Here is a 57,671-nt window from a genome sequence, read left to right as displayed (position 1 = left end):
AGCATGGTCAGTCCGCGGCCGACGTAACGCTTGGCCACGGAGACGACGAGCCGGAGGTTGGCCTCGATCAGCCGGCGCTTGGCCATCCGGCCCATGACCACCAACCTGTCGAGGTCGACGGCGAGTTGGGAGTCGTCGATGTCGGGGGTGTGGCCAAGCCGCTCCTCGGCGAACAGACCGGCTTCGACCCGGCGCGCCAGCTCCACCTCCTCGACGGCCGTGAGCAGCGGAATCCTGCCGATCTCCCGCAGATACTGGCGGAACAGGTCGGAGGAGGGGCCGCTGTCGACTCGGCTGCCGGCCCGCGGGTCCGGAGGCTCGGGCACTTCCACCGGATCCTCGACAACGGTCTCCGGGACGGCTTCGGGCACGGTCTCCGGGTGAAGTACGGCCCGGCTCTGCGCGGGGACCTGCGCGGAGACGGCCGCGACAGTATCGGTCTCGGTCAGGGTCTGGGTCTGCACGGGGGCGACCTCCAGGGTGATCGCTGCCGGTTCGGGGGCGTGCGGCAGCGGGACGGGGGCGGCCGGGCCGCTTTCCGTCCCGTACACGATGAGCGGATCCGCGGGGGTGAGAGGCCCACGGTGGGTGGACCGGCCGCGCTCCGGGGACTCAGGCACCGCACCCCAGTGTGGGGTACGACACACAGCGTTCACGAGGGGCGTGCGGCGACTTTTTGAGTCCAGTGCGTGACCGGGCGGTTACCGAAGCAGGATCTGCGGTCGACCGGACAGGGCCTAAAGGGCGTCCGCGCCCTGGTTGCGCAGCGACTGGGCGTACTGCTGGAGGACCCACAGCTCGCTCTGTACGGCCGTGTGGTGCTCGGGGTCGGCGTGCTGGCCGAGGCGGGCGAGATTGCCCTGGACCTCGCGGATGCGCCGGTCGACGGCGCGCAGGCGGACCTGGACGAGCTGGACTCCGGCGTAGCTCTCGTCGACGGTCCTCGCGTGGACGGCTTCCACGGCGAGCTCGGTGACCAGAGCGCGCACCGTGTCGTTCGCGGCGGCGTCTCGGACCCGGGCGAGGTACTCCAGGGAGTCCTGGGTGCCTTGTTCGGCGCCGCCTGCCTCGGCGATGGTCTGGCGGACCGCGGCGTACGGCGGGGCGGTGAACTCGTCGACGCCGTACGCATCGAAGGCCGGGGAGACCAGCTCCGGGTGCTGGAGAGCCAGCTTCAGCAGCTCGCGTTCGGTGCGGTGGGCGGGGCTGCGGAGGTTGAGGGCGGGACCGGACGGCACGGCCGGGGCCTGGACCTGCTGCGGTGCGGCGTTGCGGGAGGGAGCCGGACCGCGGCCGCCGCGGTCACGGGCCCAACGCGCGAGCTGTGCAACGCGCTTGACGACGAACTGCGTGTCGAGGATGCCGAGGATGCCGGCGAGCTGCACCGCCGACTCGTGCTGGATGGCGATGTTCTTGATGCCCGCGACGATCGGCGCGGCCTCGTCCAGCGCGGCGGCCCGGCCCGCGGGAGTCTCCAGATTGTGGCGCTGCACGCTGTGGCGGATCGCGAACTCGAAGAGCGGGGTGCGCGTTTCGACCAGTTTCTGCACCGCGTCGTCGCCCTCCGCGAGGCGCAGCTCGCAGGGGTCCATGCCGCCCGGGGTGATCGCGATCGATGTCTCGGCGGCGAACTTCTGGTCGTCCTCGAAGGCGCGCAGCGCCGCCTTCTGGCCGGCCGCGTCGCCGTCGAAGGTGAAGATCACCTCTGCGGTGGCATTGTCCATCAGCAGCCGGCGCAGGATCTTGATGTGGTCGCCGCCGAAGGCCGTGCCGCAGGTGGCGATGGCGGTGGTGACCCCGGCCAGATGGCAGGCCATCACGTCCGTGTAGCCCTCGACGACCACGGCCCTGCTGGTCCTGGCGATCTCCTTCTTCGCGAGATCGATGCCGTAGAGCATCTGGGACTTCTTGTAGATGCCCGTCTCAGGGGTGTTGAGGTACTTCGGCCCGTTGTCGCTCTCGTACAGCTTGCGCGCTCCGAAGCCGACGACGTCGCCCGAGATGTCGCGGATCGGCCACATCAAACGGCCGCGGAACCGGTCGATGGGCCCGCGGCGGCCGTCCTGGGAGAGGCCGGAGAGGATCAGCTCCTTGTCGCTGAAGCCCTTGCCGCGCAGAAAGCGGGTGAGGTGGTCCCAGCCCTGCGGGCTGTAACCGACGCTGAAGTGCTGGGCCGCGGCCTGGTCGAAGCCGCGCTCGGCGAGGAACTTGCGGCCCGTCTCGGCCTCGGCGCCGTTCTCCAGCTGCTCGATGTAGAACTGCGCGGCGATCTTGTGCGCCTCCACCAGGCGGATGCGCTCGCCCCGCTGGTGGCTGGGGTTGTACCCGCCCTCCTCGTAGCGCAGGGTGATGCCTGCCGTCGCGGCAAGGCGCTCGACCGTCTCGGAGAAGGAGAGATGGTCGATCTTCATCACGAAGGCGATGGTGTCGCCGCCCTCCTGGCAGCCGAAGCAGTGGAAGAGACCCTTGCTCGGGCTGACCTGGAAGGAGGGGGACTTCTCGTCGTGGAAGGGGCAGAGCCCCTTGAGGTTGCCGCCGCCGGCGTTGCGCAGCTGGAGGTACTCGGAAACGACGGCGTCGATCGGGACCGCGTCCCGTACCGCCTTCACGTCGTCATCGTTGATCCTGCCTGCCACGCGTGAAGTCTACGGTGGCGCGGTGACACTCCCGTCAGCCGTTGAGGGAAGTGAGCGCCACGGACGGGTCGGAGAGCGCCTCCGGGTCCACCGGGTTGCCCGAGCGGATCAGCTGCTGGATCGGGTCGGTGACGTCCCACACATTGACGTTCATCCCGGCGAGCACCCGGCGGTCCTTCAGCCAGAACGCGATGAACTGCCGCTTTCCTACGTCTCCGCGCAGCACCACCTGGTCGTACGAACCGGGCGGCGCCCAGCCCGAGTACTCCAGGCCAAGGTCGTACTGGTCGGAGAAGAAGTACGGAATGCGGTCGTAGGAGACCTCCTGGCCGAGCATGGCGCGCGCGGCGGCGGGGCCGCCGTTGAGGGCGTTCGCCCAGTGTTCGACGCGCAGCCGGGACTCGAGGACCGGATGGTCGGCGGCCGCCACGTCGCCCGCGGCATGGATGTCGGGGTCGGAGGTGCGCAGGCTCGCGTCGACGGCGATGCCGCCGCCGCGCGCCCGGTCGGCCATGTCGAGACCGGCGGCTTCGGCGAGCGCCGTGCGCGGGGCGGCGCCGATCGCGGCGAGGACGGCGTGGGCGGGGTGCTCGTCGCCGTCGTCGGTACGGGCCGCGAGCACCATGCCGTCCTGACCCGTGATCTCGGTGAGACGGGCGCCGAAGTGGAAGCGGACGCCGTGCTCGCGGTGGAGTTCGGTGAACATCTGCCCCAGCTCGGGGCCGAGGACATGGTGCAGGGGGGTGGCTGCCGGTTCGACGACGGTGACCTCGGCGCCGTAGCCGCGGGCGGCCGAGGCGACCTCCAGGCCGATCCAGCCGCCGCCCGCGATGACCAGCTGGCCGTTGTCGCGGCCGAGCGCGGCGAGTACGTTCCGCAGCCGGTCGGCGTGCGCGAGGCGGCGCAGATGGTGGACGCCGGCCAGCTCGGTACCGGGGATCTCCAGACGGCGCGGCTCGGCGCCGGTGGCCAGCAGCAGTTTGTCGTAGTGCAGAACCGTGCCGTCGCCGAGCCGGACGGACTTGGCCGCAGGGTCGACCGCGACAACGGTCTGGCCGAGGTGCAGTTCGACATCGGCCTGGGCGTACCAGCCGGGTTCGTGCACGAAGACGCTGTCGCGCTCCTCCTTGCCCGACAGATAGCCCTTGGAAAGCGGCGGGCGTTCATAGGGGTGGTCGCGTTCGTCACCGATGAGGATCACTCGTCCGGTGAACCCCTCGGCGCGGAGGGTCTCGGCCGCCTTGGCTCCGGCAAGCCCACCGCCGACGATGACGAATGTCCGATGTGCGTCGACCACTTGATGCCTCCTCTTTGCTTCTACGCTGCGCAGCCTTCAGCGAGCGTCCCGCACGGAGCGTGATGGCGGAAGAGGGAGTGGCCCTGGGCGTGTCATCCCGGACGCGCCTCGGCGGCCCTCCCGGCTGCTCATTGGCGGGCTGTGAGGTCGGTGTGCAGGGTGCGCGCCGAGGCGTCCGTGAGGGAGGCCAGCTGGTCGACGATCACCCGCTTGCGCGCCCGGTCGTCGGGTGCGGCGTCGAACAGGGCGCGGAACTGTGGGTCGAGGGTCTCGGGCGCGCGGGCCGTCATCGCCTCGGCCAGCTCGGCGAGCACAATGCGCTGGTCGGCGCGGAGCGCCTCCTGCTCGGCGCGCTGCATCACATAACGATCGGCGACGGCCTTGAGCACGGCGCATTCGTTGCGGGTCTCGCGCGGCACTACCAGTTCGGCCGCGTACCGGGTCAACCGCCCCGATCCGTATGCCTGGCGGGTCGCGCCCTCGGCGGCGAGGCAGAACCGGCCGATGAGCTGGCTGGTGGCGTCCTTCAGCCGGGCCTGCGCGACGGCCGATCCGTCGTAGTGGTGCGGCCACCACTCCTGGTCGACGAGCCGGTCCAGTGCCTCGGCCAGCTCCTGCGGATCGGTGTCCTCCGGTACGTAGCGGCCGATCGCCACCCGCCAGATGTCGCTGCGCTCAGGCTCGGCGAGGAGGAGGTCGGGGTCGAAGTGGCCGGCGTGCAGACCGTCCTCGAAGTCGTGCACCGAGTACGCCACGTCGTCGGACCAGTCCATGACCTGGGCCTCGAAGCACTTGCGGTACGGCGGGGCTCCCTGGCGGGCCCATTCGAAGACCGGCAGGTCGTCCTCGTAGACGCCGAATTTCACCGAGTCGGGGTCGGTGGGGTGCCCGCCGCGCGGCCACGGGTATTTGGTGGCGGCGTCCAGGACGGCCCGGGTGAGATTGAGGCCGACGCTGACCAGCTCGCCGGTCCCGTCGTGGACGAAGCGCTTGGGCTCGATACGGGTCAGCAGGCGCAGTGACTGGGCGTTGCCCTCGAAGCCGCCGCAGTCCTTGGCGAAGTCGTTGAGCGCCTGCTCGCCGTTGTGCCCGAAGGGCGGGTGGCCCATGTCATGGGCGAGGCAGGAGGCCTCGACGAGATCGGGGTCGCAGCCGAGGGCCGCGCCGAGCTCGCGTCCGACCTGGGCGCACTCCAGGGAGTGGGTGAGCCGGGTGCGGGGGCTCGCGTCCCAGGCCAGGTTGCGCGTGCCGGGGGTGACCACCTGCGTCTTGCCGGCGAGCCGGCGCAGCGCGGCGGAGTGCAGCACGCGGGCGCGGTCACGCTGGAAGGCGGTGCGGCCGGGGCGCTTGTCCGGCTCGGGAGCCCAGCGCGCGGTGGCCGCATCGTCGTACGCGCCGTCGAAGGAGCCGGTGCCGGATGAGGTGGTGCTGGTGGTGCCTGCCATGCACCGAAGGTAACCGGAGCCGGTGGCAGGCGGGCGATGAGGTGGCTCACGCGGTGGCGAGTTCGCGCCGCTGACCGGCGTACGACGCCGAGGCCGGGGCCGGGGTCGACGCCGAGGCCGGGGCCGTCGTGGTCAGGGCGTCGTCGTAACGCTGGAGCACCAGCCGGGCGAGGGCCGCGTGGGCGCCCAGCGGTGCGGCGGCGATCCAGGGCGCGGCGGCGGCACTGGCGGCGGCGAACTGGCCCGGGAAGGCGAAGTAGGAAGCGACGGCGATGCGATGGCGGCCGCGGGCGGTGAGCGCGCGTACGGCCGCGGGCACGGTGGGCGAGACGGCGGAGGCGTAGGCGGGTACGACGGGCACGCCCCCCAGGCGCTCGCTGAGCAGGTCCGCCATCCGGCGGGCGTCGGTCGCCGAGTCGGGGTCGCGGGATCCGGCGGCGGCCAGCACGACTCCGGCGCTGCGGCTTGCGCCGTCCTCGGGTCGCCAGCCGGCCTCGGCCAGTCGGGAGGAGAGGGCCTCGACGAGGAGGGGGTGCGGGCCGAGCGGGGCGGCGATGCGGATGTCCGCGCCGACCACGGCCGCGGCGGACTGTGGGAGATCGTGCTTGACGTGGTGGCCGCGGCCGAGCAGCAGGGGCACCAGGACCGCCCGGACGCCCTCGGCACGCTGCTCGGCCTCGACGGCGGCGAGGGTGTCGGGCAGCAGCGGCTCGTTCAGTTCGATGTGGCCGAGGCGGACGTCGAGTCCGGGACGCAGTTCGCGGACCCGGTCCAGCAGCCGGGTGACCGTGTGCAGGGCGCCTGCGTCGCGGCTGCCGTGGGCGACGGCGACGAGGGTGGGCCTTGATATCTGGGGCATGCGCCTGCGGGTTCCGTTCAGTGTGACGTGGCTGAGTTGAGTGCCCAGCTGGTCGGTGATGCGCGAGAGCAGCTGCGCGGTGCTGTCGAGAGGGCTGGCGTCGAGAGTGGTGGCGTCGAGGGGGGCTCTCTCGAGCAGGGGCGGGTCGAGGGGCAGGGACTCACGAAGGTGTGCCGACTCCGTCATGCACCGATCCTGACGGGCGCAGGTTGCGAGGTCGTTGCGTGAGGGTGACGGGTGTTTTCCACGGGCTCACCGGCTGCCCGGCAGCGTTGTCAGACCCGTCACCTACTGTGATCGACATCGGAACCGGAACGTCGGGGAGGCGGTCTTGCCATGGGCTGGATCGAGACGGAGAGCGGCGGATATGCCGTAACGCTGGACGGCACGAAGGTGCTGTGCAGAAATGCGGCGGGGCGCGCCTTGAAGCAGGTGCCGCCGAAGCTGCGGGACGACGCCCAGGTGGTGCGGCTGCGGCAGCTCGCCGAGTGGCTGGAACGGCACGAACGGGAGTGCCGGGAGCAGGTGGACACCTGGCTGGTGCGCTCGCTGCCGGTGCCGGTGGCGCTGCTGGCGCGGGTGTGGCCGGACACGGCGTGGCAGACGGCGCTGCGCGATCTGGTGGTGGCACCGGTCGGGGCCGACGGGACGGCCGACATGGAGCGGGCCGGGTTTCTGCGGGACGCGGACCCCGAGAAAGGCGCGGGCATCGTCGACCTGGACGGCGACTCGGTGCGGCTGGAGTGCGAGACGCTGCTGATACCGCACCCGGTGCTCCTCGAGGACCTCGACGATCTGCGGGAATTCGCCGTGGAGCTGGGGGTCGAGCAGGGCGTGGAGCAGCTGTTCCGCGAGGTGTGGCGGCGGCCGGAGGACGTGCGCGGCCACGACTGGCAGACATACGCCAACGGAAAGTTCGAGCAGTTGCGGCACGCGACCGCGCGCGCGGTCCAGCTGGGCTACCGGGTGCGCGGCGGCCAGGCGGTGTGCCCGCTGGTGGAGGACCGCCGGTCGCTGGAGGCGGCGTACTGGGTGGGGGACGACTATCCGGACGGGGAGACGCTGACCGGGGCGCTGGAGTGGCGGGACCGGGACGGCCGGCGGCTGCCGCTCGCCGAAGTGGGGCCGGTCGCCTGGTCGGAGGGTGAGCGGATGGCCGCGCTGGTGTACGCGGGCCGGGTGGTCGCGGACGACGAGGAGGGGCGGCTGTGAGCACCGCACGGAAGACGACAGGGGGATCGGTGGAAGACGGGCTGCTGGAGGCCGGGGCGGTGCTGCCGCTCGGCGCGGGAAGACGCCGGAAGAAGGGGCAGGGCGACGAGCTGACGGCGCGGGCGTACGGACATCCGGCGCTGGAGAGCCGCACGGTGGTGCGGCTGGTGCCAGAGGCGATCGCACCCGCCGAGGACCTTGCCCTGGAGTATCTGGGATTCGCCGGCGCCGGGTCGGCACCGGTGGGCCGGGTGAAGCGGCAGTCGCTGGGCTTTCCCGCCTGGGCCCTGGTCCACGACCCGGACAACGGCCATCATGCGCTCGCCGTGGTCAAGGAGATGGAGCGCCTGGCGCGGCTGGTGACGACCAAGCCGGGACTCGCCAAGGAGGGCTTCGACGAGATCGGCGAGCGGCTGGACCGTTCCGTGCCGCACTTCCTGCCGACCTTCTACGAGCAGGCGGCGCGGCTCTTCCTGGCCGCCGAGTCCCGGCAGCACGCATCGGTGTTCTTCGGCAAGGCGCGGGCCGCCGAGCAGCGGCATGCGCTGGCGGTCGACGAGGAGCGGCTGCGGGAGGTCTTCCTGGAGTTCGCCGGGGCAGGTGCGCTGAGCGGCAAGGCCCTGCGGGAGTACGCGAAGGGGCTGACCGCACGGCTGTCGGCGCCGGCGGCGTACGCGGAGTTCAGAGCCGTGTCCGCGGAGCGGTGCGCGGCCGGACTCACCCCGTACGCGGGCATGGTGGAGGATCTGCGGCGGCTCGCCAAGGCAGCGGGTCTCGACGCGGCGGCCGAGGAGTGCGCGCTGATCGCGGAGATCATCCACACCGGCGCGATGAACCGCGCGGCGGGGAGCTTCTGGAAGTCGGCGCTGCCCGCGCTCGCCGCTGTCGCCGCCGAGGACATCGCCGTACGGGAGCGGCTGCTGGCGCTGCTGCCGGTGACGAGCGGCGACAGCCCTGAGCAGTTCGACGAGGAATGGCTCGCGCTGCTGGACCGGTGCGGGGCGATCGGGCTGCTGCTCGACGGGAAGGTTCCGGCGGCCGAGTGGCTGTCGTCGTGGGCCCGGCACCGCCAGCGCGGCTGGCGCGGCATGAAGCGGCTCCCGGCCGACCTGACGCTGCTGGAACGGCTGGCGGACCGGCTGATCGCGGACGGCACACCGCTCAAGCTGCTGCGCGGCGGCGGCTGGCGCACCACCGTTGACCTCGATCTCCTCGACCTCGCCCTGGCGCTCGGCGTTCCGGTCGAGTCGCCGTCGGACGGTATGGAGAACCTGGAGCTGGCGCCCTGGCTGTCCGACGAGCGCGAGGGGCGCAGGGATCTTGCGGCGCTGGCCGGCGACGCCCGGTTCGCGCCACTGCTGCGCGGCGGAATCGAGCGGCTGGCAGGCACCCATGAGGCCTCCACCCAGCTGCAGCGGATCGCGGAGCACCCGGCGCTGCGCACAGCGCTCGCGGGCTGGCTGACCGACCGTGCCGACGATCTGTCGCAGCCGCTCGGACTGCCGGGTCTCGACCGGCTGCTCGGCCGGCTGACCCACTTCTCCGCTCCGTCCGTGCTGGCGACGGCTCCCGAGGCCGTGGAGCGGATCACCGCCGTCGACCCCGCCGGGGCGCTGGCGCGCACCCTGAGTGCGGGCATCCTCGACGAGCTCGGCTGGCCCGCGCTGGAAGAGGCCGCCCCTGAGCTCGGCAAGGTCGACCCCATGGCCTCCGGCCAGCGGTACGGCCGGGGCGTCGACGAGTGGTACCGCCTGTCGGACGCCTGGCCCGCTCTTGTCGTACGGGTCGGCATGCAGGCCGCCGCGGTGGGGCCGGACACCGTGCTCGACCGGCAGACGCTCTCCCTGCCGGTGCCTTCGTCGCACTCCTGGGACGTGCCCACGGTCCGTTACATCGGCGGCCAGTGGCTGGTGGCCAACGGCCACGGCGACAGCCGTCGGGCCCGCTGGTCGGGCAGGGCGGCCGAGGTGTTCAAGCCCGCGGGCGAGCTGAACGACCACTGGATCTCGTACCAGACCCCCTCGCTGCAACTGCCCGACGGCAGCCGCACGTTCGGCGGGCGGCCGATCCACGCAGGCGACACCTCGTTCGCGGCGGAGCGGCGGCCGGTCGCATCGGACGGCATCTCGGTGTGGGTGCTGCACGAGGGCAAGTGGTGGGAGTACGACCCGGAGTCGGCCCGCAGGGGCCGGATCTCGGTGCCCGCCTTCTTCGACTCGGCGCTGGCCGAGGGCGCGGGCACACTGCTGGAGCACTCCTGCCGGCTGCTGCCCGTGCAACCGGGCCTGGAGTCCTCGCCGTTCGGCAGCAAGGACGGGCTGCTCGGCTGGTGGGTGCGGTACGACCCGCAGGCCCGGACGCTCACCGCCTGCTCGGTGGACGGCAGCCGCAGCCCGGCCGTCGAAATCCCCGCGGGCAGCAGGTTCGAGCATGTCACGCACGGCATTCCGCTGCCGCCGCTGCGGCTGCCGGGCGGAGCCGTCCTGCATCCGCGCGAGGAGCGCGGCTATGACGCGAAGATCGAGCTGTACGACACGGACGGCATCTGCCTGGCCACGCTCCAGGAGGGCGACCACGGCAGGGCGCATGCCGCGGGGACCCCGCTGGTGCCGCCGATCGGCTACTGGCACGCGCTGCGGCCACGCGACGAGCGGGGTTCCGCCGCGCTGCGGCAGCTGACGGAGACGGAGGCCGGGGCGCTGCTCGCGGCCGTCGCAGAGGGCGCGAAGCCGGACGCCGCCGTACGGCAGGTACTGCCGGAGATCACGCACCCGGGGCTGCTCGCGGGCGTGGCCGGTCTTGTGGAGGAGGCGGCGCGGCACGGCAAGCGCATCGGCGTCCTCGCGGAGCGTGCGACGAAGGGGCAGCGGGACCCGGCCGCGGACGAGGCGCGGGAGCCGGCCGTGCAGCATGCGTACGACGGGAGGCTGCGCGATGTGCTCGGCGGTTTCATGGGCTCCAAGCACTTCTACGCGGCGCACGGCTGGGAGCGCAGCACGACCACGGCTGTGGATCAACTCCGGCTGCTGCGAGGGGTGCTGGCGCCCGGCGCCGATGACACCAAGGTGGCGCTGACCGGCACCAGCGTCGGCTGGCTCACCCTTCCCGGCGCCGGTATGGCGGCGATCGCCGTGCGCGCGGCAGCCCCGGCGACCGAGGACGCCGACCGGGCGGCTCTGCTGGAATTCCTCGATGCGGCGCTGGAGGTACGGGCGGACGGCGACGCGGTCCTCGTCGACCCGCGCGGGCGGTTGCGGCTCGTCCAGCTGAAGGCGGCGCGGTCCTCGCACGGCGATCAACTGCTGGGCACGGTAAGGCACTCGGGGTCGCGGCGGCTGCTGATCGTCGCCTGCCAGCGCGTCGAGGACGAGCACGCGTTCTGGAACGGCATCGAGTACGACCCGGCCGGGACTTTCGGCGCCTGGGACGGCTTCGCGCTCGTCGAGTCGGAGGTGCTGGGGACGGCCGACGACCCGGTGCGGGCGGACGCGATGCGCCGGCTCGTGGACGGCGTGCGGGAGCGGGGGCCGCTGCCGTACCGGCCGGAGCAGGCACTGGAGTTCGCCGAGCGGGTCGGGGTCAGCGCGGTGACAGGTGCGCTGCTGTCTCTCGGCGTGCCCGGAGTCACCGATTACGGCAGGGAAGGCCTGCTGGCGGCCGAGTATCTCGCGCCGCTGGGTGCCAAGAGCGCTCAGGCGCAGACGGGACGGGCAGTCCTGAGCGCGATGACTCCTGCCGAACGGCAGGTGTTCACCGGCCTGTTGCTGCCGGTCGAGCCCGCGCGGGTGGACGAGCTGTGGACGAAGGGCTTCGACCTGGAGCCGCTCACCGGGGCCTGGCTGGCGGCGCGCGGCAAGCGGCGCACCGCGCCCGCCTGGCTGATCACCCGCGTGGTCGCGGAGATCGGACCGGGCACCATCCTCGACTCGGTACTCAACCCTCAGACGCAGAGCCAGCTCACCGGCCGAACGGAACAGCACTCCGACGGCGGCGCGATGGTTCCGGCGGAGCTGCAGAAGATGTTCACCGGCTCCATGATGAGCTCGTACGTCACCGTGCTGCGCTGGCTGGCATACCGGCTGCCGTACGGCGATCCGCTGCGCGAGATCCTGCCGGTCACGCTGCGGATGGTGCGCGAACGGCTGGCCGATCCCGGGCTGCTGCTCGATCTCGGTGTCGACTGGGACGCCGAGGGGAATGCCACCTCGGCGCGGCTGCGGGAGGCGTTCGGGCAGCCTCTGCGGGGCGAGGGTTCGAAGGACGGGGTGGTCGAGCTCTCGGACGCGCTGGTGCTCGCGCCGATGCGATACCGGGCGGAGTGGGACTCAGTGTGGGTGCGGCCCGCGGCTCTGCTGGGCGAGGGCGGGGGTCCCGACCATCCCGCGCTCAAGCTGCTGGCGGGGATCGCGCGTGAGACGCCCGGGCTGAGGTCGTTGCGTGCGGTGCTGAGCGATGAGTTCACGGCACTGGTGACGGCCGACGGACCGGCCGGGGCTCCGCAGTATCCGCTGGACAGCGCCCCGGAGTTGGTGGGGCAGGCCGCTGAGCGGTACGGGCTGTCGGAGGATGCGGCCGCGCTGTATCTGATGCTGCTCGCGCTGCCCGATCCGACCGACCGGAACCAGGCGGAGTGGACCGGCTGGAAGCCCGCCCGGCTGAAGAAGGCCAGGACCGAGCTGGCCGCCACCGACCTGGTGGTGGAGGCCAAGCGGGCGCGGGCAGGGCGTTCGCTGTTCCTGCCCGGCGGCTGGCTGGAGCAGAAGACACCGCGGCTGCCCGCGGAGAGCTGGAAGACGGCGCTCGTGCCGTGGGATCTGTACGGCTTCGTGGTGCCCGACCGTCCGGTGGCGCAGCTGTTCGCGGCGGCGTGGCAGCGGGTCGTGGACGGCGACGCGCCGGGGTTCGAGGAGTTCAAGGGCCGTAGCGGCAGGGGAGGTTCGCGATGAGCGAGAACACCATGAGTGCGGTGCGGGCACGACAGGTGGAGCTGCCCGAGGACCGGTACGGCGAGGAGCTGGCCTTCCTCACCGCGTACGACGACGGGCCGAGGCCGCCCGGGTGGCGGATGACACCGCGCGCCGCCGTGATCTTCGTCTGCGGTTCGGACGGCGAGGCGCTGCGGTCGGCCGACGGTCAACAGCTGGTCGTCTCACGGAAGTTCGTGGGTGACCGCGCCCTGGTCGAGCGGTGCGTGGTGACGCTGGCGGGCGAGCGCGGGCTGCTGCTCGTCGGCGAGCCCGGCACGGCCAAGTCGATGCTGTCCGAGCTGCTGGCCGCCGCGGTGTGCGGCAGCAGCACGCTGACCGTGCAGGGCACCGCGGGCACCACCGAGGACCAGCTGCGGTACGGCTGGAACTACGCGATGCTGCTGGCCAAGGGCCCGAGCCGGGAGGCCCTGGTGCCCTCGCCGGTCCTCACCGCGATGACGCGCGGCGCGGTCGCCCGGGTCGAGGAGGTCACCCGCTGTCTGCCCGAGGTACAGGACGCGCTGGTCTCGCTGCTCTCCGAGCGCCGGATGTCCGTGCCCGAACTGGCCGGCGGCGACGGAGCGGACGGGACCGTGCACGCCGTGCCGGGCTTCACCCTCATCGCCACGGCCAACCTCCGCGACAAGGGCGTCTCCGAGATGTCCGCGGCGCTGAAGAGACGGTTCAACTTCGAGGAGGTCGGCCCGATCGGCGACCTCGACGCCGAGACGGCGCTGGTGCGCGGGCAGGCCACGGCGGCGCTGGCGCGTTCCGGCGCGGCCTTCGGGGTGGACGAGGCGGTGCTGGAGGCGCTGGTGACGGCGTTCCGGGACCTGCGGACCGGGCGCAGCGCCGAGGGCTGGGAGGTGGAGCGTCCTTCGACGGTCATGTCGACGGCGGAGGCGGTGCATGTGGCCACCTCGATGGGTCTCGGGGCGGCGTATCTGAGCGACGGGCGTGATGTCGTACGCACCTTGCCCGGGCATCTGCTCGGCACGGTCCGCAAGGACGATCCGTCCGACCACGCACGGCTGTTGGGGTACTGGGACGGGCCGGTGCGGCGACGGGCGGAGGGCGGGGCGCCGCTGTGGCGCACGCTGTGGGAGCTGCGCGATGAGCTCGCCTGAGCCGGATCCGGCCGGTGCGCTGGCTACGCTCGCGGGGTGCAGCGACCCGTATCTGATCGGGGTGCGGCACCACTCCCCCGCGCTGGCGGCGGCCGTTCCCGCGCTGCTGGACGAAGCGGCGCCTCAGGTGCTGTTCATCGAGTTGCCGGAGGATTTCGCGCCGTGGCTGGAGCACCTGGCCGACCCGGCGACGGTGCCGCCGGTCGCCCTGGCGGGCAGCGGGGCCGGGCTGGTGTTCCTGCCCTTCGCCGAGTTCTCGCCGGAGCTGGCGGCGATCCGCTGGGCGCGGGAGGCGGGCGTGGAGGTGGTGCCGTTCGATCTGCCGCTGGTTGCGCGCTCGCAGGCGGACGCCGATCCGGTGGACCCCGGTCCGGGTGCGGGCTCGATCGCGGCCGCGCTGCGGGCCAGGGCAGGCGGGCGGCCCGGTGACGATCTGTGGGACCGGCTGGTGGAGGCGACCGCTCCCGGTTCGGGCGCGGAGGCGCTGCGGCGTGCCGCGCTGATGGTCGGCTGGGCGCTGCGTCGGGACGCGGGCGCGGTGGACCCGTACGACCTGCGGCGCGAGGCGAACATGCGGCGGCGTCTTGCGGAGCACGCGGGGCGGCGGGCGGCGGCGGTCATCGGGGCGTTCCACGCGCCCGCGTTGACGGCAGCGCAGACGCCCGCGCTCAAGGCTGACGGCGGCTTGCCCGAGCGGCCGCCGACGGACCGCGCCGAGGTGGTGACTTCCTTGGTGCCGTACTCGTACGCGCTGCTCGACGAGCGGTCCGGCTATCCCGCCGGGATCCGCGACCCGGAGTGGCAGCGCGGTGTCTTCCACGCGGCGGGCGATCCGGCGCGGCTGGACGAGCTGCTGACCTCCACCGCCGTACGGATCTGCGCGACCGTACGGGACGCCGGTCACCCCAGCGGGCCTGCCGACGCCCGTGAAGTGGTACGTGTCGCCAGAGACCTGGCGTCGCTGCGCGGCCTTCCCGCCGCCGGGCGGGGCGAGCTGGCGGAGGCGGCACAGACCGTGCTCACCCAGGGACGTCTGCTGGGGCGGGGCCGGGTCGTGGCCGCCGCGATGGAGCAGGTGCTGGTCGGCGGTCGGCAGGGCAGGCTGGCGCCGGGTACGCCGCGTTCGGGGCTGGGGCCCGCGGTGGAGACGCTGCTCGGCCAGTTGAAGCTCCCCGGTCCTGACGCGCCCGGGCAGCGCGATCTGCGCCTCGACATGCTCCGTTCCGAACTCGACCGGCGCCGCGAGATCACTCTGCGGCGGCTCGCGGTCTGCCGCGTTCCGTACGGGGAGGAGTCCGCCGTCGCCGGTGCCGGCGACGCGGCCGCGCTCACCACGCGGTGGGCCGTGGCCTGGACCCCGTCGACGGCCGCGATGCTCGATGTGGCCGGCGTGCACGGGGTCACGCTGGAGCAGTCCGCGGCCGGGATGCTGCGGCAGCGGCGCGCCGACGAGCGGCGGCAGGGCGGGCCGACTGCCGCGGAGGCACTTGACGGTCTTGCGGAGGCCGCGCGGTGCGCCCTGCCCGGCCTCGCCGCACAGCGGCTGACCGAGACGGCCGAGCTGCTCCCGGCCACCGGCAGCCTGCCCGAACTGCTCGCCGGGATGGCCCTGTTGGACCGGATCAGGTCCGGACATGTGCCGGGGCTCGACCCCACGTGGGAGCGGGGCGCGGTCGACGCGGCGTACGAGGAGCTGGCCGCGGCAGGGGTGCGTGCGCTCGACGGCCTCGCGGGCTCCACCGAACCGGACGACGCCCGCGCCCTGGTCGCGCTCGCCGGGCGCGCCGCCGAGGTGGGCGGGGGCCTGCGCCTCGCCGACGCGCTGGCCCGGCTGGAGGCGGAGGCGACGCCGCTGATGCGGGGTGCGGCGGGCGCGGCGCGGGTGCTGCTGGGGCAGCGGGACCCGGGCGAGTTCGGCGCCCGTCTGGCCTCACGGGCGGACGGCGCGACATCGTCGGAACTGCGCGCGGGACTGAGCGAGTTCCTGCGCGGCGCCCTGCTGGCGGCGGGCCCGCTGCTGGAGACGGGCCGCGCGCTGGACCCGCTGCTGGAACGGGTGGAGTCGCTGCCGGACCGGGCTTTCCTGGACCGGCTCCCCGCGCTGCGGGCGGGCTTCGACACCCTGGCTCCGGCGGCCAGATCCCGCCTCCTGTCGGTGGTGGAGGACCGCACGGGCACAGCGGCGGGCACGCTCTCGGGCCCGGTGACCGACCCGGCGGCGCTGGCGCTCCTTGCGTCGGCGGACCTGGCGGGCCGCGAGGCGCTGGCAGTACGGGGGCTCCACGGGGATCCCGGTGCGGCGGACGGCCCGGGTCCTGAGCGGCCGAACCGCACGGGCGTACCGGCGTCCACGCCCACGTCCGCGGCGAGGACCGGGGCCGACGGGCTCACTCCCGGTGAGCGGTGGCGGCTACTTCTCGGGCGGGGACGGGAGTTGACCGGGCCGGGGGCCCGTATTGCCGCCGCGCTCGACGAGTTGTACGGAAGCGGCCGCGGCGAGGGCTCCCGGGGCGAGGACGGAGCTGACGGCTTCGGTTCCGGAGGCGGGAGCGAGGCCCCGTACCCCGATGTGCGTGCCTGGTCGGACGAGCTCGCCGCGCTCTTCGGCCCCGGGGTGCGCGAGGAGGTGCTCGCCGCGGCCGCCGACACGGGGCGGCTCGACGCCGCGCTGGAACTGGACCCCGCCGCCGCCCGCCCCTCCGTGGAGCTGCTGCGCACCGTCCTCTCCTACGCGGGCGGTCTGCCGGAGCAGCAACTCGCCCGCCTCAGGCCCCTGGTGTCGAGGTTGGTACGGGAGTTGACCGAGGCCCTCGCCAACCGGCTGCGCCCCGCGCTCACCGGGCTCGCCCATCCGCGCCCCACCCGTCGCCCCGGCGGCCCGCTGGACCTCCCCCGTACCCTGCGGGCGAATCTGGCGACGGCCCGCCGGGATGCGGTCACCGGCGCGGTGACGGTCCTCCCGGAACGGCCCGTGTTCCGTACCCGGGCCCGCAGATCGACGGACTGGCGGCTGGTGCTCGTCGTCGATGTCTCGGGCTCGATGGAGGCCTCGACGATCTGGTCCGCGCTCACCGCGTCCGTGCTGGCCGGAGTCCCCGCCCTGAGCACGCACTTCGTCGCCTTCTCCACCGAGGTGCTCGACCTCACCGACCATGTGGACGACCCGCTGAGTCTGTTGCTGGAGGTCCGTGTCGGCGGCGGCACAAGCATCGCCCGCGGACTGCGGCACGCCCGCGAGCTGGTGACCGTGCCGTCCCGCACCCTGGTCGTCCTGGTCAGCGACTTCGAGGAGGGCGGCCCCATCGGCCCGCTCCTTTCGGAGGTACGGACGCTGATCGACGCCGGCTGCCATGTCCTGGGCTGCGCCTCGCTGGACGACAAGGGCCTGCCGCGCTACTCGGCGGGCGTGGCGGGCCGGTTGGTGGCGGCGGGCATGCCGGTCGCTGCGCTCAGCCCTCTGGAGCTGGCCCGCTGGGTCGGCGAACGCGTAGGAGGTACGCACCGGTGACGACGAACCCTTCCCCGGGGCTGCCTCCGGTGGCCACCGAGGTGGCGGCCGGGGCGCTCGACCTGCTCCCGGCGAGGCTGCGCAAGCGTGTGTCCGGTGCGTTGGCGAAGGCGGCGGGGTGGCCGGTGGAGGCCACGCCCGATGGCGTACGCGTCAGGGTGGACGACGACACGGCGGTGACGCTGAAGGTCACGGACGGCATCGTGGCGCATGCGGCCGACGCGGCGTGCGACTGCCTGCTGGCTCCGGCATGCCTGCACCGCGCGGCGGTCCTGTCCCTGACACCGCTCGCGGAAGCTGCGCCGCTCACGCAGGACGCGCTGCCCGGGCAGGAGGCGGCGCCCGGGCAGGACGCGGCTGCCGCGGCAGAGGCGCCGCCCGCACGGGACACAGCACCGGCGGTGCACGCCGCGTCCGAGGGCACAGGCGCAGGCACCGGCGCGGGCACAGACACACGCCACGAGCCCGGCACCCGGGCCGCCGTCGCCGAGGCGCCCCCGGCCGCATGCCTCACCCCCGCCCGGACGACCGCCCTGAGCGCCCTTCGATCCGCCGCAACGGCGGTGCTGGTGACCGGAGTTACCGGTGGCGGTGCCGTACAGCGTGCCGAGTTGCTCCATGCCGCCCACTCCGCGCGCCTCGCCGGGCTGCATCTGCCGTCCGCCGCCGCGGTCCGGATCGCGCGGCGGCTGAGCGAGGCGCGTTCCGAGGACCCGGCGTTCCGGCTGTCGGAGCTGTCCGCCGAGCTGGCTGGGCTGCTCGATCTCGTACGGCGGCCGACCGACGCCGTCACGCCCGCGCGCCGCGCCTACGAACCGGCCAAGCCCCTGCGTCTGTACGGCCTGTTCACGGAGCCGGTCGTCACGGCCTCCGGCTATGCGGGGGCGACCACTTACGCCGTAGCGCCCGACGGCACCCTCCGCACTGTCTCGGACGTAGCGCCCGGCGGGCCCGAGCGGGCGGCTCAGGCGGCGGGTTCGCCGGTGCCCGGCGGGTGTGCGCTGCCGCTGCGCGAGTGGGGCGACGGAGGCGGGGTGATTCTCACCAATCCGACAGTGTCCCCGGACGGCCGGATCGGCGGGGGCTCGCGCGTCCGTTCCGTACGGGCGAGCGGAGCCCAGTGGCACGAGCCGCCGCTCGACGCGCTCTGGCAGCAGCCCCCCGCGGCTCAGCTCGCGGCCGCCCTCGACCGGCTGGACCAGCCCGCCGACACCCGCCCCGCAGGCGGCGACCTGCTCTTTCTGACCGGGACGATCAGCGACGGCGGCTTCGTTGTCACCGAAGGCCCGGCCCTGCGACTGCTCGCCCCGGACGAGCGGCCCGAGCTGCCGTACGCGGAGAATCTGCGGCTGCTCGCCGCACGCCCCGGGCTCGCCCTGCGGCTGATCGCCCGGGCCGTTCCCGACCGCCCGGGCGGCGTCCATGCCCTCGCCGCCGCGTGGACCGGGCACGACGGCGAGACGGTCCGAGCGGACCTGGGCCTGCGCCGGCTGAACCGTTCCCACATACCGGCCCAGGGCACCACCACACCGGCCCAGGGCACCGCCACACCGGCACAGGCCGCTGCCCCGGCCGTCGGCGCCCGGCCGCTTCCCGCCGCGCCGCCCGCTCTCCCCGTGGAGCTGGACCTGCTGCGCCGCGCCGTGGACCGTACGGTCGCCGGCGGCCGAGCCGTCACCGCCGCATCGGCCGACGGAGAACTCCCGCGCAGGCTGCGCGCGGTTGGCCTGACCATGGGCGCGGAGTGCGCGCGCTCCCTGGCCGAGACGGCCGCGGACCGCCGCCACGACGCGCTCGGGCGGCTGCTGCCCGCCGACCCGGACGCGTTCGCGGAGGCCTGGCTGGCGGCGGCGGTCTACTCATCGGCGGCGGCCAGATCCCTGCTGCTGGCCGCCTGGTCGGCGCCGGGACCGAACCGATCAGCCTCTCCACGCGTCTGACCAGGTGTGAAGCGACCAAGACTCACGTTTGGCGTGCCGCGGCCGCGCCTGCCGAAGTTGCCCCGTACCCGGCGCGCACAGCGGCGCCTCGCCCAGACGGTGATGCTCGCGTGCGTATTCGCGCTGGCGCCGGCGACCTGGATGCACGCCGTCGCCGACAGCCGGGTGCGCACCGTCGCCGAGGTGCCCGCGCGGGATGTCGCCGTCGTCTTCGGGGCCGGTCTGTGGAAGGGCCGCCCCACGCCCTACCTCGCGCACCGGCTGGACGCGGCGGCCGAGCTGTACCGGGCGGGCAAGGTCAAGGTCGTGCTGGTCACCGGCGACAACAGTCGCGTGGAGTACGACGAGCCGGACGCCATGCGCACGTACCTCACCGCCCGCGGCGTGCCGGACAAGCAGATCGTCAGCGACTACGCGGGGTTCGACACCTGGGACTCCTGTGTACGCGTCAAGAAGATCTTCGGGGTCGACCGCGCGGTCCTGGTGACCCAGGACTTCCACATCCGGCGGGCCGTCGCGCTCTGCCAGGCGGCCGGCGTCGAGTCGTACGGCGTCGGGGTTGCCGAGCCTCACGACGTGACCTGGTACTACGGCGGGACGCGCGAGGTGTTCGCGGCGGGCAAGGCGGCACTGGACGCCGCCTTCACCCCGGATCCGCGGTTCCTGGGTGCGAAGGAGCCCGGCGTGCAGGAAGCGCTGGCCGCGGCGGCAAGGTGACCCGAAGGTGACACGCGTCGGCGGCTCGCGGCCACAGACTCGCTTCGCGATCCGTCGCGCGCGACAGTGAGCTGTATGGAAAAAGACGTAGCAACCCTGCTCAGCCTCCACGCCGAATCGCTCGCGCTCTTCACCGACCGCGTGCACTCCGTACGGGCCGATCAGTGGGACGACTCCACGCCCTGCACCGAGTGGTCCGTACGCGATCTCGTCAACCATCTCACCGCGGAACAGCTATGGGTGCCCGACCTGGTGACCGACGGGTTGAGCACGGAGGAAGTGGGCGAAGCGTACGAGGGCGATGTGCTCGGCGACAACCCGCGGGCCGCCTGGGACACCGCCGCGCGCGCCGCCCGCAGGGCCTTCGCGGCGCCCGGCGCCCTGGAGCAGACCGTGCGCCTCTCGTACGGGGAGGCCCCGGCCGTCGCGTACTGCGCACAGATGATCACGGACGCGGTCGTGCACGGCTGGGACCTGTCCCGGGCGATCGGCGCGCCGGAGCGACTGCCGGACGCACTGGTCGGCTTTGCGCTCGAGGAGGTCACGCCGTACGCGGCCGAGCTGTCGAAGTCCGGGCTGTTCGCGGCGCCCATCGAGCCGCCGCCGGCGGACAGCCACCAGGCGAGGCTGCTGGCCCTGCTCGGCCGCCGCGCCTGATGCGTCCTCGCGGGGATGCGGCCTCACGGGACAGCGGGGTGCGGGTGGAGATGGGCGTACCCGGACCGTAATCCGGCGCACCCGTCCGCGTAACACGGGCGTTTCAACCTGGCTGTATGCCCGACCTCGCACCCGCCACCCCCGCCGCCCCGACGGCCACCCCGACCCACTGTCCCTACTGCGCCCTGCAGTGCGGCATGAGCCTGCGCGGGGGCGCCGATGCGGTTGAGGTCGTGGAGCGTGCGGACTTCCCGGTGAACCGGGGCGCGCTGTGCGGCAAGGGCCGTACCGCGCCCGCACTGCTCTCCTCCCGGGTGCGCCTGACCGAGCCCCTGGTCCGTCGCCACGCCACAGGCAGGCTCGAGCCGGCCACCTGGGAGGAGGCCCTGGAGACGATCGCGGCCGGGCTGCAGCGTACGAGGACCGTGTACGGTCCCGACGCCGTCGGCGTCTTCGGGGGCGGGGGGCTCACCAATGAGAAGGCGTACGCGCTCGGAAAGTTCGCGCGGGTCGTGCTCGGCACCTCGCAGATCGACTACAACGGGCGTTTTTGCATGTCGTCGGCGGCGGCCGCGCATCAGCGGGCGTTCGGTCTCGACCGCGGGCTGCCGTTCCCGCTGGAGGACATTCCGCGCGCGGGGTGCGTGATCCTGGTCGGGTCGAACCTCGCCGAGACGATGCCGCCCGCGCTGCGCTATCTGACCGAGCTGCGGGAGAACGGCGGCAAGCTGATCGTCGTCGACCCGCGGCGGACGCGGACCGCGGAACAGGCCGACCTGCATCTGGCGCCCCGGCCGGGGACGGACCTGGCGCTCGCGCTGGGACTGCTGCATGTGGTGGTGGCCGAGGGGCGTACGGACGAGGCGTTCATCCAGGACCGTACGAGCGGCTGGGGGGAGGCCAGGGCGGCGGTGATGGCGCACTGGCCTGAGCTGGTCGAACGCCTCACGGGCGTGGGAGTGCCCCAACTGCGCGAGGCGGTACGGCTGTTCTGCGAGGCGGACTCGGGGATGGTGCTCACGGCGCGCGGGCCCGAGCAGCAGTCCAAGGGCACGGACACGGTGAGCGCGTGGATCAACCTCTGCCTGGCGACGGGGCGGGCGGGGCGGCCACTGTCCGGCTACGGCTGCCTGACCGGCCAGGGCAACGGCCAGGGCGGCCGCGAACACGGCCAGAAGGCGGACCAGTTGCCGGGCTACCGCAAGCTGGACGACCCGGCGGCGCGGGCGCATGTCGCCCGGGTGTGGGGCGTGGAGCCCGAGACACTGCCGGGCCCGGGCCGCAGCGCGTACGAACTTCTCGACGCGCTGGGCGGCGACGTCCGGTCCCTGCTGCTGATGGGCTCGAACCCGGTGGTCTCCGCGCCGCACGCCGGGCATGTGGAGGAGCGGCTGCGTTCGCTGGACTTCCTGGCGGTGGCGGACGTGGTCCTGTCGGAGACGGCGGCGCTGGCGGACGTGGTTCTGCCGGTCACCCAGTGGGCGGAGGAGACGGGCACGACGACCAACCTGGAGGGCCGGGTCCTGCTGCGCCTGCGTGCGGTGTCGCCGCCGCCGGGAGTACGGAGCGACCTGGAGGTCCTCGGCGGCCTCGCGAGCCTGCTGGGCCATGAGAAGGGTTTTCCGTCGGACCCGGAGGAGGTCTTCGACGAACTCCGGCGGGCGTCGGCCGGAGGCCCGGCGGACTACTCCGGCATCACGTACGGGAGGATCGCGGCGGAGAACGGGGTGTTCTGGCCCTGCCCGGAGACCACCGCTGAGCCCGACGGGCCCGGGAGCGCGGAGCCGACGGCCCTGGGCCATGAGGGACCCCCGCTCGCCGAACCGGCGACGACGGGCGCCGGACAGGCACCCGCGGCCCTGCCGGGCATCGCCGCCGGGCCCGACGGCCCCGCAGGGCGCGCGCCCCACCCCGGAACGCCCCGGCTCTTTCTCGAGCGGTTTGCCACACCCGACGGGCGCGCCCGGTTCATCGCGGTCGCGCATCGAGCCGCCGCCGAGGAGACCGACGAGGCTTATCCCGTGCTGCTCACCACCGGTCGGGTCGTCTCGCAGTATCAGTCCGGGGCACAGACCCGGCGTGTCGACGAGCTCAATGCCGCCGCGCCCGGGCCGTTCGTCGAGTTGCATCCGATGCTCGCCGAGCGGCTCGGGGCCCTCGAGGGTGAACCCCTCGCCGTGGTGTCGCGGCGCGGCCGGGCCGTCGGGCCGGCGCGGATCACTGCCGGGATACGGCCGGACACCGTGTTCATGCCGTTCCACTGGCCTGGCGAGGGCCGGGTCAACTCGGTGACGAATCCCGCGCTCGACCCGACCTCGCGGATGCCCGAGTTCAAGGTGTGCGCGGTCCGCGTGGAGCGCGTGGAGCAGCAGCCCTAGCCCGGCGCGAAGCGCTCAGCGCCCACGTTCAGCCGCGCCAGTCGCCGCTTTGGATCCGCGCGCCCTTCGCCCGCAGCTCACGGGCCACGACCGGCGCGGCGACGTACACCCACGCCCGTATCGCCGTGCCGTCCGGGCGCTGGACTTCACGCGCCACCCGTTCGTACAGATTGCGCGGGTGTCCCGGTGCCACGTACTCCTCCAGCCGATCGAGCAGGGCCAGCAGCTCCCCGTACTCCCCCGGCGCCGCCGTCACCACCTCGCCCACGACCGTGCCGCCGCCGGGTTCGAGAAGGGCGTACGGATAGCCCGGCCCGTCGTACAGCACCGCGTCCGCGAGCACCGCGGGCTCCTCCTTCGCCGTGCGGCCGTGCAGGAACAAGTCGTGGTTGCACTCGCCGGGGCGCAGCGTGCCGTAGACGAAGAACGGCAGCGCTTCCCGAGGTCCGGACCCGCTCACGGCGCAACGGTCTCCGCGCCGATCCACGCCAGATACGCCCCGCTGCCTCGCACCACCGGCGTCGCGATGATCTCCGGGGTGTCGTAGTTGTGCGCCGCGATCAGCTGCGCTTCGAGCGCCGGATAGCAGGCCTCGGTCGTCTTGAAGAGAACCTGCCACTCCTCCGTCGTCTCGATCGCGTTCTTCCAGCGGTAGACGGACGTGACGGGCGCGGAGATCTGCGCGCACGCGGCCAGCCTCGCCTCCACCGCACCGCGCGCGAGCTGCTGCGCCGTGTCGGCGCTGTCGGTCGTGGTGGACACGGTCAATGCGGTTAGCGCCTCGGCCACTGACAGGCTCCTTCTGGTCGTCGGTCCCGGGAGCGGGAAAGCGGGGAATCACGTTGAGTTAACTCGAACGGGCGAGCGTCCGCCGAAGCCGGGTCGCGCCCGGTGGCGCGGCTCTACGGTGGACCTGCGAGCACAGCCTGCATGCGGCAGCGGGGAGGGACTACCGTGACGACCATGATGGAACGGCCGACGTCGATAGACGCCCAGCCTTCCGGAGACTTCGAGAGTCTGCTCCGGATCGTGGAGGAACTGGACACACCTGACGGCTACAAGGCCGAGCTCATCCGGGGGAAGATTGTCGTGTCGCCGTGGTCCAAGCTTCGCTACAAGAAGCCCATGAGGTTACTCCGCCAGCAACTTGAAGCCCATGCGCCCGAGGGCCACGACGCTGATGTGGCGCCCTTCCTTTTCAGTTTCGCCCAGTCCGAGCGCGCGTTTGGACCGGATCTTCACGTCGCCGACGAAGCGGCATTCGACGCCGACGGCAGGCACGCCGACGGCGAGGCTCTCTCCCTCGTCGCCGAGCTGACGTCAGTCTCCACCATCGACGCCGACTGGCAGGACAAGCTCGACGCGTACGGCCGCCACGTGCCGGTTTACCTGATCCTCGACATGCAGGCCGAGGAGATCACCGCATTCTGGGACCCTTCGCCGCAGGGCTACCGGTCCCGCACGACGGTCTCCTTCGGCAAGCCGCTGCACGTACCCGCACCGTTCGACTTCGACCTCGACACAAACGGGTTCACTGCCCAGCCCGCCGAGGACGCCATCCCGGAGTGAACGAACATCAGTTGCCATAGCCGTTCAGCGACGTGCCGTCACCCATTCGGCGCGCCAGGGACCCAAGAGGTCACCTGATTCCCCATCACCCTCGATGACCTGCGACGACGCCCCACGTCCAGCGCGACACACCGAGCCAGGCCGGGAAATCTGATTGTCCATCAGCAGGCGTGGGCCATGGGCTGCGCTTTACCAAGGTGAGGAGGACGACGCCCGTCGCACCTCCGCGCTTCCCCGGAGGAACACCATGCGCACCACCGCCCGCCTGCTCACCGGCACCGCGCTGGCGCTCGCCACCATAGGGATCGGTGCCCACGGGGTGTACGCGGCGGACATCGACTCGCTGGAGATCTTCCCGTCGACCGCCACGCCGGGCACCGTCATCATCGTGAACATCAACATCACGATCTGCGGCACGGGCGGCCATGGCGTCGGTGACGCGGGTGCCCTCGGCGTCGATGAGTTCCAGTTGAAACCGGCGAGCCACAAGGAGGCCCTGGGCGGCCAGTTCAGGGTTCCCGACCACGCCCAGGCGGGGACCTACGCCATCGGGGTGAAGTGCAACAACGGCCGGCATGCCACCGGCGACCTGGTCGTGCGGCACCACAGCCAGCAGCCCAGCGGCCATGTGAACACCGGCGTCGGCGGCAGCGTGAGCCCCGACACCACCAAGATCGCGGCGGGTGTGGCCGTACTGGCCACGGCCGCCGTCGGCGGGACGCTGCTCCTGCGCCGTCGGGCGAGCGGCGCGCAGGACAGCTGACGGGCCGGTTGCCACCGTCCCTCGTACCGCCGTGTCCCCGCTCCCGTCAGGTCTTCGCGATCTGACGGGAGCGGGCGAGATTCCGGAGGACCGATGAGCGGCAGGGGCAAGGGCTGGGGCATAGCCGTCGCCGTCTGCGCCGGCCTGTGGCTGGTTCACAGCGGCTCGGAGAATGTCACCCCGCCCGTTCCGTCCGCCGCCGAGGCGTTCGCGGCCGGCCCCAGGATCCACACCGACGCGGCTGCCGACCCACTGCCGCCGTCCGCACCCGTACGGCTGCGCATACCCGAGATCAGGGTCGACGCCCCGGTCGCACGACTGGGCCTGCGCGAGGACGGCAGCCTGGAGGTGCCGCCGGCCGGCGTCCGCAACCTCGTGGGCTGGTACCGCGACGGCACTGCCCCGGGGGCGAAGGGCACGGCGATCGTCGCCGGACACGTCGACAACGCGAAGGGTCCTGCCGTCTTTTACAGCCTCGGCGCGCTGAAGAAGGGGCACCGGATCGAGGTGACCCGCAAGGACGGCCGCACCGCCGTGTTCACCATCGACGCCATCGAGGTGTACGAGGCCGACGACTTCCCGGACGAAAAGGTGTACGGGTCCAGGGACCGGGCCGAGCTGCGGGTGATCACCTGCGGGGGCGGATTCACGCGGAAGACCGGCTACCGCGGCAATGTGGTGGCGTACGGGCATCTCATCGGGGTGCGGCAGGCATAGTGCACGCAGTCGTTCTCGCTGTGCGCGGCGTGATTCATGCGGAACCGGCCCCGGGAGCGATCAGCGTCCTCTGGCCAAGCGGCCCGCGCCGACGTGGCTACGCCGTCCACTGGTCGAACGCGAGCTTCGCAACCAGCGAGAACACGACGACGAGCAGCACCCCGCGGACGAACTCGCTGCCCTTCCTGAGCGCCATCCGCGCCCCGAACATCCCGCCCGCCAGATTGAACAACGCCATCAGACCGGCCAGTTGCCACATCACCGTGCCCTGATAGGCGAACATCGCCAGCGCCCCACCGTTGGTGCAGACGTTGACGATCTTGGCGGTGGCGGATGCGGTCACCAGGTCGAGGTGGAGTACGGCGGTGAGCGCGAGCACCAGGAACGTGCCGGTGCCGGGCCCGAACAGCCCGTCGTAGAAGCCGATCCCGCCGCCCACGAGCACGATCGCGACCGCCGTCCTGGCCCGGCCGACGCTGCGCCGGTCGGCGTCCGTCGCGGTGCCGAAGGCCGGGCGCAGCATCACAAAGGCGGCGACGCCGAGCAGTACCACCATGATCACGGGCCGCAGTACGTCACTGCTGATCCCGGCCGCGAAGAACGCGCCGCCCATCGAGCCCGCGAGCGCGGCGAGCCCGATCCGTACCGCTGTCTTCACCTGCACCGGCGCCTTGCGCACATAGGTGATCGCCGCGCCCGAGGTGCCGACGATGGCGACCGCCTTGTTGGTGCCGAGGATCTGCGCGGCCTGCACATGCGGCAGGCCGAGGAGCATGGCCGGCAGGAGCAGCAGCCCGCCGCCGCCCACCACCGCGTCGATCCAGCCCGCCGCCGCGGCGGCGAGGCAGAGGAAGACAAGCGCGGTCAGCGATATGTCGGGCACGCTCGCGACCCTACGAACGTGATGGGTGTGGCGTCCATCAATCCCTGAAGAGTTGAGCGACGTCTGAGCTTGTGGCGGCGGGCCAGGTCGGAAGTGGCCTGGTTCCGATGACGACGGTGGCGTACAGCTCGTCGGAAGTGGCCACGCGCGGGACCAGACCGCCGCGGGCGACGGTCTCGACGGCCCGCGGCGCCTGGCGCTCGCTCGTCTCGAAGAGCAGGCAGCCGCCCGGAGCCAGCCACCGCGAGGCCTCGGCCGTCACCCGGCGCAGCACGTCGAGCCCGTCCGCGCCGCCGTCGAGCGCCACCAGAGCCTCGTGCACGCGCGCCTCCGCGGGCAGCAGTTCGATCTCCTCGGTCGGCACGTAGGGGACATTGGCCAGCAGGACGTCGACGCGGCCCCGCAGGCCGGCCGGCAACGGTGCGTAGAGATCGCCCTCGTACACCCGCCCACCGGCGGCGACGACATTGCGCCGGGCGCAGCGCACCGCTGCGGGGTCGATGTCGGAGGCGTGCAGCTCTCCGCCGTCGAGCCCGGCGACCAGTGCGGCGCCCAACGCGCCCGACCCGCAGCACAGATCGACCACAACGGCTCCCGGCCCGGCGAGGGCGGTGGCCTGTCCGACAAGGAACTCGGTGCGGCGGCGGGGTACGAAGACGCCGGGGTCCACGGCCACCCGCAGACCGCAGAACTCGGCCCAGCCGAGGACGTGTTCGAGGGGCAGCCCGGCGATGCGCCGGTCCACCATGGCCGCGAGGTCGTCCGGGGTCCGTGCCGTGGAAATGAGCAACTGCGCCTCGTCCTCGGCGAAAACACAGCCGGCGGCGCGCAGCCTGGTGACGATGGCGGACTGAGAAAGGGATGAGGGAGAAGGAGAAACTGACACGAGAGCCTTTCGGGACACCGAAGGGCGCTCTCCCGGTCAGCCGGCTCAGTGAGCCGCGCAGCCGTGAGATGAGAGCACCCGGCCTGCTACAGCGGTAATGGGTCTCACCTCCTGGAACGTGTGCTGCTGGAGACAGCAACATTACCCGACAGTTCGGACGGCGAACACAGCAGGACCCCTCGGCTCAGGACCTCGCGTCCAAGTACCGCAGCACCGCCAGGACGCGGCGGTGGCCCGGCTCCCCCGGCACGAGGCCGAGCTTGGCGAAGATGTTCGCGATGTGCTTCTCCACCGCCCGTTCCGAGACCACGAAGCTCTCGGCGATCGACTGGTTCGTACGGCCCTCGGCCATCAGTCCCAGCACCTCACGCTCCCTCGGGGTCAGCGCGTCGAGGGCCGAGGCCCTGCGGGTGGCGCCGAAGAGCCGGGCGACCACCTCGGGGTCCAGCGCGGTGCCGCCCGATGCGACCCGTTCCAGTGCCGCCACGAACTCGCCGATGTCCACGACCCGTTCCTTCAGCAGATAGCCCACCCCCGCGCCGCCGTCGCCGAGCAGCTGGGTCGCGTACCGCGTCTCCACGTACTGGGAGAAGATCAGCACTCCGACGCCGGGCCAGGTGGAGCGGATCTCGACGGCCGCGCGCAGGCCCTCGTCCGTGTGGCCCGGGGGCAGCCGGATGTCGATCACGGCGGCGTCCGGCCGGTGTTCGGCGACCGCCGCGAGCAGGGATGCCGCGTCGCCGACCGCCGCCGCCACCTCCACGCCGCGCAGGGCGAGGAGCTGGACCAGGCCGTCGCGCAGCAGCGCGGAGTCCTCGGCGATGACCACGCGCATGGAATGAGTCCTCAGTCGGTTTCAGTGGTACGGGAGCAGAACGCTCACCACGGTAGGGCCTCCCGCCGGGCTGTCGCAGGTCAGTACCCCGTCGACGGTTCGGATCCGGGCGAGCAGCCCGGTCAGTCCACTGCCCGCGCCGATCGCCGCCCCGCCGCGGCCGTTGTCCCGTACGGACAGGCGCAGTTCGCCGTTCGCGCCCGACACGTCGACGGCGGCCCGGATGGCGTGTGCGTGCTTGACGACGTTCGCAAGGAGCTCTGCAGCACAGAAGTAGGCGATGGACTCCAGGGCGGGAGAGGGGCGTTCGCGCATGTCCGCCGTGAGCGACACCGGCAGCGGCACGTCCGCCGTGAGCGTCTCCAGCGCCGTGTCCAGGCCCTGGTCGAGTACGGGCGGATGGATACCGCGCACCAGATGGCGCAGGTCGGCCACCGCCTGGGTGGCGTTCGTACGGGCCGTCTCGACCACGGCAAGCACCCGCTCCCGGTCCGCGTCCGCCGCGATCAGTTCGCCGATCATCGTGAGATGTATACCGAGTCCGACGAGCCGGACCTGTGTGCCGTCGTGCAGATCCCGCTCGATGCGGCGCAGGGTCGCCGCCGCGTCCTCGACGGCCAGCGCCCGGGTCTCCTCCAGCGTGCGGATACGGCGCTCCGCCGGGTCCTGGCCGAGCAGCGCGGCCAGCAGCAGCCGGTGCGGCACGAGGGCGTGACGCAGCAGCCAGGGGGCTATGCACAGCAGCAGCACTCCGGCCGCCACGACGACGAGCCAGCGCGGCCAGGAGTCCATCTGGACGCCCCAGAACTCGAGCGTCACATGCCGTACGGAACCGTCCGGCTCGCGCACCGTCGTGTAGTTCCAGCGCTTGAGGAGCGGATGCAGCACGAACAGCACCCCGTACACATAGGCGACGACCACCGCGGCGAAGGGCAGGAGTGCGGTCAACGGGGCCGCCAGCGCGCAGCCCACTGCCCGCCAGCCGGCCCGGTCCCCCAGCACCGCCCGCCGCCAGCCGAAGGCGCCGGGCTCCTCGCGCCGCACCGGCGGCTCGATGCCGAGGCCGAGCAGGGCGCGGGCCAGAGCCCGCTGGAGCCCGCCGACGGCCAGCGCCCCGCGCACGGTCAGGGCGATCAGCCACGGACCGGCCGCCGTCACCGAGAGCACCCCGCCCACCAGCAGCCCCGCCAGCACCAGGGGCATGGTCACCAGGGCGAGCGGCAGGGCGAGGACGGCGTATCCGGCGGTGCGCAGTAGGAGCAGGGCGCGAGGCTGCACGGGGCGAGACTGCATGGGGCGAGGCTGCGCGGGGCGACACTGCGCGGGGCGAGACTGCATGGCGCCAACCTAGAGCTGGTGGATCACGGGTACGGAAAGGACGGCGCACACCGCGGCGACGGCCGTCGCTATCCCGACACTCCTCGGCAGCCCGCCGCGGTCCCTGCCGAGGAAGCCCGTGACCAGCCGCGCCTGCAGCTTCGTGAATCCCTTGCCGACCCAGGGCGTGAGGAACAGGAAGGGCACGCCGCCGCCGACGGCGTGCACGGCCCAGGCCCCGGCCAGGGTGGGGCCTCCCCAGGACTGGGTGGGGTCGTTGTCGGGACGCAGCGGGAAGCCGAGGTTGATCGCCACCACGGTCCAGAAGTAGAAGGTGACGGTCAGCGCGACAAGGTTGATCGGCAGGCTGATCAACGCGTGCGCCAGGGCGAGTGGTCCGGTACGCTCCGGCCCGTCGGCGTCCACCCCGAGCAGGCGCTCGGCGAGCACGCGCTGTATGCGCCCGGCCGGGCCGCCCACGAGAGCGATCGGGACGCACAGGATGCCGACCGGGAGGGCGAGCGCGATGTATCCGACCCGCTTCCAGGTGTCCGCGGTGAAGGGGGCACGGAGGATCACGCGGGTCCGGTTCGCGACGAGCGGTTTCCGCTGTGTGGTGTCCATGCACGTAAGGCTTCCGCGTGGCCGCCCGGCGCTCGATCGTGCCAGTACGGAGCTGTGGGGTGGGGCAAACCGAACCGCTGCCCCTCACACCTTCTCCTCCGGCGCGCTGAGCTCAGCGTTCCCGTTGGGTAACAGCAAAGGACCTGCCGGGTAACACCGACGCCGCAGGCTTCGGACATGGCTTCGGAGACTGTGGTGATCGGCGGCGGGACGGCGGGCGCGCGACTTGCGCGGCAGCTCGTCACCGCCGGCATGTCCGTCACCGTCCTCGGTGAGGAGCCGCACGCCCCCTACAACAGGGTGCTGCTCGCGGAGGTTCTCGCCGGACGGTACGGGCCCGAGGTGATCGCCCTGCCCGAGGTGCCGGTGCGGTCCGGCGTGCGGGCGACGGCCATCGACCGGGACCGGCGGCTCGTGCACTGCGAGGACGGGACCTCGCTGGCGTACGACCGGCTGGTGCTCGCGACCGGCTCGAACCCGGTGCTGCCACCGCTGCGGGGGCTCGACGGCGGGCTGCCGGAGGGGGTGCACGCCTTCCGCACCATGGACGACTGTGAGGCCCTGTCCGCGGCCGTACGGCCCGGCATCGGCGCGGTCGTCGTCGGCGGCGGGCTGCTCGGCGTCTCCGCGGCACGGGCGCTCGCGCAACGCGGCGCCAAGGTGGTGCTCGCCCAGCAGGGCGAGCATCTGATGGAGCGCCAACTGGACGTCGCCGCATCACAGTTGCTCCGCACCCACCTGGAAGAGCTGGGCGTCGAGGTGCACACCGAGTGCCGGGTCCGCGGACTTCGCGGACTGCGCGGCACGAGCGTCGAACTCGCCGACGGCTATGTCCTCGACGCCGAACTCGTCGTCATCGCCTGCGGCGTCCGCCCCCGCATCGGTCTTGCGCAGGACGCCGGTCTCGACGTCCGCAAGGGCATCGTCGTCGACGACGAACTGCGCACCTCGGACCCGTACATCCACGCCATCGGCGACTGCGCCGAGCACAACGGTCAGATCTACGGACTCGCGGGCCCGGCCCTCGACCAGGCCGACGTCCTGGCGAAGGTACTCACCGGGGGCACCGCCGCCTACACCGGCACCCGCGCCCTGACCCGGCTGACCCTGGCCGGGCAGGGCCCCTTCGACCTCGCCGCGTTCGGCGAGACGACCCCGCTCCCGGGGGACGACGTCGTCCGGCTCGCCGACGCCACCCGGGGCGCATACCGCAAGGTCGTCGTCCGCGGGGACCGGCTCGTCGGGGGGATTCTCCTCGGCGACCTCGGCACCGTCGGCGAACTGGCCCGTACCTGGGAGGGCGACGAGCCGCTCCCCTCCACCCCGCTGTTGCATCTGCTTGGAGGCTCCTGAGATGTCCACCCCCACGATCGTGGTCGTCGGCCACGGGATGGTCGGCCAGCGCTTCCTGGAGGCCCTCGCGGAGCGCGGGGTTGCCGGGCGGGCGCGGATCGTCGTGCTGTGCGAGGAGCCCCGCCCCGCCTACGACCGGGTCCAGCTGACCTCCTACTTCAGCGGCCGCACTCCCGACGAACTCTCCCTCGTCGAGGACGACTTCATCGAACGCCATGGCATCGAGCTGCACCTCGACGACCCGGCCGAGACCATCGACAGGCAGGCGCGCGCGGTCACCTCACGCGCCGGACGGACCTTCACGTACGACACGCTCGTGCTGGCCACCGGCTCGTACCCCTTCGTGCCGCCCGTGCCCGGCAAGGACAGCGACGGCTGCTTCGTCTACCGCACCATCGAGGACCTCCTCGCGATCGAGGAGTACGCCAAGAACTGCACGACCGGCACGGTGGTCGGCGGCGGGCTGCTGGGCCTCGAGGCGGCCGGGGCCCTCAAGGGGCTGGGACTCGCCACGCACATCGTCGAGTTCAATCCGCGACTGATGTCCCTGCAGGTGGACGAGGGCGGCGGCGCCGCGCTGCGCCGCACCGTCGAGAACATGGGCCTGATCGTGCACACGGGCGTCGGCGGGAAGGAGATCACGGCGGGCGAGGACGGCGCCGTGACCGCGATGGCGCTGTCGGACGGCTCGTCCATCGACACCGACCTGGTCATCTTCTCGGCGGGTGTGCGGCCCAGGGACCAGCTCGCCCGCGATTGCGGCCTGGAGATCGGCGAACGCGGCGGCATCGTCGTCGACGAGCAGTGCCGTACGTCCGACCCCGCCGTCTTCGCGATCGGCGAGTGCGCACTGGCGTCGGACGGCCGGGTGTACGGCCTGGTCGCGCCCGGCTACGAGATGGCCGAGACCGCGGCCGCCGCGCTGGAGGGTGAGGTCAAGGCCTTCACCGGCGCGGACTTGTCCACGAAGCTCAAGCTCCTCGGCGTGGACGTGGCGTCCTTCGGCGACGCGCACGGCACGGCGGAGGGCTGCCTGGACGTCGTGTACTCCGACTCCCGGTCCGGGATCTACAAGAAGCTGGTCATCGGCCGCGAGGGCGAGCTGCTCGGCGGCGTACTGGTCGGCGACGCCGACTCCTACGGCATGCTGCGCCCGCTCACCGGTTCCGTCCCGCCGCTCTCGCCCGAGCAGCTCGTGCTGCCCGCCGGGATCGGCGCACCGGCCGCGCTCGGCCCGTCCGCGCTGCCCGACGACGCGGTGATCTGCTCCTGCCACAACGTCACCAAGGGCACGATCCGCGGCGCGGTCACCGAGCACTCCTGCACCACCGTGCCCGAGGTCAAGAAGTGCACCAAGGCCGGTACGGGCTGCGGCAGTTGCGTCAAGGTGCTCGGTCAGCTGGTCAACGCCGAGCTGGAGGCGTCGGGCGTCGAGGTCGACAAGGGCCTGTGCGGCTGCTTCGGCCAGAGTCGCCAGGAGCTGTACGAGATCGTGCGGGCGCTGCGCATCACCTCGTACCAGGATCTCCTCGACCGGCACGGACGGGACGGCGCCCGCGGCGGCAACGGCTGCGAGATCTGCAAGCCGGCCGTCGGCTCGATCATCGCCTCCCTCGCGCCCACGATCGGCGCCTCGGGCTATGTCCTGGAGGGCGAGCAGGCCGCGCTCCAGGACACCAACGACCACTTCCTCGCCAATATGCAGAAGAACGGCTCGTACTCGATCGTGCCGCGTATTCCGGGCGGCGAGATCACGCCGGAGAAGCTGATCGTCATCGGCGAGGTGGCCCGTGACTTCGGCCTCTACACAAAGATCACGGGCGGCCAGCGCATCGACATGTTCGGCGCACGCGTCGATCAACTGCCGCTGATCTGGGCGCGGTTGGTGGACGCGGGCTTCGAGTCCGGGCATGCGTACGGCAAGGCGCTGCGCACCGTGAAGTCCTGTGTGGGCCAGACCTGGTGCCGCTACGGCGTGCAGGACTCGGTCCGGATGGCGATCGATCTGGAGCTGCGCTACCGGGGGCTGCGCTCCCCGCACAAGCTGAAATCCGCGGTCTCGGGCTGCCAGCGCGAGTGCGCGGAGGCGCAGTCCAAGGACTTCGGCGTCATCGCCACGGCGAACGGCTGGAACCTCTACGTCGGCGGCAACGGCGGCGCGACCCCGCGCCACGCGGATCTGCTCGCCCAGGATCTCTCCGACGCGGAGCTGATCCGGCTCATCGACCGGTTCCTGATGTTCTACATCCGCACCGCCGACCGTCTTGAGCGCACCTCGACGTGGCTGGAACGGATCGAGGGCGGGCTCGACCACATTCGGGACGTGGTCGTCCACGACTCGCTGGGCATCTGCTCCGAGCTGGAGTCGCTGATGGCGGACCATGTCGCGGGCTACCGCGACGAGTGGTCCGAGACGATCAACGACCCGGAGCGGCTGCGCCGCTTCGTCTCGTTCGTCAACGCGCCCGACGTGCCGGACCCGACGGTGAAGTTCGTGCCCGAGCGCGACCAGGTCAAGCCCGATCTGCCGCTGCTGTCCATCCGTCCGCTTCAAGCCCTGGAAGGTACTGCCGCCCGATGACGATCGCCCCCGAAAAGACGGATACTCAGGTCCAGCTCCGCCTGGGCCAGGAGTGGATCGCGCTGTGTGCGCTGTCCCTGCTCACCCCCGGACGCGGTGTCGCGGCACTGCTGCCCGACGGCCGCCAGGCTGCGGTCTTCCTGGACCGTGAGGGCACTGCGTACGCCATCGACAACCGCGACCCCTTCTCCGGCGCCCAGGTTCTCTCCCGCGGCCTCGTCGGCTCGACGTCCGGCCGCCCGTTTGTCGCCTCCCCGCTGCTCAAGCAGCGCTTCGACCTGGCGAGCGGGAGCTGCCTGGACGACGAGGCGGTGTCGGTGACGGCCTACGAGGTACGGCTTCACTGACCGCTTACACCGCTCACGCGTCGTAGGTCACTGCCCTGACTCCCCGCGACGCGTGAGCGGCCAGACGGCCATCTCCTCCCCTGCGTCACCGCGAGCACCGCGCCGCCGAGGAGTATCAGCGCGCCCACCGTCTGGACCGGGCCGAAGGACTCGCCCAGGAAGACCGTGGCGCAGAAGGTCCCGAACACCGGCACCATGAACATCATCACGGACGCCGACGCGGGTCCGACCGCCGCGACTCCCCGGTAATAGAGGAGATTGGCGACTGCGGCCGGGCCGATGGCGAGGAAGACGACGTTCAGCCAGAGCCCCGGCGTGAGATCGCTCCACGCCACGCGGCCCATCTCGGGCACGGAGTAGATGCCGAGGAGCACCGCGCCGGCGAGCGTCGCGTACGTCGTCGCGCGCAGCGGCTCGATCCCGGCCAGGACCCGCGGTCCGGCCAGGGTGTACGCGGCCCAGCAGCAGGCGCCGAGGAGGAAGAGCAGATCCCCGGCGAGCCGCCCCGTACCCCCGCCGCCGGTCCAGACGCCGATGAAGAAGACCACCGCTCCGGCCACACCGAGGCACAGTCCCGCAATCCGCGCTGGCGAAGCCCGCTCCTTGCGGCTGACCAGCAGGAAAGCGGTGGTGAGTACGGGGCTCATGACCGGGATGATCACGCCGCCGTCCATGGCGGGCGCAAGGGCGAGGCCCCAGAAGAAGCAGACGTTGTACGCGAAGACGCCGAGGACCCCCGCGAGTGCGGCCCGGCCACGGTCGCGTGCCGAGACCGCCGTGTCCCGCCTGCCGAAGAGGCGCAGTGCAAGCAGCAGCGCCAGCGCGCCGCCGCCGAAGCGGAGCAGCGCGGCGACACCGTGCGGCACCTGCTCCACGACGACCTTCGAGCTGCTGAAGGCGCTGCCCCACAGCACCATGGTGGCCGTCAGCAGGAGGTAGGGGTTGTTGCCCTTGACTGTGCTCATGCGCCGATGGTTCGCCCCCGGCACCCGGCCCGTCTTGAACGCTCGTGCGGCGGCGACAATGGAGAGGTGGACACCGCACGGACCACGGCAGCCGGCCGCGACGGCTGGGCACGCTACTGGCGCGACCCCGACCGCCCGCTGGAGGCCATGCACGCGCACTTCTTCCAGCACGTGTACCACCTGCACAGCCACGACGCGTACTCCTTCGGGATCACCGAGGCCGGCGCCCAGCGCTTCAGCTGCCGGGGTGCTGCGCACACCAGCGGTGCCGGAATGGTCATGGCGTTCAACCCGGACGATCCGCACGACGGGCGGGCCGCGGCCGACCTCGGATACCAGTACCGGATCGTGCACATCGGCCCTGACGTCGTACGCGAGCTGCTCACCGATGTCACCGACGGGCGGGCCGTGATGCCGCTGTTCGCGCAGCCCGCGCTGAGCGATCCGGTGCTCAGGACCGCCCTGCTGCGTCTGCACACCGCACTCGTCGGCGACGCCGATCCGCTGGTGCGGGACGAGCGGCTGACCGCGACCGTCACCGCGATGGTCGGACGCGGCACCACACGACCGCTGCGGGTGCGCGAGCCGGAGCAGGGCGGCCGGACCCGGACCGTGGCGCGCCGGGCGCGGGCTCTCCTTGAGGAGGCGTACGCGGAGCAGATCCCCGCCGAGCAGCTCGCCGAGGCCGCGGGCTGCAGCCGGTTCGCGCTGTACCGCGCCTTCCACGCCGAGTACGGCATGTCGCCCAGCGACTGTCAGCGGCTGCTGCGGCTGCGCCGGGCGCGGGCGCTGCTGGCGGCCGGTGGTTCGGCGGCGGAGGCGGCGGCCGCGGTCGGATTCGCGGACCAGAGCCACTTCCACCGCTGGTTCGTGCGCTGCTTCGGGGTGACTCCGGGTGCGTACCGGAACGCCACAGCCATCGTGACCGGTCGTTCCGGATAGGGCGCCTGCCCCAAGGGCGAGAAGGAGCCATCGAAGCGGTCTTCGCCGCTGCGCTAATTGGCCGAACTACGCATGGGCGACTAGACGCCTGAGGCATCTAATGGTGATCGGCACGGCGGAACTCTTCGCTTATGAGGTCACCATGACAGAACCCACTGCCGCAGAACGCACCGCCTCAGAGCCCGCAGACGTGGACCGGATCACCTTTCCGCAGAACCGCAGCTGCCCCTACCACCCGCCCACCCTCTATGCGCCGCTGCGCGAAGCGCGGCCTCTCTCCCGTGTCTCGCTCTACGACGGCCGCTCCGTGTGGATCGTCACCGGACACGCCGTCGCGCGCGAGCTGCTGGTCGACCCGCGGCTCTCCACCAACCGCGAGAACCAGGCGTTCCCGATGCCCACGGAGCGCTTCGCGCGGCTGAGCAATCGCCGTACGGCACTGCTCGGCGTCGACGACCCCGAGCACAACACCCAGCGGCGGAGGCTCATCCCCAGCTTCACCGTCAAGCGCATCACCGCGCTGCGGCCGCAGATCCAGCAGACCGTGGACCGGCTGCTCGACGCCATGGCCGAGGAGGGGTCGCCCGCCGAGTTGGTGAGCGCCTTCGCGCTGCCGGTGCCGTCGATGGTGATCTGCGCACTGCTCGGCGTGCCCTACGCCGACCACGACTTCTTCGAGGAGCAGTCGCGCAGGCTGCTGCGCGGGCCGGCCGCCGCCGACACGGCGGACGCGCGCGACCGGCTGAACGACTACCTCGGCACTCTGATCGACCGCAAGCGCAAGGACCCGGGCGACGGGCTCCTCGACGAGCTCATCCAGCAGCAGCTGCGCGAAGGGGCCGTGAACCGGCGCGAGTTGATCAGCCTGGCCGCGATCCTGCTCGTCGCGGGTCACGAGACGACGGCGAACATGATCTCGCTGGGTACGTTCACCCTGCTCCAGCACCCCGAGCAGTTGTCGGAGCTGCGCGCCGAGGACTCCCTGATGCCCACCGCGGTCGAGGAGTTGCTGCGGTTCCTGTCGATCGCGGACGGGATGCTGCGGGTGGCCACGGAGGACATCGAGGTGGCCGGCACGACCATCCGGGCCGACGAGGGCGTCGTCTTCTCGACGTCTTTGATCAATCGCGACACCGCGGCGTACGCGGAGCCGGACGCACTGGACTGGCACCGCTCGGCCCGCCACCATGTCGCGTTCGGCTTCGGTATCCACCAGTGCCTGGGGCAGAACCTGGCCCGCGCGGAGATGGAGATCGCGCTGCGGACGCTCTTCGACCGGCTGCCAGGACTGCGGCTTGCGGCGCCCGCCGAGACGATCCCCTGCAAACCCGGTGACACGATCCAGGGGATGCTCGAACTCCCCGTGGCCTGGTAGCCGCCATGGGCACCGACCGTACGGACATCGGCATCGGCATCGGCATCGACAGGGAGCGCTGCATCGGGGCGGGTCAGTGCGCACTGACCGCCCCGGAGGTGTTCACCCAGGACGACGACGGATTCAGCGAGCTGCTGGAGGGCCGCGAGGACGGCGCGGGCAGCCCGCTCGTACGGGAGGCTGCCCGGGCGTGCCCGGTGGGAGCGATCACCGTCCCGCACCGCTGAGACGCGCGCATGGGGCGGGCGCGAGGGTGGCCGGGTCCGCCCGTCAGGCGGTCGAGGAACGGGGTCACGACAGGACGCCTGGGTAGTGAACAGCCGCGCGCCCGGCGCGCGCCCGGGCGCAACCCTCCCTACCCCCAAGTCGGCGCGCTGGTCGACCGCTGTACGTCACCACTCGTTGACGTGCTGTCAATTCAGGACTCCTAGGTTCCGGTACCGCGCGACCTCGGGCGCCGGCTTGGCGCCCGGGGCGGTCACCACCTCACCTGGAGTGACAGTGGAACGTCGCAGCTTCCTGCGCGGAGCGGTCATCGGCACTTCCGTCGCCGCCTTCGGCGGCACCTTGATGCGCGGTGCCGCATATGCGGCCCCCGCCCAGAACGGCCCCAGCCCGTACGGCTCGCTGGGCGCCGCCGACGCCAACGGCATCCAGCTGCCGAGCGGGTTCACCAGCCGAGTGATCGCCCGCTCCGGGCAAACGGTCTCGGGCACTTCCTACACCTGGCACAACGCCCCTGACGGCGGCGCCTGCTTCGCCGACGGCGGCGGCTGGATCTATGTCTCCAACTCGGAGATCAACCCCGGCGGCGGCGCCAGCGCCGTGAAGTTCAACTCCTCCGGCACCGTCACCAGTGCCTACCGGATCCTCTCCAACACCCGCCAGAACTGTGCCGGCGGCGCCACCCCGTGGAACACCTGGCTGTCCTGCGAGGAGGTCTCCCTCGGCTACGTCTACGAGACCAACCCGTGGGGCGGCACCAGCACCCGCAGAGACGCCATGGGCAAGTTCAAGCACGAGGCTGCCGCCGCCGACCCGGTGCGCCAGGTGATCTACCTGACCGAGGACGAGACCAACGGCTGCTTCTACCGGTTCATCCCGACCACCTGGGGCAATCTCTCCTCCGGCACCCTCCAGGTGCTCGTCGCCGGCTCGGGCACCTCCGGCTCCTTCACCTGGCAGAACGTGCCCGACCCGGACGGCTCGCCGACCACGACCCGCACCCAGGTCTCCGGCGCCAAGCACTTCAACGGCGGCGAGGGCTGCCACTACGCCGGTGACACCGTCTGGTTCACCACCAAGGGCGACAACCGTGTCTGGCAGGTCAACCTGCTGAACAGTACTTACGAGCTGGCCTACGACGACAACCTGGTCAACCCCGGCCCCGCCCCGCTGACCGGCGTCGACAACATCACCGGCTCCTCCTCAGGCGATCTCTTCGTTGCAGAGGACGGCGGCAACATGGAGATCTGCATCATCACTCCGGACGACATCGTCGCGGTGTTCCTGCGGATCACCGGCCAGTCCTCGTCCGAGATCACCGGACCGGCCTTCTCCCCCGACGGCACGCGGCTGTACTTCTCCAGCCAGCGCGGCACGAGCGGTTCCTCCTCCGGCGGCATCACCTACGAGGTGACGGGACCGTTCCGCGCCTGAGCCCTCCGGCCTGACCGATCCGCGCCTCAGCCTGTCCGGCTTGACCGACCGGACAGCACCTAGCCCGCGGCCTCCGCAGTGGCGCCGCCCCTCAGCAGGGCGGCGCCCAGCGGAGTGAGGGTGTGCAGTACGGCGTTGCCATGGCGCAGCGTCACTATCAGCCCCGCCTCCCGCAGCACCGCCGCGTGCTGGCTGGCGGAGGCCAGTGACACCCCCGCCCTGCGGGCGAGCTCACTGGTCGTACAGCCGTAGCGGATGGCCTGCAGCACGGCCGAGCGGGTGTGGCCGACCAGCTTGCCGAGCGAGGGACCGCCGCTCTCGCAGAAAGCCGGTGCGTTGCTGTGGGCGGCGGGATAGACGAGCACCGGCGGCAGCGTGGTGTCGCGGTAGACCACTGGTGTGCCCCGGCAGAAGAACGACGGCTGGAGCAGCAACCCCCGCCCGTTCAGATGCAGTTCACGGTCGACGGGATAGTCCGCCTCCAGGACCGGTGGCCGCCAGCGCAGCACCGGTGGCAGCGAGGCAAGCAGTTCGCCCGCGCCGCCGTCAAGGAGCGCGCGGCCGCGCACCGCACGGTCCGCCTCGACTCTGGCCTGGATGTGCGGCCAGTACGGCTCGATGGCGGCGCGGTGGTAGCTGCGCAGCGCCCCGGCGAGACGGGCCACCGCCTCGGGTCTGCCCTCGGCGAGGTCCGCGAGCCGGCCCGGCAGCACCGGCGAGGCGGGGCGGCCCGGCAGCACCGAAACGGGGGTGCGTCCGGTGGCCGCCAGGGCCAGTTCGGAGTGCAGGCGTCCGGGCGGCGTGGCCCGCAGCGCCTCCAGGCCCGCCTCCAGGCCGCACCCCCCTTCGGGAGGTGTCAGAAAGTCCGGGAAATAACCCCGCGGCGGCACCAGCGCGGCGAGCAGCCGTGTTTCACCATTCAACCGGGCCCGGGTTTCCGAGCGCCATTCCCCGAACGCCAGGGCACGCCGCCGCTCCCGCAATCGGTGAAAACTGAGAATGGTTTCCCACAACACATCCGGTCGGGCCGCCATCCGTACCCCGGCTAGGTCGTCCCCAGTGAAATGGATACGAAGCACTGAACCCCCACCTGTTGCATCCGCAATCGCCCCCGGCACTGAGTATGCACGCAATCACAGGACGTTACCACGGTGTTTCAGCCACAGTTGAAACGCCTCGCGAGGGTCGGGTGCCAACCGAAAGGCTGTACGGCGTCGGGCAGGAAACCTTCTGTCACCGATGGGCGCTGCGAAGACCGTGGGGGGCTTTGCGCGTCCGGCGGCGGGCGACAGAAGGTTGCGGCTCCCTGTCCGGCACGGGTAATGGGGCGCGGCCTGCGGATGGGGATCCGCAGGCCGCGCCCCGCCCCTTGTTTGCTCAGTGAATGGCAGGAAGACGGCAGGAATTCGGTTGCCGGTAACGGCCTGGCGCCGTAGCCGTCCGGAATTCAACAGGGACTTTTCCAAACCCCTGAAAAAGGCGGAAGGGGCGGGCGCCCCGCACAGGCGCCCGCCCCTTCCTCTGGTGCTCCGGAGCCGCCACCGGGTCGGTGAGGGTTCGAGGTACCGATCCCCCAGGAGCGAGCCCCCAGGAGACCGGCGACGGCTCCGGCGGCTTATCGGGAGTCGCTGCCCTTCGACTCCGCCGCTGCCCGGCCGGCCTCCAGACGCGCCACCGGGATGCGGAACGGCGAGCAGGACACGTAGTCCAGACCCACCTCGTGGAAGAAGTGCACCGACTCCGGGTCGCCGCCGTGCTCACCGCACACGCCCAGCTTCAGGTCGGGCCGGGTGGCCCGGCCCGCCTCTACCGCGCTGCGTACGAGCGAGCCGACGCCGTCCTTGTCGATCGTCTCGAACGGGGAGACCCCGAAGATGCCCTTCTCCAGGTACGCGGTGAAGAAGCTCGCCTCGACGTCGTCGCGGGAGAAGCCCCACACGGTCTGGGTGAGGTCGTTCGTACCGAAGGAGAAGAACTGCGCCGCCTCGGCGATCTGACCCGCGGTCAGCGCGGCGCGCGGCAGCTCGATCATCGTGCCGATGGTGAGCCTGAGGTCGGTGCCGGTGGCGGCCTGCACCTCGGCGATGACCTGGTCGGCCTCCTCGCGGACGATCTCCAGCTCCTGGACGGTGCCCACCAGCGGGATCATGATCTCCGGGCGCGGGTCGCCCTTGGCGTTCTTGCGCTCGGCCGCGGCCTCGGCGATCGCCCGTACCTGCATCGCGAACAGACCGGGGATGACCAGACCGAGGCGTACACCGCGCAGACCCAGCATCGGGTTCTGCTCGTGGAGCTTGTGCACGGCCTGCAGGAGGCGCAGGTCGTTCTCGTTGGCGTCCTTGCGGGACTCGGCGAGGGCGACGCGCACCGACAGCTCGGTGATGTCCGGCAGGAACTCGTGCAGCGGCGGGTCGAGCAGCCGTACCGTGACGGGCAGCCCGTCCATCGCCTCGAAGAGCTCGACGAAGTCCTTCTTCTGGAGCGGCAGAAGGGCGCCCAGCGCCTGCTCGCGCTCCTCGTCCGTGTCGGCGAGGATGAGCCGCTCGACCATCTCGCGGCGCTCACCCAGGAACATGTGCTCGGTGCGGCACAGGCCGATGCCCTGCGCGCCGAAGCGCCGTGCGCGCAGCGCGTCCTCGGCGTTGTCGGCGTTGGCCCGTACTCGCAGGCGGCGTACTCGGTCCGCGTAGGCCATGATCCGGTGCACGGCGCCGACCAGCTCGTCGGCGTCGTCGGCGCCCGCGTGCATCCGGCCCTCGAAGTACTCGACGACCGGGGACGGCACGACCGGCACCTCGCCGAGGTAGACCTTGCCGGTGGAGCCGTCGATGGAGACGACGTCGCCCTCTTCGATGACGGTCCCGTTGACGGTCAGCCGGCGCCGCTTGGTGTCGACCTCGAGGTCCTCGGCACCGCAGACACAGGTCTTGCCCATGCCGCGGGCGACGACGGCGGCGTGCGAGGTCTTGCCACCGCGGCTGGTCAGAATGCCCTCGGCGGCGATCATGCCGTCGAGGTCGTCGGGGTTGGTCTCACGGCGGATGAGGATGACCTTCTCGCCGGAACGCGACCACTTGACCGCTGTGTACGAGTCGAAGACGGCCTTGCCGACGGCCGCACCCGGGGAGGCCGCGATACCGCGGCCGAGCAGGTCGGCCTTCGCGTTCTCGTCGAAGCGGGGGAACATCAGCTGGGCGAGCTGCGCACCGTTGACCCGCTGCAGCGCCTCGGCCTCGTCGATCAGGCCCTGGTCCACGAGCTGGGTGGCGATGCGGAAGGCCGCGCCCGCGGTCCGCTTGCCGACCCGGGTCTGCAGCATCCACAGCTGGCCGCGCTCGATGGTGAACTCGATGTCGCACAGGTCCTTGTAGTGCGTTTCGAGGGTCTCCATGATCTGCATCAGCTGGTCGTACGACTTCTTGTCGATCGTCTCCAGCTCGGCGAGCGGCACGGTGTTGCGGATACCCGCGACGACGTCCTCGCCCTGCGCGTTCTGCAAGTAGTCGCCGTAGACACCCTGGTGACCGCTGGCGGGGTCGCGGGTGAAGGCGACGCCGGTGCCGGAGTCGGGGCCGAGGTTGCCGAAGACCATGGAGCAGATGTTGACGGCCGTGCCGAGGTCGCCGGGGATGCGCTCCTGGCGGCGGTAGAGCTTGGCGCGGTCGGTGTTCCACGACTCGAAGACCGAGCGGATCGCGAGGTCCATCTGCTCGCGCGGGTCCTGCGGGAAGTCGCGGCCGGCTTCGCGGGAGACGATCTTCTTGAACTGCTTGACCAGCTTCTTGAGGTCGGCGGCGTCGAGGTCGGTGTCGACGGTGACCTTCTTGGCGGCCTTGGCCTCGTCGAGGGCGTCCTCGAAGAGCTCGCCGTCGACGCCGAGGACCGTCTTGCCGAACATCTGGATGAGCCGGCGGTACGAGTCCCACGCGAAGCGCTCGTCACCCGCCTGCTGGACGAGCCCGGCCACCGAGTCGTCGGAGAGACCGATGTTGAGGACGGTGTCCATCATGCCGGGCATGGAGAACTTCGCGCCCGAACGTACGGATACGAGAAGGGGGTTGTCGGCCTGGCCGAGCTTCTTGCCCATCGACTGCTCGAGGGCGTCGAGGTGCGCACTCACCTCGTCGCGCAGCGCGGCGGGCTCCTGGCCGCTCTCGAGGTAGACCTTGCACGCCTCGGTGGTGATCGTGAAGCCCGGAGGGACGGGGAGGCCGAGGTTGGTCATCTCAGCGAGGTTCGCGCCCTTGCCGCCGAGCAGGTCCTTGAGGTCCCTGTTGCCCTCGGTGAAGTCGTAGACGAACTTCTGATCTTTGTTTTCCGACACGGGTCTCGACTCCTCGAGGACTCGGTGGCTGCCCTGACGGCGAGGAACATACCCAGATCAAAGGCGTCTGGGTACGTCCACTTGCTCGTCATACGGCTGTAACCACTCGTCCGCCACCAGATCGAAAGTATCCAGCGGTGAAGTGGATCTATCGCGTGCTTTCAAGTCCTGAAGTCATGAATACACAGGGCAACGATCTTCGCGATCACCGCTACACACAGCGACGAGTCGCTATGCCGACTGAACCCAGGAGGGGTGGCACTGGGTGCCACACGTCCGAGAGGTGCAGTCGACGCTATTTTGCTCATCTGAGCGCCACCCCTATCAAGGGTGGCGAGAATCACGCGGCCGCGAGGCCTTCCGTCCCATCATCCGGACCCCGTTTCCCGGGCCGAAACACACCGCCTGAGCACGTCGAGATCCACGTCCTCCAGGCTATCCGCGAAGACCCGGCCGGGCGATGCGGGCACCGCAGCAGCGACGGCACCACCAGCACCGGGCAGCCCGCGGCCTGCGCCGACGCACTGCCGTCCGGCGAGTCCTCCACCGCCACACAGGCCCTGGTGAGCGCGCCGAACCGGGCGGCGGCCGCCTGATAGGGATCGGGAGCGCAGCGGGGCCCGGCCTCGACCCGTGCATGGAAGGACTCCGTCAGCGCCGCCGCCATCGAGGTGGCACTCAGGGCCACCTCATTAGATCCTTTTGCACTCTTTGCCCCGGCGGCGGCTGTCCCGGCAGTGCCTGTGACCCGTATCAGATGAGCGGCAGTGTCCTCCACGGCCCGGCCCCACCACCTCGGGAGCGTCCGCGTCGCGCGGAGCCCCGGCGCGCCGTCAGCCGCCCGACGTGCCCAGTTCAGCATCCGCGCTGACACCCGCGCAGTCGTACGGGTCCTTCAGCCACCCCTCCGGCAGCACCACCCGGTTGTTCCCCGACGTACGCCCGCGAGGCCCATCCGCCCCCACCGGCCACGGCTGGTCCAGGTCCAGCTCCGCCAGCAGCGCGTCCAGCTCCGCCAGCGACGACGTGATCGCCAGCTTCTTGCGCATCTCGGAGCCCACCGAGAAGCCCTTCAGATACCAGGCCACATGCTTGCGGAAGTCGATCACGCCACGCGCCTCGTCGCCGATCCACTCCCCCAGCAGCTCCGCGTGCCGGCGCATCACGACCGCGACCTCCTTCAGCGTCGGCGTCGCATACGTGCCCGTACCCTCGAACGCCCCCACCAGGTCGCCGAAGAGCCACGGCCGCCCCAGGCAGCCGCGCCCCACGACCACCCCGTCGCAGCCCGTCTCGCGCACCATCCGCAGCGCGTCGTCCGCCGACCAGATGTCACCGTTGCCGAGCACCGGGATCTCCGGGACGTGCTCCTTCAGCCGGGCGATCGCGTCCCAGTCCGCCGTGCCGCCGTAGTGCTGCGCCGCCGTACGCCCGTGCAGTGCGATCGCCGTCACGCCCTCGTCGACCGCGATCCGGCCCGCGTCGAGATACGTGATGTGGTCGTCGTCGATCCCCTTGCGCATCTTCATGGTCACCGGCAGCGCGCCGGCGTTCGAGACGGCTTCGTTCAGGATCGCCCGCAGCAGCGGCCGCTTGTACGGGAGCGCCGAGCCGCCGCCCTTGCGTGTCACCTTCGGCACCGGGCAGCCGAAGTTCAGGTCGATGTGGTCGGCCAGATCCTCGTCCACGATCATCCGAACGGCCTTGCCGACAGTGACAGGGTCCACTCCGTACAGCTGGATGGACCGAGGGGTCTCACTCTCGTCGAAGTGGATGAGCTGCATCGTCTTCTCATTGCGCTCGACCAGCGCCCGCGTCGTGATCATCTCGCTGACGAACAGCCCCTTACCGCCGGAGAACTCACGGCAGAGGGTCCGGAAGGGGGCGTTCGTGATGCCGGCCATCGGCGCGAGCACCACCGGCGGCTGCACGGCGTGCGGGCCGATCCTCAGCGCCGGGGAGGACGTCGACAGGGGCGGGGCGAGCGTGGTCATCCGTCCATTGTCGCGTACGACGCCGGTCATCAGGCAGCCGTACTATCCGCGTATGCCCGAGCTCACACACCGACGGCGCCTGCTGGTCCTGGCGATCTGCTGTATGAGCCTGCTGATCGTCAGCCTGGACAACACCATCCTCAATGTCGCGCTGCCCGCCATGCGCAAGGAGCTGGGCGCCTCCGTCGCCGGGATGCAGTGGACCATCGACGCGTACACCCTGGTCCTCGCCTCGCTGCTGATGCTCATGGGCTCCACCGCCGACCGGATCGGCCGCCGCCGCATCTTCCGGATCGGGCTCGTGCTGTTCACCCTCGGCTCGGTGCTCTGCTCCCTCGCCCTCAGCCTCGAAGCGCTCGTCGCCTTCCGCATGGTCCAGGCCGTCGGCGGCGCCATGCTCAACCCGGTCGCCATGTCGATCATCACCAACACCTTCACCGACCCGCGCGAACGCGCCCGCGCGATCGGGGTCTGGGGCGGTGTCGTCGGCATCTCCATGGCCGCGGGGCCACTGGTCGGCGGAGTGCTCGTGGACAGCGTCGGCTGGCGCTCGATCTTCTGGGTCAATCTGCCCGTCGGGCTCCTTGCGCTCCTGCTGACCTGGCGTTACGTCCCGGAGTCCCGCGCCCCGAAGCCACGCCGCCCCGACCCCGTCGGCCAGCTCCTGGTCATCGCCCTGCTCGGATCGCTCACGTACGCGATCATCGAGGCGCCCGCTCCCCTGTTCGCCGTGATCGCCGCCGTCGCGCTCGTCGGACTGCTGCTGTACGAGCCGAGGCGCCGTGAGCCCCTGATCGATCTGCGCTTCTTCCGCTCCGCGCCGTTCAGCGGGGCCACCGTCATCGCGGTGTGCGCCTTTGCCTCGCTCGGCGGATTCCTCTTCATCAACACCCTGTATCTGCAGGACATCCGCGGCCTGTCCGCCCTGCACGCCGGTCTGTACATGCTGCCGATGGCCGCCCTCTGCTTTGTCTGCGCGCCTCTGTCGGGACGGCTGGTCGCCGTCCGCGGTCCGCGCCTGTCGCTGCTGATCGCGGGCACGGCGATGGCCGCGAGCGGAGTGTTCTTCGCCGCCTTCCGGGCCGAGACGTCGACGCCCCTCATGTTCACCGGCTACGTCCTGTTCGGCCTCGGCTTCGGCATGGTGAACGCGCCGATCACCAACACCGCCGTCTCCGGAATGCCGCGTGCGCAGGCCGGGGTCGCCGCCGCCGTCGCCTCCACCAGCCGCCAGATCGGGCAGACCCTCGGCGTCGCCGTCATCGGGGCCGTTCTTGCGGCCGGGGTCTCCGCCACCTCGTACACAGCAGGCTTCGTCGCCGCGAGCAGGCCCGCCTGGTGGATCATCACCGGATGCGGACTGTGCGTACTCGTCGTCGGAGCGCTGACCAGCGGGGCATGGGCACAGGAGACGGCGCGGCGCACGGCGGAGCGGCTTCAGCCGCCGGAGCGGGACCGGGCGCCGTCCACAGCGAGCACATAGCGGGCGCTCAGCCCGTGCTCAGCCGCCGTGGGGCGTGGCTCACCTTCTGCCCAGACGGTGGTGCCGGGTGCGGCCGGTCGGCAAGGATTCGACGGATGAGCCCGAGTCGAACGTGCGAGGAGTGCGGGAGAGAGCTGCCCGGCAAGGGCAGGCATACGGGAAGTGAGCCGGCGCAGGGCGGCCGGCCCGCCCGCTACTGCTGTGCCGCCTGCCGGCAGCGAGCCTTCCGTCGCCGCTCGGCACAGGACGGCAGGGGCCGTACGCAGCCGCCCGCCGCGGCCGGGGATCGTACGCAACCGCCCGGGGCACCGGCACCGGCCACGCCCTTTCGGGGCCGGGAACTGCCCCGTGCACTCGACTCCTTCGTCGGCCGCAGCCGTGAACTGTCCCGGCTGCGCACCCTGATGAAGTCGGCGCGGCTGCTGACCCTCACCGGCCCCGGCGGAGTCGGCAAGACCCGCCTCGCGCTGGAATTCGCCGGGAGCCTGCGCGGCGGCGCCGACGGCCGGGCAGCCCAGTTCGTCGAGCTGGACTCGCTGCACGACGGCCACCAGCTGCCCCAGGCCGTGGCCACCGCACTCGGCCTGGGCGAACGCGGCGGCCGCAGCGGCGTCGAGATGCTGGCCCACACACTGGGCGACCGCTCGATGCTGCTGATCCTGGACAACTGCGAGCACCTGGCGGAGCCGTGCGCACAGCTGGCCGCGGCCCTGCTGAGCCGGTGCCCCCGGCTGCGGATCCTCGCCACCAGCCGCGAGGTGCTGCGGGTCCAGGGCGAAGTGGTGTTCCGGGTCGGCGAACTGTCCCTGTCATCGCTCGCCGTCGAGGACGACCCGGCAGCCGTGCTGCAGGCCGATGCCGTACGGCTCTTCGTGGAGCGCGCCGCCGGCCGGGTACCCGGATTCGCGCTGGACGCCGCCAACGCCCGGACCGTGGCGGAGATCTGCCGGCGCCTTGACGGGATGCCACTGGCCATCGAGCTGGCGGCCCGCCGCACCGGAGCCCTTCCGCTGAGCGACATCCTGGCCGGCCTGGACGACCAGCTCGCGCTCCTGACGGACGGCAGCAGGACCGGGCCCGGCCGGCACCGCGAACTGGCCGCCGCGATCGACTGGAGCCATCGATTACTGGACCCGGAGGAGCAGACCCTCTTCCGCCGTCTCGCCGTCCTCGTCGGCGGATTCGACGCCGTGGGCGCGGCCGCGGTCTGCGCCGACGGCGGGGTGCCGCCGCGTGATGTGCTGCGCGTGCTGTGCGCCCTCGAGGCCAAGTCCTTGATCGTACGGCTGCCGGGGACCGAAGGCACCGCGAGATTCAGGCAGTTGAGTGCCATCCGCGCCTACGCGCTGGACCGGCTCGCCGACTCCGGCGAGCTGCACAGGACCTGGCAGCGGGCCCTGGACTGGCTGACCGCTCTGCTGGAGCCCGCAGCCGGGCGGCTCTTCGCCGACCAGATCGGCGGAGCACCGGCGAAGGAACGGGAGAACCTTGCGGCGGCCGTCGCCTACGCCACCGGCCGCGACGGCAAGCCGCCTCGCGGGCTGGCCATCGAGCTGGCGCGGGTGCGCTTCCAGCAGGAGCAGCTGACGGCCGCCCGCGCCCTGCTGACCCAGGTACTCGCGCAGGACGACGACTCCACCCACGGCGGTGCGGCACTGGCGCTCGCCGCACGCGCGGCCTGCCAGCAGCAGGACCCGGCAGCCGCGCTGCACTTCGCGGAGCAGGCCGTGGCGATCGAGCGGCGGCGCGACAACCCCACCGCACTCGCCAACGCCCTGGACGCCCGGGCCGCCGCCCTGGTGTGCGGCGGCGAGTTCGCCCGGGCCGTCGCCGACTTCGCGGAGTGCCTGGACATCGTCGCCGCCCTCGGCCGCCCCCGCGAGACGGCGTGGTGCCGCCACCATCTGGCCTGGGCGCTGCTGCACATCGGCAAGGCGGCCGAGGGCGACGAGCTGATGGCGTCCTGCCTGCCGCTGCTGCGCGGTCAGTCCCCCTGGGCGCAGTCGGCGGCCGCGCTGCACACCGCCGGTGCGATCCGGCTCGCCCTGGGCGATGCCGACGCGGCCCAGGGCCTGTTCGCCGAGGGCCTGCGCACGGTGCCCGGTGAGAGCTTCCACGCGCTGTATCCGCTGGAGGGGCTTGCCGTCGTGGCGGCCGAACGGGGCCAGATGAAGCGGTCACTGCGGCTGTTCGCGGCCGCTGCGCAGGCGCGCAGACGGCTGGACACCGAGCCGGAGGCGGAGTGGCAACGGCAGGTCGAGTCGGCGACGGACCGCGCGGCGGCGGCGCTGCCCCCGGCGGGGCGGGACACCGCGGTGGCCCAGGGACGCCGGATGGGCTGGGAGCGGCTGATCGCCTACGCCCTGCGCGGCACCGGCGAAGGAGCGATGCCGGCCGTCGGTACGGACAACGGGCAGTCCCCGCTCACAGGGCGGGAGATGACGGTGGCGGCGCTGGTCGCCGAGGGACTGACCAACCGCGAGATCGCCGCTCGTCTGGATCTGTCGGCGAGTACCGTCTCGACGCACCTCGACAATGTGCGGGACAAGCTGGGCATGCGCTCACGTACGCAGATCGCGCTGTGGGTGGCCGGCCGGGAGCAGCGCCGGGCCGCCCCCGCGCACGATCCGCGCCGCGGCGAGGTTTCGTAACGCCCCCAAGTCGCCGGTCATCCGAACGATCCGCGCGCCCGCCGCAGCGACCAAGCTGAGCGGAACAGGGCATTCCAAGGACCCGACGGCGTGGATCCGGTTCCTCCCCCCACGGAATGCCCTGCCTGGACAGTAATCCGGCAAGGAGACGCGATGCGGCACGACGACGATGCGGACGGCGAACACACGAGCTCGAGGCGGGCGTTCATCAGAACGAGTTCGGTGGGAATGACCGCCGCCCTGGTGGCGACCAGCGGGGCCGGTGCCGCCCTGGCGGCACCGGTCAGCCCGGTGCAGGAGGCACGCGCGGCGGGACGCCCGCTCGCCGTCACGCCCGCCTGCGACGGTCACGAGACGCCTGCGGCGACCGAGGGCCCGCTCTTCAAGCCGCAGTCCCCCGAGCGGACGGACTTCATCACCCCCGCGATCCGCGGAGTGCGGCTCGAACTGAGCGGCATCGTCTACGACACCGCCTGCAAGCCCCTGTCCGGGTCGCTCATCGAGTTCTGGCAGTGCGACCAGAACGGCGACTACGACACCGCCGGCTTCTCGCTGCGCGGACACCAGTACACCAACAGCAGGGGCGCGTTCCGGCTGAGCACGATCATCCCCCGGGACTACTGGGGCCGTTGGGGCCAGCGGGCTCCCCACATCCACACCCAGGTCCAGGCCCCCGGCGGACCGGTGCTCGTCACCCAGCTGTACTTCCCCGACAACACCAAGGCGTACGGAAGGGACTTCGCCACGCTCAACGCCGCGGACCGGCTCCTCAACCGGGCCTGCACGATCGCGCTGGCGGGCCCGAAGGACGGCGGTTACACCGGCGCCTTCGACTTCGTCATCCAGACCACGGCCAAGTAGCCGACCGCCGATCACTCGAGGATTTCCGTGATGAATACGAGCAAGTCATCCCGGCGCCTGCATCTCGGACGGCGGCCGCTGGTGGCGGCGCTGGCCGCGGGCGCCATCGCGGCCGGGGGCCTGATCGCCGCAGGCACGGGCTGGGCCGGACCCGCGCCCGCCGCCAAGGACACGGCGACCGCACCGGCGCGCGTCGCCGGACAGTGGCAGTCGACCACGGTCCCGGTCACCAAGGGCGACATCACCGCCGTGGCCGCGCTCAGCGACAAGCAGGCCTGGTCCGTCGGCTACCGGCTGAAGAGCGACACCGAGCTGGAAACCCTGGCCCTGCACTGGGACGGCACGTCCTGGACTCAGCAGTCGACGCTGCCGGACGACACCTTCCCGCAGGCGCTCGCCGTACGGTCGGCCAGTGACATCTGGGCGGTCGGCGCGACGGCGGTCCACTGGGACGGCACCTCCTGGACCACGCGCAATCTCGACCGTGACCCCGCGGGCCGGCTGACACCCGACGCGGTGGTGACGACGTCCGACGGGAAGGCCTGGACGGCCGGCCGCGCGGTGCCGCAGGGCATCAAGAACGGGGTCCCCGCCATCCAGGCGTGGGACGGCACGGCCTGGCGCCGGCAGACCCTGCCCGACGTCGGCAAGGGCGAGCTCACCAGCCTCACCGCCGTCGCACCGGACGACATCTGGGCGGCGGGCACGTCCTTCGCCACCGACGACGCCGCGGAGACGGCCCTGCTGCTGCACTGGGACGGCACCTCCTGGACGCGGGTCGCCGCGCCCACCGCCGCCAAGGACGAGCACCGCTGGCTCAGCGGCATCACCGCACTGGGTGCCGACGACATATGGGCGGTGGGCGGTTCGACGTCCAAGGGAGGCGATCGCCCCTACGCGGTGCACTGGGACGGCAAGAAGTGGACCGACGCCAAAACACCTGAGATCGCCGACGGCCGGCTTCGAGCCGTCGGTAGGGCCGGGGACGGCAAGCTGTGGGCGGTCGGCGGCAAGGGTGCCGTCTCACTCGCCCTGCGCTTCGACACGCAGCAGCGCCGCTGGGAGAAGGCAGCCGACCCCGGTGTGGTGGTGCGAGCGTTCACCACTGTGCCGAACACCGCAGACCTGTGGACCGTGGGCATCGCCAAACAGGGCGACCTGGTCCCGGCGGTGACCCGCTTCACGGGCTGACCGGCACACCGAACCCGGGCCCGGACCGCACGCCACGGTCCGGGCCCGGACCCATGCGGACGGTCTTGCGCGCTCAGACCCATGCGGAGGTCTTGCGGCTCAGACCGCGGCGAGCGCCAACGCCTTGAGCTTCTCCAGCCGTTCGCGGCTTTCCGCGTCGAGAGGAACGTAACTGATCAGGCGGGGGCCAGCGGTGGGCCCCAGCCAGAGGTTGTTGTGCTCCAGGTGCAGCAGTCCGACATGGGCGTTGCGGATCAGCTTGGTCCTGCCGCCCTGGCTGACGACCTCATGGCGCGCCCACACCTCACGGAACTCCTCCGAGACCGTCTCGAGGCGCCCCAGCAGCGCCGTCCAGGCGGGCTCGGCGAGATGCTCGGCCATCGACGCACGGAACTTGGCCGCCATCGTCCGGTTCACATCCCCCACATCGGCGACCGCGGCCCGCCAGTCGTCGTTGGTGAAGGCCAGGATCATGCAGTTGCGGTCCTCGGGCGGCACTGCGTCGAGGTCGCAGAGCAGCCGTCCGTACGTCCGGTTGTAGGCGAGGATGTCGTACCGGCTGTTCTGGATGCAGGCCGGGATCGGTTCCAGCTGCTCCAGCAGTTGCCGCAGCGCCGGCGTGACGGTCGGGCAGGGCCCGCCCGGCGCCGGGTCGGCGGCCGCGGCCAGCGCGAAGAGATGGGCGCGCTCGCTCCGGTCGAGGAGCAGCGCGCGGGCGAGTGCGTCGAGGACCTGCGGGGAGACCTGGATGTCCCTGGCCTGCTCCAGCCAGGTGTACCAGGTGACGCCTACGGCGGAGAGCTGGGCGACCTCCTCCCGGCGCAGCCCGGGGGTGCGCCGGCGGCGGCCGCGCGGCAGGCCGACCTCCTCGGGCGTGATCCGCTCACGGCGGCTGCGCAGAAAGCCCGCGAGCTCATGCCTGCGTACGTCGGACTCCTGCACCATCGTCGTCATGCTCCCAGGGTGCCGAACGGCCCGGACCATTGCCAGGTATTGCTTGTACCAGGATAAAGACACTCTGGTACCAGGCTGAGCGGGGGCGCATCGTCGGGGACGTGAGTGAGACCAGTGTCCTTTCCCAAGACCCCGTCCGCGCCGGTAACGGCCGGAGCGCGCCTGTCCTCGGCCCGCTCGGGCTGTTCACCCTGCTCCTCGGTGCGGCACTTCCGCTGATCGACTTCTTCATCGTCAATGTTGCCCTGCCGACCATCGACCACGACCTGGCCGCGGGCCCCGCACTCCTTGAACTGGTGATCGCCGGATACGGACTCTCGTACGCCGTGCTGCTCGTCCTCGGCGGACGGCTCGGCGACATGTTCGGCCGCCGCCGGCTCTTTCTGGTCGGCATGGCCGCCTTCGGACTGACCTCCCTGGTGTGCGGACTCGCGCCGGACTCCTGGACGCTGGTCGGGGCGCGGGTGGCCCAGGGCGCCGCGGCCGCGCTGATGCTGCCGCAGGTGCTCGCCACCATCCAGGCGGCGACGGCCGGACCGCGCCGGGCCAGGGCGATGAGCCTGTACGGAGCGACCGCCGGGCTTTCGATGGTCGCCGGGCAGATCCTGGGCGGCGTGCTCGTCGCCGCCGACATAGCGGGCAGCGGCTGGCGTGCGGTCTTCCTGGTGAACGTGCCGGTGGCGCTGATCGGCCTGGTGCTGGCGGTCCGCTCGGTGCCGAGGACGCGCGCCGAGCGCCCCGCCCCGGTCGATGTGCCCGGGACGCTGCTGCTGACCGTGGCCCTGCTGACGCTGCTCGCGCCGCTGACGGAGGGGCGGGCCGCCGGCTGGCCGCTGTGGACCTGGATCGCGCTGGCGGTGTTCCCGCTCGCGGCCGTCGCCTTCTACCGCGTGGAGCGGCGCGCGGACCGGCAGGGGCGTACGCCGCTGGTGCCGCCGAGCCTGTTCGCGCAGGTCTCGCTGCGGCGTGGGCTCGCGCTGGTGCTGCCGTTCTCGATCGGCTTCGGCGGCTTCATGTTCGTGATCGCCGTGGCGATGCAGCAGGGGGCAGGGATGGGAGCCGTCGCCTCCGGTCTGGCACTGGCGCCGATGGCGCTGGCCTTCTTCGTGGCGTCGCTGGCGGGGCCGCGGCTGGTCGTGCGGTACGGAAGCCGGATCGTGACGGCGGGCTCGGTCATCCAGGCCGTGGGCATCTCGGTACTGGCGCTGTCCGTGTGGGACACCTGGCCGCACGTGGGGTTCGTGGAACTGCTGCCCGGCGTGGCGCTCGCCGGCTTCGGCCAGGGCCTGCAACTGCCGGTGATCTTCCGCATCGTGCTCTCCGAGGTACCGGCGGAGCGGGCCGGAGTGGGCAGCGGTGTGATGGTGACGACCCAGCAGTCCGCGCTGGCGCTGGGCGTGGCCACGCTGGGCTCGCTGTTCCTGTCGCTGGTCCCTTCGGCGGGGATGCGTGAGGCGCTGACGGTCACGCTGCTGGTGCAGCTGGGGATGGTGGTACTCGTGGCGCTGCTGAGCCTGCGCCTGCCGCGCACGGTGAACTGACGGCGCGCGGCGAACCGGCCGCGGACGCCCGAAGGTGACCGTGCGCCCGGACATGACCGTGGGCCCGGATCGCACACTGCGATCCGGGCCCACGGTGTTGCTCAGGCCTCGCCCTGCGGCGACTGGTCGGGCGACTGGTCGTCCGTCTCGCCCTGGGCGCGCTCGCGCATCTTGCGCACCAGCTCCTGCTTCTGGTCGGCGGCTGCCTTGCGGTCGGCGTTGCGCGCCGGACCGTTGCCCTGCTGGTCGGCGCGCGACAGCTTCTTGCGCTGTCCGCCCACGCCGAGGAGGTTGTTACGGCTCTTGGCCACGGGGTTCTCCCATGAGAAGTGACTCGGGACTCGTCAGACGGGGGCGGTAATCGACCGCCGCCCTCTCACTCGTAGATCTGGAAGAACGAAGACATGCACGTGACGCTACCGCGCCGGGGGCAGTCTGGGCACATCGGTATCGAGCGGGTGGCCGGTTCAGCCGGGTCAGCAGCTGCGGGGAACCGTCACGCGCTCGGGTCGACCGTCGCCTGGTGGGCCTCGGCCAGATGCTCCTCCGCCTTCAGCCAGGGCAGGAACTGCGCCCCCTTGCGCCAGCCGCAGGTGTCGCAGGTCAGCATGCGCTGCATGCCCGATTTCCGTACATGCACGACGTGTTCGCGGCCGTGCTGATCCCATCTGCTGACCTTGCTCGTGGTCATGGACGGCATCGTTCCTCCAGGTGATGGGTGCGCCCAGTGTGCAGCAGGTTCAACATCAACAGCACTACCTTGTCGCGCTATTGCCCCACCCGTCGCCCCGCATGCGCCCGACGGGCGCTCGGGCGCCACCTTCCAGGAAGCGCAGCACCCGGGCAGCATGTCGATGAACTCCTCGACGTCCGCGACGCGTTGGCGCTTGCGGTACGGAGGCACGCGAAGGCCGGCCGGGCCCTGGGCCCGGCCGGCCGGCCGGTTAAGCGAGTTTCAGCAGCCGAGCAGACGGCTGCCCAGGTACTGCTGGATCTGGTCCAGCGAGACACGCTCCTGCGTCATCGTGTCGCGCTCGCGCACGGTGACGGCGTTGTCGTCGAGGGTGTCGAAGTCGACGGTGACGCAGAACGGCGTGCCGATCTCGTCCTGGCGGCGGTAGCGGCGGCCGATGGCGCCCGCGTCGTCGAACTCGATGTTCCAGTTCTTGCGCAGGTCCGTGGCGAGACCCTTGGCCTTCGGGGAGAGCTGCGGGTTGCGCGACAGCGGCAGCACGGCGACCTTGACGGGCGCGAGGCGCGGGTCGAGGCGCATCACGGTGCGCTTCTCCATGACGCCCTTGGCGTTGGGGGCCTCGTCCTCGTTGTAGGCGTCGAGGAGGAAGGCGAGCATGGCGCGGCCGACACCGGCGGCGGGCTCGATGACGTACGGGGTCCAGCGCTCGCCGGCTTCCTGGTCGAAGTACGACAGGTCGTTGCCGGAGGCCTTGGAGTGCGCCGAGAGGTCGTAGTCGGTGCGGTTGGCGACGCCCTCGAGCTCGCCCCACTCGTTGCCGCCGAACTGGAAGCGGTACTCGATGTCGGCGGTGCGCTTGGAGTAGTGGGAGAGCTTCTCGGCCGGGTGCTCGTACCAGCGCATGTTCTCCTCACGGAGACCCAGGTCGCGGTACCAGTTCCAGCGCTGCTCCATCCAGTACTCCTGCCACTTCTCGTCCTCGCCCGGCTTGACGAAGAACTCCATCTCCATCTGCTCGAACTCGCGGGTGCGGAAGATGAAGTTGCCGGGCGTGATCTCGTTGCGGAAGGACTTGCCCATCTGGGCAATGCCGAACGGCGGCTTCTTGCGCGAAGTCTGCTGCACCTGGGCGAAGTTGGTGAAAATACCCTGGGCGGTCTCGGGGCGCAGATAGGCGATGGAGCCGGAGTCCTGGGTGGGGCCGAGGTGCGTGGCGAGCAGGCCGGAGAACTGCTTGGGCTCGGTGAACTGGCCCTTGTTGCCGCAGTTGGGGCAGTTGACCTCGGCAAGGCTCTCGGGCAGGCGGCCGTGCTTCGCCTCGAACGCCTCCTCCAGGTGGTCGGCGCGGAACCGCTTGTGGCAGGAGGTGCACTCGGTGAGCGGGTCGGTGAAGGTGGCGACGTGGCCGGAGGCCTCCCAGACCTCGGTGGCCAGGATCACCGACGAGTCGATACCGACGACGTCCTCACGGGAGGTGACCATGTAGCGCCACCACTGGCGCTTGATGTTCTCCTTGAGCTCGACGCCGAGCGGGCCGTAGTCCCAGGCGGCACGCTGACCACCGTAGATCTCACTACAGGGATAGACGAAGCCACGGCGCTTGCTCAGGCTGACGATGGTGTCGATCTTGTCGGCGGCCACGGTGCTCTCTTCATTACGACGACGACGGGAATTAACAGGTGCGGCGCGAAGCGCCTCGGTGAGGGTGGTGGTCGGGAGACGGGCGGGCGAATGCTTCAGATTACCGGCGGCCGCACCCCCGGGATCAAATCGGTAAGGGCCAGGTGCAGCTCAGCAGCTTTGTTGACAATCGTTTCCAGTTTTGTTGAAAATGACTGTCATGAACGTACGCCGCCTCATACCCTCCACCGCCGCCGCCGGAGCCGTCGCCCTCGGCCTCATGGCCGTCTCCGCCTGCTCCAGCTCCGCCGCAGACGGCCGGAGCGGCGACGGCAAGCTGAAGGTGGTGGCGTCGTTCTACCCCATGCAGTATCTCGCCGAGCAGATCGGCGGCGACCATGTCTCGGTCTCCGCCCTCACCCCGCCCGGGATCGAGCCGCACGACTTTGAGCTGAAGCCCCGCCAGACGGCCGAGCTGAACGAAGCGGGCTACATCCTCTACCTCAAGGGCATCCAGCCCGCCGTCGACAAGGCCATCGCCCAGTCCGAGGCGAAGAACAAGCTCGACGCCGCCACCCTGACCAAGCTGGAGCACCACGGCACGGCGGGCGGCCACAGCCACGAGGGCGAGGATGCCGGGCACGACGAGCACGATCACGAGGGCGAGGCCGGCGCCGACCCGCACATCTGGCTCGACCCCGTGAAGTACGCCGAGGTCGCCAAGGGTGTCGGCACGTCGCTGGAGAAGGCCGACCCGGACCACGCGGCGGACTACAAGAAGAACACCGCCGCGCTGGTC

45 protein-coding genes (2 of these 45 running past the window's edge) are annotated in these 57,671 nt (G+C 71.7%); 24 read left to right on the top strand and 21 right to left on the bottom strand.

Features of this window, described 5'->3' with window-relative positions:
* From OG729_RS26935 to OG729_RS26915, 5 genes are all read right to left on the bottom strand, one after another.
* Nucleotides 1-620, bottom strand: the 5' portion of a protein-coding gene (locus tag OG729_RS26935; protein ID WP_405808396.1) for a sigma-70 family RNA polymerase sigma factor. It extends 634 nt beyond the left edge of the window; the window shows 620 of its 1,254 coding nt (coding positions 1-620); the start codon lies at nt 618-620; its stop codon lies off the left edge, out of view.
* A 117-nt stretch (nt 621-737) separates the two neighbouring features.
* The gene (gene dnaG, locus OG729_RS26930) at nt 738-2,636 is read right to left on the bottom strand and encodes a DNA primase (protein WP_405808395.1); all 1,899 of its coding nucleotides are present in this window, start codon (nt 2,634-2,636) and stop codon (nt 738-740) included.
* 34 nt (nt 2,637-2,670) lie between these two features.
* A complete protein-coding gene (locus OG729_RS26925) occupies nt 2,671-3,933 on the bottom strand; it encodes an NAD(P)/FAD-dependent oxidoreductase (RefSeq protein ID WP_405808394.1) in 1,263 nt (420 codons plus the stop codon).
* A gap of 128 nt (nt 3,934-4,061) precedes the next feature.
* On the bottom strand, nt 4,062-5,378 hold the full coding sequence (locus OG729_RS26920; RefSeq protein ID WP_405808393.1) for a deoxyguanosinetriphosphate triphosphohydrolase: 1,317 nt from the start codon (nt 5,376-5,378) through the stop codon (nt 4,062-4,064).
* A 46-nt stretch (nt 5,379-5,424) separates the two neighbouring features.
* Nucleotides 5,425-6,423: a sirohydrochlorin chelatase gene (locus tag OG729_RS26915; protein ID WP_405808392.1), complete on the bottom strand. Its 999-nt coding sequence runs from the start codon at nt 6,421-6,423 to the stop codon at nt 5,425-5,427.
* 150 nt (nt 6,424-6,573) lie between these two features.
* On the opposite strand from OG729_RS26915, the gene OG729_RS26910 reads away from it, so the two are divergent.
* The 8 genes from OG729_RS26910 (at nt 6,574) to OG729_RS26875 (ending at nt 22,743) form a co-directional block, all read left to right on the top strand.
* A complete protein-coding gene (locus tag OG729_RS26910; protein WP_405808391.1) occupies nt 6,574-7,449 on the top strand; it encodes a DUF4132 domain-containing protein in 876 nt (291 codons plus the stop codon).
* Nucleotides 7,446-12,395 (top strand): hypothetical protein, encoded by a 4,950-nt coding sequence (locus OG729_RS26905; RefSeq protein WP_405808390.1) that lies wholly within the window; start codon nt 7,446-7,448, stop codon nt 12,393-12,395. Before OG729_RS26910 ends, OG729_RS26905 begins: the two co-directional genes overlap by 4 nt.
* Nucleotides 12,392-13,543 (top strand): AAA family ATPase, encoded by a 1,152-nt coding sequence (locus OG729_RS26900; RefSeq protein ID WP_405808389.1) that lies wholly within the window; start codon nt 12,392-12,394, stop codon nt 13,541-13,543. Before OG729_RS26905 ends, OG729_RS26900 begins: the two co-directional genes overlap by 4 nt.
* A complete protein-coding gene (locus OG729_RS26895) occupies nt 13,530-17,051 on the top strand; it encodes a vWA domain-containing protein (RefSeq protein WP_405808388.1) in 3,522 nt (1,173 codons plus the stop codon). Before OG729_RS26900 ends, OG729_RS26895 begins: the two co-directional genes overlap by 14 nt.
* Complete coding sequence (locus tag OG729_RS26890) at nt 17,048-18,991, top strand: hypothetical protein (protein WP_405808387.1); 1,944 nt, start codon at nt 17,048-17,050, stop codon at nt 18,989-18,991. Before OG729_RS26895 ends, OG729_RS26890 begins: the two co-directional genes overlap by 4 nt.
* 6 nt (nt 18,992-18,997) lie before the next feature.
* Complete coding sequence (locus OG729_RS26885) at nt 18,998-19,708, top strand: vancomycin high temperature exclusion protein (RefSeq protein WP_405808386.1); 711 nt, start codon at nt 18,998-19,000, stop codon at nt 19,706-19,708.
* Between the two features lie 75 nt (nt 19,709-19,783).
* Nucleotides 19,784-20,365 (top strand): TIGR03086 family metal-binding protein, encoded by a 582-nt coding sequence (locus OG729_RS26880; RefSeq protein ID WP_405808385.1) that lies wholly within the window; start codon nt 19,784-19,786, stop codon nt 20,363-20,365.
* 116 nt (nt 20,366-20,481) lie between these two features.
* Nucleotides 20,482-22,743 carry a molybdopterin oxidoreductase family protein gene (locus tag OG729_RS26875; protein WP_405808384.1) on the top strand — a complete coding sequence of 754 codons (2,262 nt, stop codon included), beginning with the start codon at nt 20,482-20,484 and terminating at the stop codon, nt 22,741-22,743.
* 28 nt (nt 22,744-22,771) lie between these two features.
* On the opposite strand, the gene OG729_RS26870 is transcribed toward OG729_RS26875, so the two are convergent.
* Nucleotides 22,772-23,203, bottom strand: a complete 432-nt coding sequence (locus OG729_RS26870) for a gamma-glutamylcyclotransferase family protein (protein ID WP_405808383.1) — start codon at nt 23,201-23,203, stop codon at nt 22,772-22,774.
* The gene (cutA, locus tag OG729_RS26865) at nt 23,200-23,532 is read right to left on the bottom strand and encodes a divalent-cation tolerance protein CutA (RefSeq protein ID WP_405808382.1); all 333 of its coding nucleotides are present in this window, start codon (nt 23,530-23,532) and stop codon (nt 23,200-23,202) included. The genes OG729_RS26870 and cutA overlap by 4 nt, the downstream gene beginning before the upstream one ends.
* A 174-nt stretch (nt 23,533-23,706) precedes the next feature.
* On the opposite strand from cutA, the gene OG729_RS26860 reads away from it, so the two are divergent.
* The 3 genes from OG729_RS26860 to OG729_RS26850 all read left to right on the top strand — a co-directional run bounded on the left by OG729_RS26860 (nt 23,707) and on the right by OG729_RS26850 (nt 25,792).
* Nucleotides 23,707-24,312, top strand: a complete 606-nt coding sequence (locus OG729_RS26860) for a Uma2 family endonuclease (RefSeq protein ID WP_405808381.1) — start codon at nt 23,707-23,709, stop codon at nt 24,310-24,312.
* A 247-nt stretch (nt 24,313-24,559) separates the two neighbouring features.
* Nucleotides 24,560-25,075, top strand: coding sequence for a hypothetical protein (locus OG729_RS26855; protein ID WP_405808380.1), 516 nt, complete (start codon nt 24,560-24,562; stop codon nt 25,073-25,075).
* A 93-nt stretch (nt 25,076-25,168) separates the two neighbouring features.
* Nucleotides 25,169-25,792: a class F sortase gene (locus OG729_RS26850; RefSeq protein ID WP_360879775.1), complete on the top strand. Its 624-nt coding sequence runs from the start codon at nt 25,169-25,171 to the stop codon at nt 25,790-25,792.
* Nucleotides 25,793-25,889: 97 nt separating this feature from the next.
* Here OG729_RS26850 and OG729_RS26845 read toward each other — a convergent pair whose 3' ends face one another.
* The 5 genes from OG729_RS26845 to OG729_RS26825 form a co-directional block, all read right to left on the bottom strand.
* Nucleotides 25,890-26,675, bottom strand: coding sequence for a sulfite exporter TauE/SafE family protein (locus tag OG729_RS26845; protein WP_405808379.1), 786 nt, complete (start codon nt 26,673-26,675; stop codon nt 25,890-25,892).
* Between the two features lie 37 nt (nt 26,676-26,712).
* Nucleotides 26,713-27,579, bottom strand: coding sequence for a putative protein N(5)-glutamine methyltransferase (locus OG729_RS26840; protein WP_405808378.1), 867 nt, complete (start codon nt 27,577-27,579; stop codon nt 26,713-26,715).
* Nucleotides 27,580-27,745: 166 nt separating this feature from the next.
* Complete coding sequence (locus tag OG729_RS26835; RefSeq protein WP_360879784.1) at nt 27,746-28,396, bottom strand: response regulator transcription factor; 651 nt, start codon at nt 28,394-28,396, stop codon at nt 27,746-27,748.
* Between the two features lie 21 nt (nt 28,397-28,417).
* Nucleotides 28,418-29,689 (bottom strand): sensor histidine kinase, encoded by a 1,272-nt coding sequence (locus OG729_RS26830; protein ID WP_405808377.1) that lies wholly within the window; start codon nt 29,687-29,689, stop codon nt 28,418-28,420.
* Nucleotides 29,690-29,743: 54 nt separating this feature from the next.
* Nucleotides 29,744-30,337: a hypothetical protein gene (locus tag OG729_RS26825; RefSeq protein WP_405808376.1), complete on the bottom strand. Its 594-nt coding sequence runs from the start codon at nt 30,335-30,337 to the stop codon at nt 29,744-29,746.
* A gap of 177 nt (nt 30,338-30,514) precedes the next feature.
* Between OG729_RS26825 and OG729_RS26820 the strand changes: the two genes are divergently transcribed.
* The 3 genes from OG729_RS26820 to nirD are packed head-to-tail and all read left to right on the top strand — an operon-like array spanning nt 30,515 to nt 34,618.
* Nucleotides 30,515-31,690 carry an NAD(P)/FAD-dependent oxidoreductase gene (locus OG729_RS26820; RefSeq protein ID WP_405808375.1) on the top strand — a complete coding sequence of 392 codons (1,176 nt, stop codon included), beginning with the start codon at nt 30,515-30,517 and terminating at the stop codon, nt 31,688-31,690.
* Between the two features lies 1 nt (nt 31,691).
* Nucleotides 31,692-34,271, top strand: coding sequence for a nitrite reductase large subunit NirB (gene nirB, locus OG729_RS26815; RefSeq protein WP_405808374.1), 2,580 nt, complete (start codon nt 31,692-31,694; stop codon nt 34,269-34,271).
* The gene (nirD, locus tag OG729_RS26810) at nt 34,268-34,618 is read left to right on the top strand and encodes a nitrite reductase small subunit NirD (protein ID WP_360879799.1); all 351 of its coding nucleotides are present in this window, start codon (nt 34,268-34,270) and stop codon (nt 34,616-34,618) included. Before nirB ends, nirD begins: the two co-directional genes overlap by 4 nt.
* Here the strand turns inward: nirD and OG729_RS26805 are convergent.
* Nucleotides 34,612-35,583, bottom strand: a complete 972-nt coding sequence (locus OG729_RS26805) for a DMT family transporter (RefSeq protein ID WP_405808373.1) — start codon at nt 35,581-35,583, stop codon at nt 34,612-34,614. The two genes, nirD and OG729_RS26805, sit on opposite strands and share 7 nt — an antisense overlap.
* A gap of 147 nt (nt 35,584-35,730) precedes the next feature.
* Here OG729_RS26805 and OG729_RS26800 point away from each other — a divergent pair, with 147 nt between their 5' ends.
* The 4 genes from OG729_RS26800 to OG729_RS26785 all read left to right on the top strand — a co-directional run bounded on the left by OG729_RS26800 (nt 35,731) and on the right by OG729_RS26785 (nt 39,559).
* A complete protein-coding gene (locus OG729_RS26800) occupies nt 35,731-36,525 on the top strand; it encodes an AraC family transcriptional regulator (RefSeq protein WP_405811299.1) in 795 nt (264 codons plus the stop codon).
* 142 nt (nt 36,526-36,667) lie between these two features.
* Nucleotides 36,668-37,900 carry a cytochrome P450 gene (locus tag OG729_RS26795; protein ID WP_405808372.1) on the top strand — a complete coding sequence of 411 codons (1,233 nt, stop codon included), beginning with the start codon at nt 36,668-36,670 and terminating at the stop codon, nt 37,898-37,900.
* Nucleotides 37,901-37,932: 32 nt separating this feature from the next.
* Nucleotides 37,933-38,127: a ferredoxin gene (locus OG729_RS26790; protein ID WP_405811298.1), complete on the top strand. Its 195-nt coding sequence runs from the start codon at nt 37,933-37,935 to the stop codon at nt 38,125-38,127.
* 274 nt (nt 38,128-38,401) lie between these two features.
* Nucleotides 38,402-39,559: an alkaline phosphatase PhoX gene (locus OG729_RS26785; RefSeq protein ID WP_360879808.1), complete on the top strand. Its 1,158-nt coding sequence runs from the start codon at nt 38,402-38,404 to the stop codon at nt 39,557-39,559.
* Nucleotides 39,560-39,618: 59 nt separating this feature from the next.
* Here the strand turns inward: OG729_RS26785 and OG729_RS26780 are convergent, their stop codons facing one another.
* From OG729_RS26780 to dusB, 4 genes are all read right to left on the bottom strand, one after another.
* Complete coding sequence (locus tag OG729_RS26780) at nt 39,619-40,638, bottom strand: winged helix-turn-helix domain-containing protein (protein ID WP_360879811.1); 1,020 nt, start codon at nt 40,636-40,638, stop codon at nt 39,619-39,621.
* A gap of 536 nt (nt 40,639-41,174) precedes the next feature.
* The gene (gene ppdK / locus OG729_RS26775) at nt 41,175-43,883 is read right to left on the bottom strand and encodes a pyruvate, phosphate dikinase (RefSeq protein ID WP_360885203.1); all 2,709 of its coding nucleotides are present in this window, start codon (nt 43,881-43,883) and stop codon (nt 41,175-41,177) included.
* A gap of 340 nt (nt 43,884-44,223) precedes the next feature.
* A complete protein-coding gene (locus OG729_RS26770; protein WP_405808371.1) occupies nt 44,224-44,571 on the bottom strand; it encodes a hypothetical protein in 348 nt (115 codons plus the stop codon).
* A gap of 145 nt (nt 44,572-44,716) precedes the next feature.
* Nucleotides 44,717-45,877 carry a tRNA dihydrouridine synthase DusB gene (gene dusB, locus OG729_RS26765; protein ID WP_405808370.1) on the bottom strand — a complete coding sequence of 387 codons (1,161 nt, stop codon included), beginning with the start codon at nt 45,875-45,877 and terminating at the stop codon, nt 44,717-44,719.
* Nucleotides 45,878-45,929: 52 nt separating this feature from the next.
* On the opposite strand from dusB, the gene OG729_RS26760 reads away from it, so the two are divergent.
* From OG729_RS26760 to OG729_RS26745, 4 genes are all read left to right on the top strand, one after another.
* Nucleotides 45,930-47,360 (top strand): MFS transporter, encoded by a 1,431-nt coding sequence (locus tag OG729_RS26760; RefSeq protein ID WP_405808369.1) that lies wholly within the window; start codon nt 45,930-45,932, stop codon nt 47,358-47,360.
* Between the two features lie 95 nt (nt 47,361-47,455).
* A complete protein-coding gene (locus OG729_RS26755; protein WP_405808368.1) occupies nt 47,456-50,011 on the top strand; it encodes an ATP-binding protein in 2,556 nt (851 codons plus the stop codon).
* A gap of 153 nt (nt 50,012-50,164) precedes the next feature.
* On the top strand, nt 50,165-50,872 hold the full coding sequence (locus tag OG729_RS26750; protein WP_405808367.1) for a dioxygenase: 708 nt from the start codon (nt 50,165-50,167) through the stop codon (nt 50,870-50,872).
* Between the two features lie 30 nt (nt 50,873-50,902).
* Nucleotides 50,903-52,063 (top strand): hypothetical protein, encoded by a 1,161-nt coding sequence (locus OG729_RS26745; protein ID WP_405808366.1) that lies wholly within the window; start codon nt 50,903-50,905, stop codon nt 52,061-52,063.
* A 99-nt stretch (nt 52,064-52,162) separates the two neighbouring features.
* On the opposite strand, the gene OG729_RS26740 is transcribed toward OG729_RS26745, so the two are convergent.
* The gene (locus OG729_RS26740; protein ID WP_405808365.1) at nt 52,163-53,017 is read right to left on the bottom strand and encodes a helix-turn-helix domain-containing protein; all 855 of its coding nucleotides are present in this window, start codon (nt 53,015-53,017) and stop codon (nt 52,163-52,165) included.
* Nucleotides 53,018-53,118: 101 nt separating this feature from the next.
* On the opposite strand from OG729_RS26740, the gene OG729_RS26735 reads away from it, so the two are divergent.
* Complete coding sequence (locus tag OG729_RS26735) at nt 53,119-54,558, top strand: MFS transporter (RefSeq protein WP_405808364.1); 1,440 nt, start codon at nt 53,119-53,121, stop codon at nt 54,556-54,558.
* A 101-nt stretch (nt 54,559-54,659) separates the two neighbouring features.
* Here the strand turns inward: OG729_RS26735 and OG729_RS26730 are convergent, their stop codons facing one another.
* The 3 genes from OG729_RS26730 to OG729_RS26720 form a co-directional block, all read right to left on the bottom strand.
* Complete coding sequence (locus OG729_RS26730) at nt 54,660-54,869, bottom strand: DUF6243 family protein (protein ID WP_360880017.1); 210 nt, start codon at nt 54,867-54,869, stop codon at nt 54,660-54,662.
* A gap of 185 nt (nt 54,870-55,054) precedes the next feature.
* Entirely contained in the window at nt 55,055-55,258 is a 204-nt protein-coding gene (locus OG729_RS26725) for a hypothetical protein (RefSeq protein WP_360880014.1), read from the bottom strand.
* A 255-nt stretch (nt 55,259-55,513) separates the two neighbouring features.
* Nucleotides 55,514-56,893 (bottom strand): glycine--tRNA ligase, encoded by a 1,380-nt coding sequence (locus OG729_RS26720; RefSeq protein ID WP_360880011.1) that lies wholly within the window; start codon nt 56,891-56,893, stop codon nt 55,514-55,516.
* A 199-nt stretch (nt 56,894-57,092) separates the two neighbouring features.
* Here OG729_RS26720 and OG729_RS26715 point away from each other — a divergent pair, with 199 nt between their 5' ends.
* On the top strand, nt 57,093-57,671 hold the 5' portion of the coding sequence (locus tag OG729_RS26715; protein WP_405808363.1) for a metal ABC transporter substrate-binding protein. The gene runs 393 nt beyond the window's last position; only the first 579 of its 972 coding nucleotides appear in the window; the start codon lies at nt 57,093-57,095; its stop codon lies beyond the right edge, outside the window.

The sequence above is a fragment of the Streptomyces sp. NBC_00210 genome, assembly GCF_045160975.1.
Lineage (GTDB): Bacteria > Actinomycetota > Actinomycetes > Streptomycetales > Streptomycetaceae > Streptomyces.
This window is presented reverse-complemented; position numbering and strand designations above follow the sequence as displayed.

Excerpts from the sequence above, each read along its gene's own strand:
- OG729_RS26920 (WP_405808393.1), bottom strand. The coding sequence starts at position 5,378 with ATGGCAGGCACCACCAGCACCACCTCATCCGGCACCGGCTCCTTCGAC.
- OG729_RS26915 (WP_405808392.1), bottom strand. The coding sequence starts at position 6,423 with ATGACGGAGTCGGCACACCTTCGTGAGTCCCTGCCCCTCGACCCGCCC.
- OG729_RS26910 (WP_405808391.1), top strand. The coding sequence starts at position 6,574 with ATGGGCTGGATCGAGACGGAGAGCGGCGGATATGCCGTAACGCTGGAC.
- OG729_RS26900 (WP_405808389.1), top strand. The coding sequence starts at position 12,392 with ATGAGCGAGAACACCATGAGTGCGGTGCGGGCACGACAGGTGGAGCTG.
- OG729_RS26895 (WP_405808388.1), top strand. The coding sequence starts at position 13,530 with ATGAGCTCGCCTGAGCCGGATCCGGCCGGTGCGCTGGCTACGCTCGCG.
- OG729_RS26880 (WP_405808385.1), top strand. The coding sequence starts at position 19,784 with ATGGAAAAAGACGTAGCAACCCTGCTCAGCCTCCACGCCGAATCGCTC.
- OG729_RS26875 (WP_405808384.1), top strand. The coding sequence starts at position 20,482 with ATGCCCGACCTCGCACCCGCCACCCCCGCCGCCCCGACGGCCACCCCG.
- OG729_RS26860 (WP_405808381.1), top strand. The coding sequence starts at position 23,707 with ATGATGGAACGGCCGACGTCGATAGACGCCCAGCCTTCCGGAGACTTC.
- OG729_RS26855 (WP_405808380.1), top strand. The coding sequence starts at position 24,560 with ATGCGCACCACCGCCCGCCTGCTCACCGGCACCGCGCTGGCGCTCGCC.
- OG729_RS26850 (WP_360879775.1), top strand. The coding sequence starts at position 25,169 with ATGAGCGGCAGGGGCAAGGGCTGGGGCATAGCCGTCGCCGTCTGCGCC.
- OG729_RS26835 (WP_360879784.1), bottom strand. The coding sequence starts at position 28,396 with ATGCGCGTGGTCATCGCCGAGGACTCCGCGCTGCTGCGCGACGGCCTG.
- OG729_RS26830 (WP_405808377.1), bottom strand. The coding sequence starts at position 29,689 with ATGCAGTCTCGCCCCGTGCAGCCTCGCGCCCTGCTCCTACTGCGCACC.
- OG729_RS26825 (WP_405808376.1), bottom strand. The coding sequence starts at position 30,337 with ATGGACACCACACAGCGGAAACCGCTCGTCGCGAACCGGACCCGCGTG.
- OG729_RS26820 (WP_405808375.1), top strand. The coding sequence starts at position 30,515 with ATGGCTTCGGAGACTGTGGTGATCGGCGGCGGGACGGCGGGCGCGCGA.
- nirB (WP_405808374.1), top strand. The coding sequence starts at position 31,692 with ATGTCCACCCCCACGATCGTGGTCGTCGGCCACGGGATGGTCGGCCAG.
- nirD (WP_360879799.1), top strand. The coding sequence starts at position 34,268 with ATGACGATCGCCCCCGAAAAGACGGATACTCAGGTCCAGCTCCGCCTG.
- OG729_RS26805 (WP_405808373.1), bottom strand. The coding sequence starts at position 35,583 with ATGAGCACAGTCAAGGGCAACAACCCCTACCTCCTGCTGACGGCCACC.
- OG729_RS26800 (WP_405811299.1), top strand. The coding sequence starts at position 35,731 with ATGCACGCGCACTTCTTCCAGCACGTGTACCACCTGCACAGCCACGAC.
- OG729_RS26795 (WP_405808372.1), top strand. The coding sequence starts at position 36,668 with ATGACAGAACCCACTGCCGCAGAACGCACCGCCTCAGAGCCCGCAGAC.
- dusB (WP_405808370.1), bottom strand. The coding sequence starts at position 45,877 with ATGACCACGCTCGCCCCGCCCCTGTCGACGTCCTCCCCGGCGCTGAGG.
- OG729_RS26760 (WP_405808369.1), top strand. The coding sequence starts at position 45,930 with ATGCCCGAGCTCACACACCGACGGCGCCTGCTGGTCCTGGCGATCTGC.
- OG729_RS26755 (WP_405808368.1), top strand. The coding sequence starts at position 47,456 with ATGAGCCCGAGTCGAACGTGCGAGGAGTGCGGGAGAGAGCTGCCCGGC.
- OG729_RS26750 (WP_405808367.1), top strand. The coding sequence starts at position 50,165 with ATGCGGCACGACGACGATGCGGACGGCGAACACACGAGCTCGAGGCGG.
- OG729_RS26745 (WP_405808366.1), top strand. The coding sequence starts at position 50,903 with ATGAATACGAGCAAGTCATCCCGGCGCCTGCATCTCGGACGGCGGCCG.
- OG729_RS26740 (WP_405808365.1), bottom strand. The coding sequence starts at position 53,017 with ATGACGACGATGGTGCAGGAGTCCGACGTACGCAGGCATGAGCTCGCG.
- OG729_RS26725 (WP_360880014.1), bottom strand. The coding sequence starts at position 55,258 with ATGCCGTCCATGACCACGAGCAAGGTCAGCAGATGGGATCAGCACGGC.